Origin of the sequence: Sunxiuqinia indica (assembly GCF_009847015.1) — a bacterium.
In the GTDB taxonomy this organism is placed as follows: domain Bacteria; phylum Bacteroidota; class Bacteroidia; order Bacteroidales; family Prolixibacteraceae; genus Sunxiuqinia; species Sunxiuqinia indica.
Map to the genome: position 1 here is coordinate 57,672 of NZ_WVEM01000014.1, position 57,671 is coordinate 115,342.

Below are 57,671 nucleotides of genomic sequence, written 5' to 3' on the forward strand. Positions count from 1 at the left end.
AAACAACCCGTTTAATTTAGACCCTACCCAGCATACTTCACCATCGTCCAGAAACGAATACATATAAACTGAATTTATATTCTGAAGCAACTTGTATTTTTCCGGCCACTTTCTAAATAAGTTGATTCTTTCATTCATCTGGAACAATCCGCTAAACTTCGTTCCTACCCAAATAACACCATCACGGTCATTAAAAACATACTGAATGTGATTGCTTTGAAGAGCCCCGATTTTTCCAGGTTCTGCTTTGATAAACTTATAGCTCTCATTATTGGTGTTAATAACCAATATCCCTTTCGTATAGGTGCTAACCCATAACAAAGAATCGTTAATACATTGAATGCTGTTAATACCTTCTTCCCTGTATTTTGATGAATCAGCCGTTTTGTAATGCCAATTGTCGAACCGCTGGTTTTTTAAATCGAAGCGCTGAAGTCCACGATGCGTTCCTATCCATAATCTCCCTTTCGAATCAATTTCGAAAGCCTGTACAAGTTTGTTGATCAGATTATTATTTTCCCCCCATCTGTTCAAGATACCCTCTTCAACAGAAAACTTAAACATGCCCTGATTAGTTCCCAGATAAAAAATGCCTTCGGGATATTCAATAATCTCATATACCGAAAATTGGCCTTCGAGAGCATCGCCACCGGTAACATTCAAAAAGTTTTGAAATGTTTCTTCATCTTCATTCAAGAAAGCGAGGCCATTTCCGGTGCCAATCCAGATACGTTGTTTTGAATCAATAAAAATGGTATTGCATTTATTATGTGGCAGGCTTGCTCTGTCTCCGGGGTGAACATGAAACTGTTTAAAAGATAATGTTTCCCTGTCGAACATGCTTAAACCATTATCGGTTGCAAACCACAAATTATTTGATTTGCTTTCGACAATATAGTTCACAAAATTATTTGAAATTGAAGTTGAATCACCGGGAATATTTTTAAAAGTCGTAAATATTTGTCCGTCATAACGGCAAACACCTGAACCTTCAACTGATATCCACATGATACCTGAATGGTCTTGAATCTGGCATATCATATTATTGCCGGGCAAACCGTCTTCATAATCGATTTGCCTGAAAAAAACTGAATCATTAGCTGATTGATTAGTACCCATGCATACTTGTTGTATGAAAAGCATTAATACCACCAATAACAGTTTCTGAAAAAAATCCCCTTCCTCGATCTTTGCTAAACGCCTCATAATGTGAACTAAAAAAAACCTGCGGTAAATATAAAGAATTATAGTGATAAGTCGTCATGATACCACTCTTCAATGCACCTGTAGTATTAAAAACCAGACAAATACACTGAATGGTAGTGGATGGCAGGATAGGAATCAGAATGAGCAAAGAAAACTGTACACAAAGGTTGATCCGGCGTTTCCGCAAGCCATTTCTTTCCACCTCTGCCAACATCAGCAGCGAACCATCAGCCGTCAATTTCAACGACATTTCAAACGACATCAAAGCGCAGGTTGATTACTTTATACAATACAGCCAAAATGAATTAACGCCCCCCAAACAAACCATTGAGCATCATCAAACGAGGGCACTCAAACCTTGATTAAAAATAAACGGAAATAAAAATGGAGTCCTCACTTCTCATTAATACCACCCTGCTGATCGGGTTATGGGCTATAATTGGCAAGGTGCCGGCAGGCTTCGAAATTTCGGGACGCAATTCCTACTTTATTGACAATAGATTGATAATTTGCAACAAATGGCTAATGTGTCAAACATTGGGCGATGGCAATCCAGTCCGCCTAAGTTTTCGTATTTTTACACTTAAAATAGATAAAATGAAACCACTATTGCTCGCCTCACTGATCGTTATACTGTTTACAGGCTGTCAAACTTCAGAAAAAGAAGTCTATCTCTTTTCTTATTTTCAGGACAATGGACAAGATGGACTTCATCTGGCATACAGTTACGATGGGTACAATTACACCGCGTTGAACGATAACAAATCATTTTTAACACCGACTGTTGCTGAAGACAAACTCATGCGCGACCCGTGCATTATTCAGGGGCCTGGCGGCAAATTTCATATGGTTTGGACCGTGAGTTGGAACGACCGGGGGATTGGCTATGCCTGGTCCGAAGATTTAATTCACTGGTCGGAGCAACAATTTATTCCGGTAATGCAAGATGAGCCTGATGCGCTGAATTGCTGGGCTCCCGAACTTATTTATGATGAAAAAAGTGATCAATACATGATCTATTGGGCAACGACCATTCCCGGACGATTTGCAGAAGGCGAAGGATTGGGTGATTCGAAATACAACCACCGAATGTACTATACAACAACCAAGGATTTTGTCAACTTCAGCGACACCAAACTTCTTTATGACGAAGGATTTAATGTAATAGATGCTGTTATTAAGAATATTGATGGTGCTTATTACATGTTTCTCAAGGACGAAACAAAAAAACCGGCAAAAAAACATATCCGGATTGCAAAAAGTGACAAACTAACCGAAGGCTATCAGTTAATTAGCGACCCCATCAGCCCCGACTGGGTTGAGGGGCCTACGGTTACCAGGATCGGTGACAGCTGGGTGCTTTTCTACGATGAATATACCCGCCATTACATGGGAGCTGTGCGCAGTACCGATTTAAAAAACTGGGGAGTTATTAATGATCAGATCAGTTTCCCTGAAGGAACACGGCATGGAACTGTTTTTAAGGCTTCGGAAAGCGTTCTGAATAAACTACTTGAAGTTCATTAACCTGAATTCAAAAAAGCAGGCTTCAAAAACCTGCTTTTTCTTAAAAAAAAGCGAATTTGTTAAAATCCGCTTTCCATCCGAAAAGATTGATAATTTCGAATTGATTGATTGATTGATTGATTGATTGTTTGTTTGAACTAACTGAGTAAAGCCTTCACTTTATCAGCGATATCTTTTCCGTCGGCCTGTCCGGCCAACTGCTTTGACGCCATTCCCATTACCTTTCCCATATCTTTCATGCTGGTTGCTCCTACCGAGTCGATGATGGTTTTAATGGTCGCTTCGAGCATCTCATCGCTCATTTTCTCGGGCAAGTATGTTTCCAGCACTTCCACTTGTTTCATCTCTTGCTGATACAAGTCGTCACGACCTTGCTCTTTATAAATAGTAGCTGAATCACGACCTTGTTTGGCCAATTTCTGAATTGCCTTTACGACTTCCTGATCATCTAAATCGGCGGATGCTCCTTTTGCTGTTTTGGCTTCCAAAAGCACTTTTTTAATGGCTCGTAGTGCTTCTAGCTTTTCCTTTTCGCGTGCCTTCATGGCCGCTTTTATATCTTCATTAATCTGATCGAATAAACTCATGATATTAATTTCAAGTTTTAAATTTCAGGTTTTAAGTAGTACAAATAATTTGGTGTCATGTTTCGAGTCTTTAACAATTTGTGATAGAAGCGAAACCGAAAATATCAAATAGGTCCGTGACCTTACGTTCAACTCCCTGAGCCACTAATCTACTTTATCGTGCAGATAGGAATTGTTGTCGCGCAACTTTGTGTTGTCATCATCATCGGGTGATAACGAAAAACGCGACAATTTTTCTTCAAACTTCTTTTTCATACTCTGAATGTTAACCTTTTTGCGTCGGTAAGCCGGAATATTTTCCAGTTCATCAACTTCCTCATCACTCGAAATCGAATAATCCAGTTTTACCGAGTACTCTTTCTCCGGATCAGCCGATGAACTTGATTTTCCGTACAACTCATCAAATTCATCACCCGGCTTGTTTACCTCAAACTCAATCGATTGTTGATTTTGACTTGTAACAGAACGACTCGAATCACCAGTGAATGGAACTCGCGCCTCCGGCTTCGGTCGAGGTGGTGCGGTTGGCTGAGGATCATCAACCAGTGTATGGTAGGTTTTCTCCACTTTTCGGGCAGCCATCATTTCCGGTATGCTGCTTACGCTAAACCCTGTTGCAATTACAGTTACTGAAATTTCGTTGCCCAGCGCCTCATCAACACCATTACCCCAAATGAGATCGGCATCGTGCCCCGCCTTAGCCTGAATATAGTCCGTAATCTCACCAATCTCATCCATGGTCACTTCTTCACTTCCGGAAGTAATATTCAGCAATATATTTCGTGCACCATTAATATCGTTATTATTTAGCAAGGGAGAATTCATGGCTTCTTCAACCGCTTTGAGCGCGCGGTTTTCACCTTCAGCTTTTGCCGATCCCATAATGGCCACGCCACTGCTACGCATAACGGTTTCCACGTCGGCAAAGTCAACATTAATATACCCCGGAACCGTGATAATTTCGGCAATGCCTTTCGCTGCAGTGGTTAACACATTATCAGCCTTCGCAAATGCCTCCGAGATTTTAAAATCGCCATACATTTCGCGGATTCGTTCGTTGTTGATTACCAACAGCGAATCAACGTGAGTTTCCATCTCTGCAATACCATCAATGGCCTGTTTAATGCGTCGGCGACCTTCATTACGGAACGGAAGCGTAACAATACCGACTGTTAAAATATCAAGCTCGCGGCATGCTTCCGCAATCACGGGTGCAGCACCCGTTCCGGTTCCGCCACCCATTCCGGCAGTAATAAACACCATCTTGGTATTCGATTGCAATGTTCTTTTGACATCTTCAATATTTTCGATGGCTGCTTCACGCCCAATCTGAGGTTTATTTCCGGCTCCCCGTCCTTCAGTGAGTGAAGCTCCGAGTTGTATTTTTAGAGGCACCGGGCTGTTTTTCAAAGCCTGCTCATCAGTATTGCAGAGCATAAACCCCACATCTTTTATTCCTTGCTCATACATGTGGTTGACCGCGTTTCCTCCACCGCCTCCAACTCCAACCACTTTAATAATTGCATCGGAAGATTTATCTTGATCGAAATTCACCATATCACTTGACATACTCTTTTCTCTTTTTATTAATTATCCATTTCTTCATCCTGATCGTCGAAAAAACGATTAAACTGGCGTTGAAACCAGCTATCTGTGTTTCCATTTTCCCGAGCTTCTTCAGAGACCAACTCGCGCCTTTTTTGCTTTTTTGGATTACGCGACTGGTTTGTTTTCTTAGCCACTTGCTGTAGTTGCTTTTTCATTTCATCTTCAAAAATCCTGGAAAAATCATCTTCCTCATCTTCCAGGTTAATATCTACTGGTTGATCTTCAAGAATAACTTCCTCTTTGGGCTCTTCCTTTTGAAGCAGGCTATTGGGGTTTTTATCAAACCGGGTCGCAATCAAGGTTACGCTGACTTTCGTTCCAAGTCGCTTATCCAAACTGTTACCCCAAATAATATTGGCATCCTGACCTGCTTTCTCCTGCAAAAACTCAATGATATCCCCAATCTCGCCCATACGGATTTCCTCTTCACCCGACGTAATATTCAGCAGGATATCTTTTGTGCCTTTGATGTCGTTGCTATCCAACAAGGGCGACTCCAATGCTTTGATCACAGCATCCATTGCTCGGCCGTCACCTTCAGAAACACCAGTTCCCATGATGAATACCTCACTCTTCGCCATCACAGTTTCAACGTCTGCGTAGTCAATATTGATATTTCCGTGCAGGGTAATAATTTCAGCAACACCTTTTACCGCGGTTCCCAAAATATTGTCAGCCTTTTTGAAGGCTTGTGAAGCAGGCAGATCGCCATAAATTTTGTGCAGTTTTTCATTACTGATCACGAGTAAACTATCTACGTGCTCCTTGAGCTTATCGACACCTTCCAGCGCTTGTTGAAACCGGCGTTTCCCTTCGGCTGGCGACGGAATGGTGACAATCGCAATGGTCAAAATATCCAACTCTCGTGCTAATCCGGCAATAACCGGAGCAGCACCTGTTCCTGTTCCGCCACCCATTCCTGCTGTAATAAACAGCATCTTGGTGGTTCCATCCAGCACGGTTCGAATATCTTCGAGGTTTTCAATGGCAGCCTGCTCGCCCTGAGCTGGTAAATTACCTGCTCCGCGACCTTCGGTAAGGGTTACCCCCAATTGAATTTTTACGGGCACAGCACTACCCCTCAATGCCTGAGCATCGGTATTGCAAATCATGAAATCAACACCTGTTATACCTTCTTCGAGCATGTGGTTAACTGCATTGCAACCACCACCGCCTACTCCAATCACCTTGATGATTGATGATTTTGTTTCTTGAAAACCGAAGTTTAATATGTCCTCATTCATATTCGAGGATTAATTGTTTACTAAAACATTTCCGTATCCTGATCTTCGTCGAAGAACAGCGTAACCTGGCGAGCTACCTCATTTTTCATTTTTGATAAAAAGCCAGGTTGTGTTGAGCGCGTTTTCTTTCCCTTTTTATTTTTAAAAGAGTTCCTGGTCGTCTCCGAATCTTCTGATTCGGTCAGAGCAGTGAGCAGCAAGCCAAGAACAGTTGCATTTCGAGGATCTTCCAATTCCTTCCACTGCTCACCAGCTTTCATCCGTGGAATCCCCTTACGAACATCCAGACCTGTTTGAAACTTGATCAACTGGCTCAGGTTAGGCATCAAAGCACAACCACCAGTTAGTACAATTCCTGCTCCCACTTTATCCATATAGCCCGACTTTTCAATTTGGAAGAAAAAAGCTTCTATAATTTCCTCCATCCGGGCCTGGATGATAAAAGCCAGGTTTTTAAATGAAATTTCTTTAGGTTCCCATCCGGAAATTCCGGGTATGGTAACCACTTTATCTTCAGGAGCAAAATCCCCCATTGCCTGTCCAAACTGTACTTTAAGCGATTCGGCCTGACGGGCTAAAATGGTGCATCCCTCTTTAATATCGTGTGTAATCACATTTCCTCCAAACGGAATGAGCGATGAGTAGCACAAAACGCCATCGTGATAAATTGCCATTTTTGTAGTACCTCCGCCAATGTCGAGCATGACGACACCGGCTTCCTTCTCATCTTCAGAAAGCAGTATTTCGGATGAAGCCAAGGGATCGATCACTGTTTTTCGAACTGTGATTCCAGCTCGCTCGAAGCAAAGCTGTAGGTTATCCTCGTACAATTGGGGGGCAACCAAAAGTTTGAAATCCGCTTCCATTCTTTCACCCGTCATCCCAACCGGATTTGGGATACCTGCCTCATTATCGATTGTAAACAACTGCGGCGACGTATGATAAATTTTATACCCTTCAGGTATTTCAACATTTTTCACCTGTTGAAACATGGCATCAACGTCTTCCTCAGAAACAATCCGGCTTTCGTTAATGTATCGTTCGCCACGCTTGGTAAACGTTTTTAGTTGTTGCCCGACAATATTGACATACACCTCCTCAATGTCGCCTTCGAACATATCTTCAGCCTGACGAATAGCCTCGTGAATGGAAGAAAAAGCTTCGTCGATATTCAACACCACGCCGCGCTTCACGCCCATGGAACAAGATCTTCCGTATCCCAGGATTTCGATCGTTCCTTCTCTATTCTTGCGACCGGCTACCACAACCACTTTGGTTGTGCCGACGTCAACTGCTGCTACTATTTTTTCGCTTTTGCCCATAAGCTTCATTTTTTTGTACACACCACCTGATTCGTATATTTCAAGTTTATTTTTGAATAGTATTCCCATCCTACTTTCGAAAATGCCTGATCGTATAAAGCTCTCAGATTTCGAAATTTTATTTGAAAATCAACCGTTTTCCCCAACTCAATAATTTGATCGCCAACCAAAGGCGCCATAATCACATCTCCCTGTCTGCTGACCTGCAATTGCTCAATCTGAGCGTTCCAGAATTCGTCGCTCCGAATAAACTTTACCATGGGTAACAGCTCTTCTCTGGCATATTGCTCACTAACATCACCGTTTACCAAAAGCACCTGAGTAGCAACTCCCTGGTTGGCAGGAATCCGGACTCCCTCGTCATCCAGGTAAAAGTTTTCCGTATCATTAATCACACGCAAAATAGGCTGACGTTGCTTAACTTCAACCATTAGGCGACCTTTAAAATCCATGTCATCGCCAGTCACCCTGCGATAAATTTCAATATTTTTTATGGCTGTCACTTTTCGAAGTTCAGCCTCCAACTTCTCCGTATTAATACTATCAAAGCGGGTGTTTAGCAAATTTCCTCCTGCTTTTTTTACAAGATCTGCAATCTCCTTTTCGTCAATAAACCGAGGCGAATCTTTGTCAATGACTACCACAATCTCATCGCAATGAACTTTCGCCAACTTGCTGGTTGAAAATGCCGTGGTGACGACCACAAAGGCAACCAACAAACCCAAAAATGCTATTTTTACAATTGACTTAAACATGTTCAATTTCCATTAGCTTTTTCTTAACCGGTTCAACTAAAGTGTCAATATCACCTGCTCCCATCATCAGAATCACTCCCGGATCAAATTTCTCAGCCAATTCCGGTAACGACTGTTTCGTAGCCAGTTGTTTATTTTTATTCTGAATTTGATCAAAAATGAGGCTTGAAGTAACTCCCGGCATCGGTTTCTCTCGTGCCGGGTAAATATCCAGTAAAACGACATTATCCAAACGATCTAATTCTCTGGCAAAGCCATCAGCAAAATCATTTGTTCGACTATATAGATGGGGTTGAAAAACACCCGTCACCTTACGCCCTGCATACATATCGCGCACCGAAGTGATGGTAGCTCTCAATTCTTCGGGATGATGTGCGTAATCATCAATCAACACAAATTGCTCGCTTCGATATTGAATATCAAACCGTCGCTTCACCCCTTGATAAGCAGCCAGAGCAACCATCAATTCTTCGGAATTTGCTCCGGCGAGCAATGCCAACGACGAAGCAGCAATGGCATTCTCCACATTCATTAATCCCGGATAATTTAGGTGCATGCCTTCAATTTTACCTTTCGGATGAACCAAATCGAATTGGTAAGCTTCATCAACTAACTGTATGTTTTCAGCAAAAAAATCAGCCTGTTCATTCAACGAATAGGTGTAATATTTTATATTCTGGTTTCTTGTTTTATCTATTGGCAATCCCTTTTTAATAACAACTGCTCCTTCGCTTTTCACCTGACTTGCAAAAGCGTTAAAAGAATCAACGATAGCCTCTTCACTTCCATAGATGTCCAGGTGATCCGCATCCATCGATGTAATTACTGCCAGATTGGGGAACAACCGTAAAAAAGAACGGTCAAATTCATCGGCTTCGGCAACTACCCAGTCGCTATCCGAGCTCAGTAATAAATTGCTCCGGTAGTTTTTCGATATCCCACCCAGAAAAGCAGTACATCCTAAAGTTGAAGTATAAAGTATGTGAGCCAACATGGTTGAAACGGAAGTTTTTCCATGCGTTCCGGCAACTGCACAACAGCTCAACTCGTTGCAAATCATTCCCAATACTTCCGAACGTTTTTTCATTGGGAAGCCATTCGACTCCACAACGATTCGTTCGCCTAAATCATTGGGTACTGCCGGAGTAAAAACCACCAGACAGTTGCCCTTTTTCAAGTAAGCTGTCAACCACTCAGGCCGATCATCAAAATGAATATCAATTCCCTCTGATTGCAATTCACGCGTCAAGGCAGTTTCCGTTCGGTCGTAACCGGATACCTCGTACCCGGCATGCTTAAAGTAGCGCGCCAAAGCACTCATCCCGATTCCTCCGATTCCGAGAAAATAAACCTGCGTGATATTTGCTAATCCAATCATAAATCCTTCACTTCATTTAAAATGACATTCACAATGTCGGCTGTTGCATTTGGCCGAGCCATTTGCTTGCTGTTTTTCGATAACTCTGCTAATTTCTCTTTATCCTTAATAAGCTCAAATGCTGTTGGAAATAAATTCTTTACCGCATCTGAATCCTTCACCATCACAGCCGCGTTATTATCCACCAGTGCCATCGCATTTTTTGTTTGATGATCTTCCGCCACATTCGGAGAAGGCACCAGTATTGAAGGCTTGCCCAGTAAACATATTTCAGAAATAGTCGCTGCTCCCGCTCTTGAAATAACCAAATCAGCTACAGCAAAAGCTTTATCCATATGAGCTAAAAATTGATGCAGCTGTATATTTTCCCGAAGTTTTCCGTTTAATCGTTCCAAAATAGCATTGTGGTAAACTTTACCCGACTGCCAAATAACCTGAACACCAGAGTGATCAACAAAATCCATATTGTCAAGGATGCTTTCGTTTAATGTTTTGGCACCCAAACTACCACCCAACATTAAAACAACCGGCATATCTTCTTTCAAACCAAGCAACTTCAGAGCCTTTTTCTTATCCACTTTCTCCAACAAATTCTGCCGTATTGGATTTCCCGTTACGACCAATTTATCTTGAGGGAAATATTTGTCCATTCCCTGATAAGCCACACAAATTTTGCGAGCCGACTTTGCCAACAATTTATTGGTTACACCAGCATAGGAGTTCTGTTCCTGAATGACCGTGGGAATACCTTTCTGGTTAGCCGCTTTTAGCAACGGTCCACTTGCATATCCTCCCACTCCAATGGCAATATCGGGTTTAAAATTCCGAACGATCTTACGTGCTTCGAACATACTCTTATTCAGCAACCACAAAAACTTGAACATCTTTAGAGAAAACTTCCGGGGCATACCGATTACCGGGAGTCCGTATATTGGATAGCCAGCAATTGGGACGCGTTCCATTTCCATTCTTCCTAAAGCTCCAACAAATAAAATATCAACTTCTGGAACACGAGCTTTAATCTCGTTGGCAATGGATAGAGCCGGAAACAAATGTCCCCCGGTTCCTCCGCCGCTAATGATAACTTTTAATTTTGTCATTTTACAATTCCTCGTCTTCGTCCGGCATATCGACTACAACCGGTGGTTCAACAACTTGATTTTTACGCTGATTGTGATAACTAACAGATAAAATGGCTCCAAATGAAACTGCCGTAAAAAGCATTGAAGTACCGCCCATACTCACCCATGGCAATGGTTGCCCGGTAACAGGTGCCGCTCCAACCGAAACCGCCATATTGATGACAGCCTGAAATACGAGCAGCAAAACTAGTCCTGCGGTTAAGAATGCAGGGTAAGTCCGTTTAGATCGCCTGACAATAACAACACCTCGATACAACAGGATGAGGTAGAGTAAAGCGACAAAAAAACCTCCTACTATTCCATACTCTTCAATAATTATAGCATATATAAAATCATTATACGCAGCCTCCATATAGTTACTCACCTCACTCCTTCCGGGCCCTTTTCCGAATGTTCCTCCTTCATAGATTGCTAACTTAGCGTAATCAGCCTGAGTTGTTCCCAACTCTGCATCATCATCACCCGATACAAAATCATCAATCCGTTCTTTAAAGGTATGAACACGTCCGGCCCATTCAGGAAGATAGTCAGCCGTTGAATATACTAACAGCAATAACAGCACTCCTGTTGCGAATGTGAGGAATAAAAATTTTAGCGGAATTCGTGCAATCAACATCAGCACCATAATACTGGCAAAAATGAGAGCTGAAGTAGAAATATCGCCGTAAAAGATAATACCACAAACAACTCCACTCACACCCATCACCCACAAAAAAGCCTTTTTTAAATCCTCTTTCGTTTTTTGACGCTTGGCCAATACTTTTGCCACAAACATCACTAAAGAAATCTTCGCCAACTCAGCGGGCTGAAAACTCAAAAAGCCCAGATCAAGCGAACGTGGGGTTGGTTTAGAAGGTGTTAGTTTATACTGAACAATGGCAGCCAGCAAGGCGCCGATTGTTATCATCAAAAGTAGTGGAGCAATATAGGTGTAGAACTTAACAGGTATCACATTAACAAGGAAGGTCATTACCCCAAAACCAAGCAATAGGAAGACAAGCTGCCTGATTAGGTAATAGCCGGTATTGCCACCTGCCTCGCGGTAGGCCAAGCGCCCCGTGGCGCTGTATACAATCAACAATGAGATGAGCGATAAAAATACCAACACCACCCAAAGTATCCGGTCTCCTTTTAATATTTTACCTATTGAAAAATCCATTCTTCTTTCGTTACAAAATCATCTCAATCCAAAAAAAACTACAACTCGCGTACGGCCATTTTAAATTGGCGACCACGATCTTCATAATTATCGAACAAGTCGAAACTTGCACACGCAGGCGACAACAAAACGGTTTCTCCATCCTTGGCCAGATAATAAGCAGACCGAACGGCGTCTTTCATATCTTGCGTTTCAATAATATCCGGCACAATACCGACAAAGGCTTCCATTATCTTTCGATTGTCGGTCCCAAGACAAATGATCGCTTTCACTTTATCTTTCACCAAGTCTTTCAGGGCATCGTAATCGTTGCCTTTGTCAACTCCTCCTGCAATCCACACAATCGGCTTGCTTAAACTCTCCAGCGCATACCAGGTCGAATTCACATTGGTTGCCTTTGAATCGTTGATAAACTCGATCCCATGAACGCGCAGAAAGCGCTCCAAACGATGCTCTACCCCTTTGAAATCAGAAAGACTTTCTCTGATTTTTTCGTTCCTGATATTCAACACCATTCCGGTTAACCCCGCTGCCATGGAGTTGTAGGTGTTGTGTCTTCCCTGTAATGCGATATCAAAAATGGACATATTGAATGATTTTTGTTTCCAATTGATTAATAGTTCTTCCCCTTTTATTCCTGCTCCATTTTCCGGAGTCTCTGTCCAACCAAATGGCAAGCACATAGCTGGTATATTTCTTTTCTCTATTTCTTTTTGAATGATCGGATCATCAGCACCATAGATGAAATAATTCTCTTCAGTTTGGTTTTGCAGAATTCGAAATTTTGAATCCACATAGTTTTGCAACTGATAATCATATCGATCTAAATGATCTGGCGTAATATTGAGCAAAACTGCTACATCCGCTTTAAACTCATACATGCCATCCAACTGAAAGCTGCTTAACTCAATGACGTAATAGTCAAAATCTCTTTCAGCAACCTGCCACGCAAGGCTTTGTCCAACATTTCCAGCCAACCCAACATTAAAACCCGCTTCTTTTAGCAGATGATAAGTCATCATGGTTGTGGTTGTTTTGCCATTGCTCCCGGTAATACAAATTGTTTTAGCCTTGGTGTACCTTCCTGCAAATTCGATTTCCGAAATCACCGGAATTTCCAGTTCTCTTAATTTCAGAATCAGTGGAGCTTTGTCCGGCACTCCCGGGCTTTTTATCACCAAGTTAGCATTTACAATTTGCTCTTCTGAATGCTTGCTCTCTTCATAAAGAATATCAGACTCTGTTAGAACGTGTTTGTATTTATCTTGTACTTTTCCGGCATCGGTAACCAACACCTCAAAGCCTTGTTTTTTTGCTAAAATAGCAGCACCAACACCACTTTCTCCTGCTCCTATTACTACGACACGACTTGCCATAACTACCTCATTTTAAGCGTAACAATAGTCAGAACGGCCAATATAATTCCCACAATCCAAAAGCGCGTAACAATCTTCGCCTCCGGAATTCCCTTTTTTTGATAGTGATGGTGAATCGGACTCATCAGAAAAACCCGGTGCCCTTCACCATATTTGCGTTTTGTATATTTAAAATAGGCAACCTGAATAATCACCGATAAATTTTCAACCAAAAAGATTCCGCACAACAAGGGAATCAGAATCTCTTTACGGATAATAACTGCAAAAACTGCTAAAATACCACCCAGTGCTAAACTTCCGGTATCGCCCATAAACACCTGTGCCGGGTATGAATTGTACCATAAAAAGCCGACTGTTGCACCTATGAATGCTGCAATAAATATCGTCAGTTCTCCAATATTGGGAATGTACATGATATTCAGGTAATCAGAGTAAATGACGTTACCACTGACGTATGCTAAAATCCCCAAAGTCACCCCGCTAATTGCCGACGTTCCGGTTGCCAGTCCATCGATTCCATCAGTTAAATTGGCGGCATTTGAAACCGCCGTAATGATGAGAATAATAGCCAAAGCGTACACCAGCCAACGCCAGAATTTCCCTGTTTGATCGGCAAATGGCACCAACCAGGCATAATCGAATTCATGGTTTTTAATGAATGGGATAGTGGTGCGAGTTGATTTTACATCCTTGGTTACGAACTGCACATCCTGAAGCCCGGATTCAACATCAATTACAATTTCCTTTTTAAAATCGCCACTTTCGTTCAGCACCCTTTCCCGTACAACTACTTCTTCAGAAAAATAGAGCGTTGAAGCTACAATAACTCCTAAACTAATTTGGCCTAAAATTTTAAACTTGCCGGCCAGGCCTTCTTTATCTTTCAGAAACACTTTGATGTAATCATCAGTAAAGCCAATCAGTCCCAACCAAATTGTTGTAATCAACATCAGGAGGATGTAGATATTATCAAGCTTAGCAAATAGTAGCGTAGGAATGATAATTGAAGCCAGAATAATCAGTCCCCCCATGGTCGGCGTGCCTTTCTTTTGTATCTGACCTTCCAGCCCTAAGTCGCGGACCTCTTCTCCAATCTGCTTCTTGTGTAGAAAGTTGATCAGTTTGCGACCAAATCCCATCGTAATGAACAGCGATGTAATAATAGCCGCCGCTGAGCGAAATGAGATGTATTGTACCATCCCAATTCCGGGAATATCTAAATATTTCAACCACTCGTACAGTAAATGAATCATCTTGCTGTATTTAGTTTAAATTGAAAATTTCTTTAATAACCTCTTTATCATCGAAATGATGTTTCACCCCGTTGATTTCCTGATAATCTTCATGACCCTTGCCAGCAACAAGAACGATATCACCGGGCTGTGCCAACATGCATGCTGTGCGAATGGCTTCTTTCCGACTAACGATAGAAAGCACTTTATTCTTCTGGTGTGGCTCAATACCGGTTTCCATATCAGCAATAATTTGCTCCGGCACTTCACTCCGAGGATTGTCTGATGTGAGGATCACTTTATCGCTTTGCGATGCCGCCTCCTGTGCCATCACCGGACGCTTTGTTTTATCACGATCACCACCAGCACCAATAACCGTAATCACCTGCTCGTTGCCCGTTCGAATATCAGTAATTCCATTCAACACATTTTTCAATGCATCGGGTGTGTGAGCATAGTCTACCACAGCATATCTCCCATCAACCGAGCGAAGAATTTCAAACCGTCCGGCAACAGATCTCATCTCGCTAATCACTGGCAGTATACTTTCGACTTCTTCGCCCAATAAAATCGCCGAACCATAAACAGCCATTAAATTGTAAGCATTAAACAGACCCGCGAAATGAGTCCAGACCTCCCGGCCATCAACATCCAGCAACATGCCGTCAAAATGTTTTTCGAGCACTTTACATTTGAAATCAGCCAACGATCTTAACCCGTATGTTTTTTTAACTGCTTGTGTATTTTGAAGCATGACCATGCCATTTTTCTCATCGGCATTCGTGAGTGCAAATGCTGATTTGGGAAGCTGGTCAAAAAACTTTTTCTTGGCTTTTAAGTACTCAGCAAAAGTTTGATGATAATCCAGATGATCGTGGGTTAGATTTGTAAAGACTCCTCCATCAAACTCAACTCCTGCAACACGGTCCTGGTGAATGGCATGCGAACTCACCTCCATGAAGCAATAATCACAACCGGCATCAACCATTTTTGCCATTATTGCCTGAATTTGCAATGCATCCGGGGTTGTATGTGTTGCAGGTAATTCTTCGTCTCCCACATAATATTTTATAGTTGAAATTAAACCAACCTGATACCCCAATTTCTTAAATACACGATACAGCAAGGTTGCAATGGTTGTCTTGCCGTTTGTTCCGGTTACTCCCACAACTTTCAAGTTAGAAGAAGGATTGCGATAAAAATTAGCTGCCAAGCGCCCAAAAACAGAAGCTGTATTTTTCATTTTTACCAAAGTAGCCGACCCAGTCTGAACACCATCAAATCTCTCTGCAATAATCACCTTCGCTCTTTCATTCAACGCATTTCCTATAAATTGGTGTCCATCGACATGTGTGCCGGCTACCGCGACAAAAACATCGCCCTCACTCACTTTCCTGGAATCGAATTGCAATTCGCCTACGTCTACCGAATCGTTCCCTTCGATCACTTCGTATTCCAGTCCTTTCAATATGTCACTCAGCTTCATCATTATCCTAAATCGATATAGATTGTTTGTCCTTTTCTAATTTTATTTCCAGCTTTCAACGATTGTTTTTTGACCCTGCCAATCCCTTTCATCTTCACCTTCAGTCCCGCGTTCTCCAATAAGTAAAGTGCATCGCTGCCACCCATTCCACAAACATCAGGCACCAATCCTTCTGCAACAGCCAATGCTTCTGCACTTAGCTCTTCAGCTCCTTGATTAATCTTGATTAATTTTGAGTCCACCTTCGCCTCAATCGGCAAGTCAAGCTCATTTGCTGTTATTTCAATTTCATCTTTAAACCCAGCTTTCACGATTGGAAGAGCTGCAACCTGATTCATCTCTTTTTCGCGTGGATCCATAAAACTCGCATACACTTTACTCACAATTTCTTTGAATACCGGCCCGGCTACCGATGAACCGTAGTACGTTCCCTTAGGTCCAACAATAACTACGACACAAGTGTATTGCGGATCGTCAGCCGGGAAATAGCCGGCAAATGAGGCCTGGTAATTTTTACGGCCGCCTTTAGAGTAACCCTCATTATCGTACGCCACCTGAGCTGTACCTGTTTTTCCGGCAATTGCGAAATACGGATTATTTAGTGATTTTCCGGTACCATCAACACATACTCCTTCGAGTAAAGCCTGAGCCTTTTTCAGTGTTTGCTTCGAGCAAATGGAAGGGTTAATCACTTCGGTTTTAAACTCCTTTTCTAAAATACCATTCCGACGCACTTCCTTAACAAATTTCGGTTTCACCATTCGTCCATCATTGGCAACTGCATTGTAAAAAGTAGCTGTTTGCAGCGGTGTTAATTTAATCTCGTAACCATACGAAATCCAAGCCAGTGAGGGTCCCCACCAAACCTTGTCATCCGGATACTTAATGTAAGGAACACCTTCTCCTGCAAAACCAAGTCCAAGTGGCTTATTTAAACCGAAATTGTAAATCCGGTCAATATAATCTTCTTCGTGTCCTTCGTAATATTTCGTAATTATTTTGGCTACCCCAACGTTAGACGAAAGCTCAAAAATTTCTTTCATGGTCAGCTTGCCGTGCCCTCCATGGTGGTAGTCACTGTCATAAATTGTCTGACCACGATAATCCCATGCTCCGTTTCCAGTGTCAAACACATCAGCCGTATCAACATAACCCTGCTCCATGGCAACCATCATCGACATCAGCTTAAAAGTTGAACCCGGCTCACTGCATCCGGCATGCCCCAAAGCAAAATTGTAAGTTTCAGCATAGGCACCATCTTTACGGCGACCAAGATTGGCAATGGCTTTCACCTCACCAGTCTTAACTTCCATAACGATTGCTGTTCCCCACTCCGCCTGCGAGGTTTCCATCTGACGAAACAATGCGTCGTTGGCAAAGTCCTGCAAATTCACATTCAGCGTAGTGACCACATCACTACCATCATTAGGTTCAATAATGGGCACATTAATCCAACGTCCCGAATAGTTACGTTTAACGGCCTTTCCATTCTCACCACTGAGGTATCCTTCCATCAATCCTTCGATACCGGAATAGCCGACATTACCATGAATACCACCAAAAGCTCCTTTGTTTAATGTCCCAATGGTTCGGCTGGCCAACTCGCTGTGTGGCATCACCCTCTCATTCTCAGTCACAACAATCAACCCAGAGCCAAATATGCCCCGGTTCATTGTCGATAAGCGCTTAAATCTTTGAAGTTGATTATAGTTAACTTCTTCTGGATAAATCAAAAACCATCGATTCCCCTTCTTAAAGTCCTTATCCAGTTTTAGTTTGAATTGATATTTTGAAATTCCAAAAAACTCTGCTACCTCCAATGCAAAAGCATCGGCCTTCTCATCATAAACTCGTTTAATTCGTGGAGCTGCCAAATCCAATCGTAATTCATATTTTGGTACCGATGTGGCCAGAATACTTCCATCGTCAGCACAAATATTTCCACGCTTGGCTTCAATTTCGGTCGTGTTGTTTTTTAAATCTTTTGCGATTCCCTTCCATTTTTCGGTATCCATATTTTGAATCATGAAGATTTTAGTAACGATGACAATCCCAAAAATTGCCGCCGCAAAGTAAATAAACCCAAAACGGGCTGTTATTTCTTTTCTAATCTCCATTATTCGTTGTCTATTTTTTCAACCTCTATCCTCCGGGCCGGCTCAGCTGGCTCCAACAAGTCCAATCCACTCGACTTTACTTTCGCCACAATTTCCGAAGGCCGGTTCATTTTCATCAACTCAGTCTCATAGGTTACCGACTCTGCTCGCAATTCCTTAATCGAATCCTGCGCAGCCTCCATCTTCCGAATTGTTTTTTCGGACCAATAGCGATTTGAAATCAACAGAATACCAAGAAAAACCAAGAAAAACACAAAAGGCATTTGCTTCACCACCTTTTCGCTGGCCAGCAAGCTGCCGCCTAACAAGGACTTCAGTCCGTTTCGACGATTTTTTGCTTTTCCTGTTATGTTTTTTTCTTCGCTCATACTTTTTCCGCTATTCGCAATTTGGCACTGCGAGCCCTCGGATTGCTGTTAACCTCCTCCTCAGAGGGAACAATAACCTTTCGGTTAACCGCTTTCAACACCGAGCTTACATTTCCATAAAAGTCTTTCTCTTGATTGCCTTCAAAATTTCCGGCCTTAATAAAGTTCTTTACCAACCGATCCTCTAACGAGTGATAGGTAATTACGACAAGGCGGCCACCTGGCTTTAACAGGCTGGCGCTTTGCTCCAGAAAATCTTTAAGCACGTCCAGCTCCTTATTTGTTTCGATTCGCAAAGCCTGAAAAACCTTCGCCAAATATTTGCTCTCATTCTTTTTTGAAACACAATTGGCAATTATAGCTTTAAACTGATCAATCGTTTTGACCGGGCTATTACGCCGTGCCGCAATCAACTGCGTCACCAACCGATAGGCATTATTGATTTCGCCATACTCCCGAAATATCTTGATCAAACCAGCCTCATCGTATTCATTAACAATATCGGCTGCGGTCAATTTGGCATCGCGGTTCATGCGCATATCCAGCTCTCCGGAAAACCGGAAAGAGAACCCACGTTCAGCAACATCAAAATCATGAGAGGAAACACCAAGGTCAGCTAAAATTCCATCCACTTTTTCTACATCATGGTAACGTAAAAAATTGCGGATATATTTGAAATTGTGACGAACAAAAATGAAGCGCGGGTCGTCAAAGGCGTTTGCCGCTGCATCTTCATCCTGATCAAAGCCAAACAAGCGACCAGTTTCAATATACCTTAAGATTTCGCGAGAGTGACCACCTCCACCAAAGGTGACATCAACGTAATCGCCATCGTGTTGAATGTTTAGTCCCTCGATGCTTTCATTCAATAAAACCGGTATGTGATACGGCTGTTCCATGTAGTTCTACTCTCCTCCAAAAAATTCGGTAAACATATCCTTGTAGCTTTCCTTATCAGTATCTGAATAGTAAGCCTTGTATTCATTTTTATCCCACAATCGAATCCGATCGCCAACACCAACAAAAAAAACATCTTTCTTGATGTTCACTTTCTCCAAAAAACTGTTGGGGAAGTTCATTCGGCAACTTTCAGGTACATTCAGGATTTTAAAATTTCGGTAGATCATATCCAGCAATCGACTTTGCCGGGGGTTATTTCTATTCAACTTTGCTTTAAAAGAAGCCAATCTAGCCTCCCATGCTTCCATTGGATAAATATTTAGACACTTCTCAAACGGATCAATCTCAATCGCCAGCTGACCGCCCGGAATGCGCCCTCCCATCTCGTTTTTATAGTCGACAGGCAGCACGACACGTCCTTTTTCGTCAAATGTTGCGCTCTTTTCTGCTGAGAAATCCATGAGTTAAATGTCTATTTTTCAATTGTAAAATTAGTAAATTCTTCCTCAAAATTCCACTCTTAGTCACATTTAGTCACTCTATCCCACATTTATTTGATTTTAAGGATGTTCATTATTTGTTAATAACAACATCAGGCATGTTAACAACACCAATCAAAAGCCTCAATATCTGCTGGTTAAAAAACAAACAACACTTTTCAACATACGTTGATAAAACAAAGACACAAAGATGAAACGAGCATGTAAAAATTATTCACCCACAGAAGTATGATTACCTAAAGCGAGTTCCATGTGTTGCAAAAAAACAACCAATTATAAAAACATGAAAAATTACAAATAAACCGAAGAGATAAGTTAGCTCAGTTTTATTTCTTATTTTTCGGCATCAAAAAATCCAGACATGACTGATCAATATCCAAATGGCATTAAACCGATTGATATCAGGGAGGTTTTCAAAGCGAAGAGTCCAAAACTTGCCAAATTTATCCCGGGATTCGTTTACAATTATATTACCCGGATTATGCACATTCACGACATCAATGAAATATTGGCTAAATATGGCGACAAGACCGGAATCGAATTCGTGCACCAAATCGTAGCGCATTTCGATGTAACCGAAAAGGTTATTGGCACTGAAAATATTCCAAAGAACGGTCGTTTTATTTTTGCCTCCAACCATCCTCTTGGAGGCTTCGACGGACTACTACTCATGTCGAACGTAAATAAAATACTCGGTGATGTTCGGTTTTTGGTTAACGATGTCTTAATGAACATCCCTCAACTCGAAAGTGTATTTGTTCCTATCAACAAACACGGTGGCCATGGGCGCGATGTTGCCCGTATTGTGCATGAACAATACCAGTCCGACTCCCAAATTCTGATCTTCCCTTCAGGCTATGCTTCACGAAAAATAAAAGGCACCATTACTGACACGGATTGGAAAAAACACTTCATTCAAAAATCGATTCAATACGAACGAGACATTATCCCTGTTCATGTCTCGGGGCGAAATTCAAATTTCTTTTACAATTTTGCAAATATCCGCAAGTTTCTGAGCCTGAAGTGGAACCTTGAACAATTTTTCTTACCTGATGAGACTTTCAGACATCGCGGGCAGAGCTTCACGATAACCTTTGGAAAACCAATACCCTATGCCACATTCGACAAAAGCAAGAAACACAAAGAATGGGCTGACTTTGTAAGAGACAAAGTCTATTCAATGTCTGAAATACACAAGCACTGAATTTAAAGGTAAGCACACCCACGTTCTTAAATAAATTTTTATAGTTTTGTAGCTCAACAAATTTAGCGCGATTAAGTATGAAAGATATTGTTGCACCGATGCCTAAAGAAGCTATTATTGCCGAGTTAACCCCGGATAAGCTTTTGAGGAAGACGAACAAAGGTGCCAATGAGATCTACGTGATTACACATCACGATTCTCCCAATTTAATGCAAGAGATTGGCCGTTTACGAGAAATCACTTTTCGTGATGCCGGAGGCGGAACAGGCAAAGAGCTCGACATAGACAAATACGACACGAAGGAAAATCCCTATCATCAATTGATCGTTTGGGATCCGGATGCGCAGGAAATACTTGGTGGCTACCGCTACCTCATGTGTGCCAATCTTCCGGTTGATGAAAATGGGGAGGTCGTACTTGCCACTTCCCGCTTATTCCATTTTTCTGAAGAGTTTACGAAGAATTATCTTCCATACACATTAGAGTTGGGCCGCTCATTTGTTCAACCGGCATATCAATCAAGTAAAGCTGGAGCAAAAGCACTCTTTGCACTCGACAATCTATGGGACGGCTTGGGCGCATTGATCGTTGACCATCCGGAAATGAAATACTTTTTTGGAAAAGTTACGATGTATTCTCATTTTCACACGGATGCCCGCAACACCATCCAGTATTTTTTCCTAAAATACTTCAGGGACAGGGAAAATTTGGTTTACCCCAAAACACCCATGGAGATGAATATGGATATGGAATCATTGGAGAAAATATTTAATGGCGGTTCTTATCAGGAGGATTACAAAATATTGACCCAACGAGTAAGGGATTTTGGAGAAAATATCCCCCCTTTGATTAATGCTTATATGAATTTGAGCCCTTCAATGAAAACGTTCGGAACGGTTCTAAACGACCACTTTGGAGGTGTTGAAGAAACGGGGATTATTCTTACCATTAAGGATATTTACGAGGCAAAAAAGGATCGTCATATTGAGACGTACGTAAAAGGTAAAGAGGATAATTTCCCTAACCCAGAATAGATTTATAAAATACAGATATAAAAAAAGCAGGCTTGAAGCCTGCTTTTTTTGTTCTTATCGATTTCTTTATTAATACGCTCTTCCTGAAACCCCCTCAACAAAGTTGATAAAAGATTTATTGACCACTTTATTACCCCCCGGAGTTGGGAAATTGCCAGTGAAGTACCAGTCACCTTTGTCATTCGGACATGCCTGATGCAAGTTCTCGATGCTCTGATATACAATTTCGACTTCAGACTCACAATCCTCAGGCTTCAATAATTCAGCAATTTTAGCCGATATTTCCTCCGCTGTAGACTGGCGATAAATATCTTTCACATAATTGACGATTTCTTCTTTCGGAAGATTTTCCTGTGCCTTACATTTCTTATAAACTTCGTCAATGATATGCTCTTTCTTCTTATCTTTTAACAATTCAATGGCTGCCGTAAAAGCAATAAACCTCTCCAACACAGCCATATCAATACCATAGCAATCGGGATAGCGAATTTGAGGTGCTGACGAAACCACGATAATTTTCTTCGGATTTAGTCGTCCGAGAATACGAAGAATACTTGTTTTTAAAGTAGTGCCACGAACAATGGAATCATCAATAATCACCAACGTATCTGTCTTTTCACGAATGACGCCATAGGTAACATCGTACACATGAGCCACCAAATCATCGCGACTCGCATCGTCAGCAATAAAAGTCCTCAGTTTAACATCTTTTATTGCGATCTTCTCAACGCGGGGTTCAATAGAAATAATATCCTCTAACTCCTTCTCAGTCATCGTTCCGTTTCCTTCACGAATCAACTTCTTCTTACGTTCAAGTAGATGCTGACGCACACCGGTCATCATGCCATAAAAAGCAGTTTCCGAAGTATTCGGAATATAGGAGAACACTGCATTTTCCAGGTCATAGTTGATTGACTTCATAATCATCGGAGCCAGCAATCGACCTAATTCTTTTCGCTCTTGGTAAATATCCTTATCACTCCCGCGCGAAAAATAAATACGCTCAAAAGAGCATGACACACGATTGTGTGGAACACGAATCATTTGCCTCGAAACATCTCCGTTTCTTTTAATGATTAATGCTTCTCCCGGTTTGATTTCTTTTACCTGATCGGCCCTTACATCCATGACAGTCTGAATAACCGGACGCTCAGATGCCACAACTGCAATCTCATCATCCTCGTAGTAATGAGCAGGACGTATTCCCCAAGGATCTCGCATTACAAATGCATCACCATGTCCTATCATTCCGGCAATCGCATAACCGCCATCCCAGTCTTTGCTGGCATTCTCCAAAATACTTTGGACATCCAGGTTTTCTTCAATTAATGGCGAAATTTCTTTATTTGAATAGCCTTCGTTTTTGTATTGACGGAAACGAAATTGGTTTTCTTCATCCAGAAAATGACCAACTTTTTCGAGAACAGTTACTGTATCAGTATAATTCTTCGGATGTTGACCAAGGTCGATCAGCTTCTGAAAGAGCTCATCTGTATTTGTCAAATTAAAATTACCTGCTAAAACCAATGTGCGCGACTTCCAGTTATTTTGCCGCATCACCGGATGCACAAAGTGAATGCTGTTTCGCCCAAAAGTCCCGTAGCGCAAATGGCCTAAATAAAGCTCGCCCGAATACGGCAGGTTTTTATAAACCCAGTCTGTATCATTAATATCCTTACCATGCTTTATGGCTTTCTTAACTCCTTTGGTTACCTTATCAAATACATCTTGAATTGGATTTTGCTCAATTGAGCGATACCGGCTAATGTATTCCTGCCCTGGCTTAAGGTTCATTTTTACACTAACGACTCCTGCGCCATCTTGTCCCCTGTTATGCTGCTTTTCCATCAACAGGTAAAGCTTATTAACCCCATATTGCCAGGTGCCGTATTTTTCCTGATAATAACTTAAGGGTTTTTTCAGACGAATTAAAGCAATTCCACACTCGTGTTTTATCTGATCACTCATTTACTCTCTTTGTCGGTAATTAATTTTGGAAACTGAATTATATCTTTCACAATAAACGCATTGGGATACGTTTTTTTGATTCGATCTTTCAAGGCTAATGCTTCGTTCTTTGTCCGAAAGTCTCCAACCCTGACCTTGAAATCAGGACTTTGAAAAATCATATAAGCCTGAACATCCGGGTATTTTGTCAGAAACTCGGTCTTTACATTCATCGCCTCCTCCCTTGCCTTCAAGCCAGAGCCGAAAAAAACTTCCAGCCGATACCCATCAGTACCGTTCATCCGTTTATTCATCGCAATATGCCTCTTTAACAAGCTATCAATCCGTGCGTCTTGCGACACAGGCAGTTGCTGACTTATTGGTTGCGACATATTTTCTGTTTCAGACTGATTGGGGTTGTATGAGGACTGTTGAGCACTGACACTCAAGCAAAAAAGGATAAATGCGATCCATGGTATGATCAACTTCATAATTTATTGTCCTTTAAAAGTGCAAATATAAACTTAATTGGTAGAATACAAGAACGGATAATTTCAATCATCTGAAAAAACGAAAAAACTTTACATTAACATCAAATGACTAATATTTACTATTCGTTCACACAAACATAACGAAAGGGATTGAAGAAAATTTTCCATTTCAGTATTTCTTCAATTTTGATAAATTTGCGCGTCGATTTCTGAAATCCGGGAAGGACTGATCATGTAAGTGCTGCATCTCACTCCTATTCCAGTCGGAACTAAGAACTTTTAGTGTTTTAAACCGTTACTGAAAAGTATATTTTCAGATTAATACAGGCTGTCAACTTATAATATTTCCAGGCAATGAGCAAATTAATTGAAGATTTCCAGAGTTATCGTTCTGAAATGAACGAAAAGATCCTTGCGAATGACAATAAAGTGATGAAACGGATCTTCAGTGTTGATACCATAGCCTACCAGGAGGGAGCGCTGAGTGTAAAAACAAAAGAAATGCTGGGACTGGTTGCTTCAATGGTGCTGCGATGCGATGACTGTATAAAATACCATCTGGAAAAATGTTTTGAACAAGAAACAACGACCGACGAAATAGTTGAAGTTTTCAGTATCGCAAACCTTGTGGGAGGTACGATTGTTATTCCACATACCAGACGAGCTGTAGAGTATTGGGAGGCACTTCAAGAACAAGTAAAGAGTAAATGACAAATTTGAACAATTTAAATTAAGGTATTATGATTGCAATCAGCGCCACTGAAAAAAAATTAACTGCTCCGATGGACTTAAGATTCGGACGTGCTCCCTATTTTTATATCTCCGATGGTGAAGAATCTCGCTTTATCGTGAATCCCTACTGCCAGGAAGAGAATAACGTTGCTCCCCGGGTTGTGGAATTATTAGCAACAGAACGGGTTGATAAAATAATAACGGGGGAAATTGGACCGAAGGCACACTCCAACCTGCAGAAAAACAACATTCAGGTTATCATGCTTGAAGAAGAACGGATTAAAATAAACCAGATACTCAAAAAAATTAACTCCTGATTTCGAAAATCAATCGTATAATTCAGTGTTTAAAAATGGAATGAGGGTCAACATAATTGCGTGTTGGTACAACTGCTGACGCGTAATCAAGTCGTGAGTTAGTAAGCCAACGGCGCCATTTTGTTGTTTCGAATTACTTGCTTTGAATACCTGATCATCTGCGTCTCCAAGCTCCAGACCTTGCACTACCAGTTGCGAAATTTCAGGAGGCAACTCAAAACTTCCTGTTCGTCCAAGTGCTAGTTTATCCCCATTCGAGATCGCAATCCATGCAAAAGCCTGCATACGATCATCTACCAAATCAACACCTCCTTCAATACCAACATAAAAATCGGCTTTCAAATCAGCATGCATCAAATTATTCACCCTGTTTTTTGCCCCTGTCCTGGTTTCGCCATCACTCATCGGCTGATCCGAGACATCTGATTTCACGGACAAACCAGCAACATCAACAGGATTCGTGAAGCACATTTTGAAAGCTTCTTGAACCGCATTAACTTTGACCGGATTTTTAGATGCAACCAGAATTTTCATTCAGATAAATCTATAAAATAATCAGTCAATAAAGTTACTTTTACACGGCAAAAACCAAAAAAAATATCCAGAGAATGATTATCCGTGAAGCAAAAGTTAAAGACGCCGAACAGATTGCAGAATTCCAATTGGCTATGGCCTTGGAAACAGAAAACATACAATTAGACAAAACAACAGTTGATCTGGGTGTAAAACACGTATTCGACGATCAATCGAAAGGAACCTATTATGTGGCTGACCGGGATGGAAGAATCATTGCCTCGTTGCTAACAACCTACGAATGGAGCGACTGGAGAAATGGCACTGTTCTTTGGATTCAATCGGTCTACGTTTCACCAGAATTCAGAGAAACTGGCGTTTACAAAAAAATGTACAGCCACATCCAGGGCTTGGTGAAAAAAGAGGATCGGTTGAAAGGAATTCGTTTGTATGTTGACCAAAGCAACACCCCGGCTCAACAAGTCTATCAAAAATTAGGTATGACGGCTGAGCACTACCAGTTATTTGAATGGTTAAAAGACTGAAAGATGGAAAGAAAACCAATTTCTCCTGAAGTTCGCAAGCAACTGATCATTGCACAGCGAAATGAAATTACAGAATATAATATCTACAAACGGCTGGCAAGTCGGGTCAAAAACGACCATAATCGCAAAGTTTTAAACGACATTGCTGACGATGAACTACGGCATTACAAAATCTGGCAAAAATACACTGCCCGTGAGGTTAATCCGAGTCGATGGGATATATTCAAATTTTACTGGATTGCCCGTATTTTAGGAATTACGTTTGGTATTAAACTAATGGAAAAGGGCGAAGAAAATGCCCAAATCAATTACAACCAAATTGCCAAAGAGGTTCCCGAAGCAGCCGGCATCAGCAAAGATGAAAACGACCACGAAAAAGAACTGATCAAGCTCATTAAAGAAGACAAGCTGGAGTACATCGGATCAATCGTGCTAGGACTAAACGATGCTTTGGTTGAAATCCTGGGAACTTTAGCCGGGCTGACTTTCGCCTTGCAAAACACCAAAATAGTTGCTTTGGCCGGAATCATTGCCGGTATCGCCGGTGCACTATCCATGTCGTCGTCGGAATACCTCTCGAATAAATCAGAAGGCAACGAAGACGGAGCAATTAAGTCTGCTATTTTCACTGGTCTGGCCTATCTGGTTGCCGTTGTCTTTTTAGTCGCACCATTCCTTATTTTTGCATCTCCCTTTATGGCGCTATTAGTTGCTGTAGCCGACTCCATATTTGTTGTTTTCGTCTATAGTTACTACATCTCAATTGCCAACGACCAGCCTTTCAGAAAGCGGTTTTTTGAGATGGTGATTTTAAGTACTGTAGTTGGTTTGATTTCATTTGGGCTGGGTTACCTGGTTCGCATTGCTTTTGGTATCGAGGTTTAAAACAATCCAAGCCAGGGCTTGTTAATCTGAAAAATGGAGAATTATTGTGAGTTTTTATTTGTCAAAATTGCTCCTTGAAGGAGAACACCAACGACAGGATTTTAAATATTGCATCAGAGATTCTAAAAAGATTGCCAAATCGCTCGTTGCCTTTGCCAACACCGACGGGGGACGCCTTTTGATTGGCGTAAAAGACAATGGCAATATTGCGGGAGTGCGGTCGGAAGAAGAATACTACATGGTTGAATCGGCAGCCACAATATACAGCAAACCCGAAATCAATTTTACAACCCAACAACATTTTATTGAAGGAAAAACGGTACTTGAGGTAAAAATTGACCCCAGCACGAATAAGCCACATTATGCAAAAAACGATGATGGAAAATGGATGGCCTACTACCGGAAAGATGACGAAAACAAACTAGCCAATAGAATTATGATTGAGGTTTGGAAAAAAGAAAAACGAAAGAACGGCATATTCCTCAACTACTCAAATTCGGAACAATTTCTGCTTGATTATTTGGACAAAAACGAAACCATAAGCCATTCGGCATTTACCCGGAAAGCGCAAATTAGTTATCGCGAAGCCGAGCGAATAATTTCCGATTTTATTGTTTTGGGAATCCTTGAAATAAGAACTCCAGAGAAAAAGATCATCTATGCTATTTCTGAAAATTTCGATCGCGATGAGTGGAATATCGAAAAAATCCGGTAGCTTAAATAGTCATAAGTTCTTTTCAACGTCAACTGATTTTACAATCATTTAATCGCAAATAGCGAACCTTTCTCATAAAAAATGAGTTCTTTTAGATAGGGAATAATTCTCTACAAAATGATTCGTTTCTTAATACACTTTTCTATTTTGATTGCTATTCTAATAGCTTTTGTTCGTTGTAATAATGGCGGAACAGATCCTGTTGACCCTCCAATCCCGGAGGTTCCGGAGCAAAACATTAACGACAATGTTACTCCAAATGATTTTTTATCAGATGTTAAATACAAACAGCTTATTATTGAGGCGGTATACCTCGATGGGCAACAACCCGATAGTCTTTCAATTTATAAGTTAGTCTCTTTTCTGGATGAACGTATCCACAAACCGAAGGGAATCCAGCTTTTTTACAAGCCAATTCCCAAGACTGGGAAAACCTCTTATTCGCTTGATGATTTGAAAACGATTGAAGCGAGCTACCGGGAAAAATTGACGAATGACACCTTGTTGACCGCGTGGATTTTTATTACAAATGGGGATTATGCCGGCAACAGTGCTGACGAAAAAAAGCTTGGACTAGCCTATGGCGCAAGCTCGTTTGCCTTGTTTAAAAAAACAATTCAGGAATATAGTGGTGGTGAAAATCAGCCCACAACACACAACATGGAGACCACGGTCTTAAAACACGAATTTGGTCATCTGTTTGGACTGGTAAACAATGGTACCCCGATGATCAATAATCACCTTGATAGCACTCACGGCAGTAATCATTGCTCCAACCCAAGGTGCTTGATGTATTACGTTGCCGAAACCAACAATTTCTCTTCAACTTTTTCAACAAGCAGCACTCCTGCACTACGATCCGACTGCATAGAAGATCTGAGGAACAACGGAGGCAAATAATCTATCTATTCGATTAATCAATAATTAATCAGGTTAAACCATTCATTTCTATTTTTCTGATTATTTTTACTGTTCTAAAACAAAACAGAGAAACATGAAGAAAATAGCAACTTTTATTTTGAGTATTATCATGACCTGTTCGGTATACGCTCAGGAAAATTACAAAACCCTCACAAAAGAAGACTCAGTAAAAATCTTTAAAGGCACCTCCGATTATGAGGTAATAAAATATGAGGATTCATTCAACAATAAGAAGCCGAAAAATATCATACTAATGATTGGCGACGGAATGGGAACAGCTCAGGTTTTTGCGGGATTAACCGCCAACGGAGGTCATCTGTTTCTTGAAAATTTCAAACATGCTGGCTTTTCGAAAACACAATCGGCCAGCGACTATATTACCGACTCAGCAGCCGGAGGAACAGCTCTTTCAAGTGGTTATAAAACCTACAACGGAGCTATTGGTGTTGACTCCGATACTGTTTCACATCCCACAATTTTAGAGTTGGCCGAAAAGGATGGCTTATCAACCGGACTTGTTTCCTCTTCTGCCATTACCCATGCGACACCCGCTTCATTTATTGCACATCAGTCATCGCGTAATATGTATGAAGAAATTGCCGCCGACTTTCTGAAAACGGATATCGATGTTTTTGTTGGAGGTGGATATAAACATTTCACGGAGCGTAAAGACGGCCGAAACCTGGTTGAAGAACTGGAAGCCAAAAATTACACGGTATTGAAAGACATTGATCAGATTGAAAATTTCACCGAAGGTAAATTAGTTGGGCTAACAGCACCCGAGCACAATGGCCGAGCTCCTGAACGAAATGGATTACTGCCCAAAGCGACTAAAAAAGTGATTGACCTACTCAGCCAAAACCATAAAGGATTCTTTTTAATGGTTGAAGGTTCTCAGATTGACTGGGGGGGGCATCAAAATAATACCACATACATTACCGAAGAGATGCTTGACTTTGATCAGAGTATTGGTAAAGCCCTTGAGTTTGCCGCCAACAATAAAGAAACGCTGATCATAGTAACGGCGGATCATGAAACCGGAGGATTTGCGATAAATGGAGGCGACATAGAAAACAAAATTGTTGAAGGTGGATTTGCAACCGGACACCACACGGCAGTTATGGTTCCTGTTTTTGCTTTTGGCCCGGGAGCTGAAAATTTCACAGGAATCCTTGACAATACTGAAATTGCCAATCGGATGATGAAATTACTTGATTTAAAATAGATTCAACACTCACAGAACTAAAAAACTATTGAAGGGACATGCTTTCTTTCAATAGTTTTTTACTTTTAAAGCTTGGTTTAACTAAGCTTTTCCCGATGAATTCGTCAACAGACATAATTGACCATGTGCAACTGAACTTCTCCTCTTCAGGCTTATTGTTTCTAAACATTTCATTGGCCGTTGTTATGTTCGGGGTAGCACTAGAAATAAAACCAGCTGATTTCAACGATATTCTACGAAAACCCAAGTCAGCAATTACGGGAATTATTTCCCAATTTCTTTTATTACCCCTCCTTACATTCTTGTTAGTTATTACAATAAAACCAACTCATTCTATCGCGCTGGGCATGATACTTGTGGCGTCTTGCCCGGGAGGAAACATTTCCAACTTTATAAGTTCAATAGCAAAAGCCAATGCGGCATTATCGGTTAGTTTAACGGCATTTAGCACGCTTAGCGCCATCTTTATGACTCCGCTAAACTTCGCAATATGGGGAAATCTTTACGTTAAATTTTACAACAACCATGCTGCTGAATCGTTGATCCGTCCGTTACAGATTGATCAACTTCAAATGTTTCAAACAGTCTTTATACTTCTTGGTATTCCGGTGATTCTGGGGGTTTTATTTGCTTCAAGGTTTCCAAAAACCACCAACAAAATTATAAAACCGCTAAAAACAACCTTCTTAATTCTGTTTATTGTCATTGTTATTGCGCTGTTCTCAGCTAATTTTGAGCATTTTATACAGTTCATCCATATCGTATTCTTCATTGTCTTCCTTCATAATGCACTTGCACTATCTACCGGATTTATATTTAGCGCAGTTATGAATCGTCCGCTAATTGACCGACGAACCATCGCCATAGAAACCGGCATTCAGAACTCCGGGCTGGCGTTGACCCTGATCGTTAATCCCAAAATCTTTCCTCCGGAGCTGGAACTGGGAGGGATGGCTGTGGTTGCGGCCTGGTGGGGAATCTGGCATATTGTCAGCGGTCTGGCTATAGCTGGTGCATGGTCGCCAAAAACAAAATTAGCATGAAATGAAGAAGTGGTCGGTGGGATATGAAGTGGTGAAACAGCTTGTACGACTCGCGTTTTGGCTAAGTCACAAAAAAATAACTGTCATCGGAAAAAATCAAATCCCTGATGATAGACCAGTAATTTTTGCCCCCAATCACCAGAATGGGTTGATGGATCCACTGGCAGTAATATGCACCAGCTCTACTCAGCCCGTTTGGCTTGCGCGGGCCGATCTGTTTAAATTAAAATCAGTAAGACCAATTCTCCATTTCTTCAAAATACTACCCATATACCGCATTCGAGATGGGAAAAGTAAATTAGCTGAAAATGAAACTATTTTCAATAAAGCAATCGAAATATTAGAACACAAAAAGCAACTGGCACTATTCCCCGAGGCTACTCACTCAGGGAAAAGGCAAATGTTGCCACACAGGAAAGCTATTCCCCGGATTGCGTTTCTTGCTGAAGAAAAGAACAACTTCAAGCTCAACTTGCAAATTATTCCTGTCGGTATTTATTACTCCCATTATTGGAAGTTTAACCGTGAGGTACTCGTTAATTACGGAAAGCCGTTCACCATTGATCATTACCAAGAGCAATATCTGCAAAACCCAAATCAGAGCCTCTTGGATTTGAAAGATGAAATAGAGCAAAAAGTTGAAGAACTGACGATAAACGTCCGAAGTAAAAAATATTACGAGAACTACGAACTCATTCTGAAATTACTAGAACCGTCGTTTATTTGGAATCAACAGAGAGACTCCCTCAAAGAATATTTCTTCAAACGAAGAGAGTATCTCCTCAGAATAGAAAAACACGAGCGCACGAATCCGGGTGCTTTCAAGGTTTTTCACGAGCAACTTGACCAGATCCGAGAGGTGATTGAAAAACAAGAAATTAACATAGAGGCTATTGATCGTCGGCAATTAAAACCTGAAGTTTTGTTTATTAAAACACTGCTGGCGTTAGTATTAAGCCCACTAGTTGCTCTGGGCTTTATTTTACACGGACTACCTTTTCTACTGCCTCGCTACTTCATTCAACGCAAAGTAAAAGACCCGACATTTTACAGCACCTTTCAATTTGTTTCCGGATTAGTCATTTACACATCTCTTGCTATAGTCATTGGTGCTTTGCTTTTTATTCTGACAGGGCAATGGTTTTGGCCATTCGTTTTTCTGCCAGCCTTTCTATTTACCGGAAAGCTTAGTTTTATGGCCTTTCAGTATTGGGTAAAGCATTGGCAGCAACTAACGTTTTATCAGTTCAGCAAAAAACATCCGAAAACAGCAGAAATCCTAATTGTCGAAATTGAGTTTATAAAGTCCGAATTAGATCGAATTATCCATGCCTGAGAAATAAAGGATACTTTTTTTATTTAAACCCGCAAGGGAGAACAAGAGTCAAAATTTGTATATTCACACAGACAATATTACCGCATGCATCACGAAATTGGAACATACCTGATTACTCCCTTAACGATCATACTTCTCATGTCAGGAGTCACAGGGATAATCATCAGTGTTTACTTGTATAAATACCGAAAAACGCCGGGAATTTTGTATCTGTCGCTTTTACAAATTGCGATAGCAGCCTGGGCTTTTTTTTATGCTCTCGAATATTCTGCCACGGGACTCGAATCAAAAATATTCTGGTCAAAACTCTCGTATCTGGGTATTGTTTTTGCTCCGGTATTTTTCTATTTATTCAGCCTTCATTTTGCCTATAAGCAGCACCGAATAAATGCGACTCTATTGGCCTTGTTATTTGGATTATCTACAATTTTCTTAATTTCAGTTACCACCAATAATTACCATTTCCTACATTGGAAATCTTATCATATCGATCCGAAATTAAACACCACAATATACACGTACGGGATATCATTCTGGCTTGTTTTTGCTTTCAACTACATCTTGTTAACCTTAAGTATAGCCAACATCATTCCGTTAATCTTTAAGTACCCGGAAAACTACCAGCAGCAAATCATTTTCATCGTTATCGCCTGTGTGTTTCCGGTGGTTGGCAATGTGATGTATGTTTTCAATGTGGGACCGATACAGGGTTTCGACTGGACTCCAATTTTCTTTGCTTTTTCCGGAGTTATTCTAACATACATCAATCTGCGATTTGGCATATTCGATCTGGGTCCAATTGCCCGAAACAAACTATTAGCCATTTTACCCGATGGAGTTATTATTGTTGATAAACACCGTCGGATTGCAGATGTGAACCCAGCCTTTCTGGAGCTCACACACCGCAGCAAAAATGATACAATTGGGAAATCGCTGGCAGATGTGTTCCCTAAACAGAAATCATTGATTGACCAACTCGCCCCAAAGGAACAAATCGAATCGATGGAACTGGAAGCAGAGCTAAATGGCCAAGTTACCTACTTTGATATTCGGGTTACTTCACTGTTTGATCAAGCGAATCAGATGAATGGAAAACTGATTGTTTTGCGGAATATTACCGAAAAAACGATTTATCAGCAATCCATTCAAGAAACGAATCAGCAATTAAAAAAAGAGATTGAAGAAAAGAAAAAACTGATCGCTGACTTGGATGCTTTTGATCACACGGTGGCTCACGATTTAAAAAACGTGATTGGAGCTATTGTGACGTCCAACGATTTACTGAAACTTGAAATTGAGAACAAGAATTATCAAAATCTGGAAGAAATAATTGAACTGATCCAGCTTTCGGCGAACAAATCCTTTCATGTCATAAAAGAGCTGTTGACAATGGCCAGTGTTCGCCAGCAGGATATGAAAAGAGAGCAGGTAGACATGGCTGGTATACTAAAAGAATGTGAGATTCGCCTGGACGACATGATTAAAACGTCGAAAGTCACCATCATCAAACCCAAAGAATGGCCCACAGCTCTTGGCTATTCCCCATGGATTGAGGAGGTGTGGGTTAATTATATCAGCAATGCCATCAAGTATGGCGGAAAACCTCCGGTTCTCGAACTAGGGGCAAAACAATTCTACCGTGAGAAGAAAATTCGTTATTGGATAAAGGACAATGGCAATGGATTGCCAAAACAAGACCAGACAAAGCTGTTCAAAAAATACGAGCGATTCAACCAAACACATATCGAAGGAACCGGACTCGGTCTGTCAATTGTCAAACGAATTGTGGAGAAGCTCGGTGGAGAAGTTGGTGTAATTAGTGCCGGAATTAACGGTGAAGGCTGCATCTTTTATTTCACGTTACCTCAAGAATAAAACACGATGAAACGACCATGATCAAAATTTCGCTCACTCAGGAGGATGATTATTGGAAATTCTGTGCGTTGGTGTACTAAACTTAAGAACTACAGTGATGTACGGAAATTGTACAAACGTAAAATTAAAAAGCATATGAAACGAACTTGTAAAGGTCATTTACACACAGGAGAATCATTATAAGCGAGTTCCATCGAATACCGTTGAAAATTTTAAATTATAATGAGATGAAAATTATTGCGCTCGAAAAAGAACTTCCACACGCTAAAACGACAGACTTTACTAAATACGCTAAGGAAGAAGCCAGAAAAGCCTGGGAATTTCAGCAAGACGGGTTTATTCGCGAAATTTACTTCCGGGCAGATGAAAACAGTGCCGTTTTAATTCTTGAAGCCAACTCGGTTGATCAGGCAAATCAAAAATTACAGCAACTCCCTCTCGTTAAAAATAAGCTCATTGAGTTTGAATTAATCCCTTTAAAAGCCTATCCCGGATTTGCCAGACTGTTCCAATAGTTAACGGCGTTTGCGTTTATGCTTCTTGCGTTGTTTCGCCAGGTTTTTGCCATCTTTTCTTTCCACAGGTGGCTTTCTCTTTTTTTCGTGGAAAGCTCCTTGAAAAGTAGGATCATCCATTTTCTTTTGCCGGTCGATTTCCCGCGATTGCTCCTGCGCTTCAGCTTTCCCGGTCGGTTCGATCACCACTTCGTCAGGAATAGCCTTTTCCTCAACTTTCATTCGGATAACCTCTTCAATTTTTACTAAATGATATTCCTCTGCGGGATCAATCAGCGCAATTGCCTCACCATGATTATTGGCTCGTGCAGTTCGTCCAATTCGGTGTACGTAATCTTCGTAACGCTGTGGCAAATCAAAGTTGATAACATGTGTTATCATTGAAACATCCAGTCCCCTAGCCGAGACGTCGGTAGAAATCAGGATTCGTAATTCTCCATCTTTAAAGGCCTGAATCGCATTCATCCGGGCATTTTGCCCCTTGTTTGAATGAAGTATCCGCTTCTCCCCTTCCGTCTTTCGTTTGATGACTTTAAAGACCTTTTCAGCGTGTTCCTTGGTTCGTACAAAAATCAAAACCCGGCTAAACACCTCCTCATCTTCTAACCAGTGCCGAATCAGATTCAGCTTGGTTTTAAAATTCGGAACTTTATAATAGGATTGTTTAACCAACTGGGCAGGTGTAGCCGATGGAGAAACTTCCACGCGCTCCGGAAAATCAAGAAACTCGTGAGTCATTACTTCCACCTTCTCATTAAATGTTGCAGAGAACAGCAGGTTTTGCCGCTTGACCGGGATAATCTCCAGCAATTGACGAATCTGTGGCATAAAGCCCATATCCAACATTCGGTCGGCTTCGTCAATCACAAGTGTTTTTATTTTTTTCAGCGAAACAGCATTGGCATGATACAAATCACGGAGTCGCCCGGGTGTTGCCACCAAAATGTCAATACCCGGCTCAATCAAAGCTGCGTGTTTGGTCCAGCCTACGCCACCAAAAACGGCAGCATGCCGAATGTTACTATAGGGAGTCAACTCTTCAATATCCTCTCCAACTTGTATCGCGAGTTCCCGGGTCGGCACCAAAATGAGCACTCTTGGATCTTCGCCTTCTGCTTTCACCAGTTTGGAGAAAATTGGCAACAGGTAAGCTGCGGTTTTTCCCGTTCCGGTTTGCGCCACTCCAACGACATCCATGCCCGACTTAATGATAGGAATTGCTTTTTCCTGAATAGGGGTTGGATGTTCGAAGCCAATCTCGTCCAACACCTTCAGAATCGACTTGTTTATTTTTAATTCACTGAAACTTGTCATAGGCTGCAAAGATACACTTTTAAAGCTCCGGATTCCAATCCGGGTGTCGCGGTTTTCAACCGCGAATTAATTGTCGATTAAAAATCACTGCCCCCATCAAGCCAACTTGTACATTTTCCCGGGGAGGCTCGCCACCAAACCTTTAAATTCGAGAGCCAACAATACTGAAGAAACCTTGCCCATTGGCATTTGCACGATGGAACAGAGTTGGTCGATGTACAAAGGAGCATCGCTCAACGAATCAACAATTCGCTGCTCTTCATCATTCAATTCAACAAACAATTGCTTCTGTATTTTGGTGGGTTTGTCCACAGTTTGTTGCCACGACATGGCATACTCCAGATCATCCAACGTTTCAATCATTGCCGCTTTATTTGATTTGATCAGTTGATTGCAACCTCTCGAAAACAGATCGATATGCCGGCCAGGAAGCGCAAAAACATCGCGATTGTACGAATCGGCAATGTCAGCGGTCACCAGTGAACCTCCCTTTTCTGCGGATTCAACAATTATTGTGGCATCAGCTAAACCGGCAATTATCCGGTTGCGGCGCAAGAAATTCTGGCGATCGATTTTCGTTTCACTAATAAAGTCAGTGACCAAGCCACCCGACTCAAGCATTCGCTCTGCCACCTGAAGATGCTGCCGGGGATAAACCTGATCCAAGCCATGAGCAAAAACACCAATCGTTGGCACTCCATTTTTCAAACAAGCTTTGTGAGCCGCCACGTCTATTCCGTAGGCCAAGCCGCTAATTACCGTGTAACCGCCTCGCTGCGCCATATCCCGAACCAACCCATCACAAAAATCACGGCCATAGTTCGTGGCATTACGGGTTCCTACAATTGCCACCGTTTTTTCTGCATTAAATTGGATATTCCCTTTCCAGAAAAGCATGACCGGTGCATCCACACAACGCTTTAATCGCCGAGGATAATGGTCATCCCAGAATGAAATATAATGAATATCATTTCTCAGAATAAATTCAACTTCCTCTGCAGCACGCTCCAGCGCGTCGCTTTCAATAATGGCACGAGCTTTTATTTCACCAATGTACGGTATTCGTTTTAAGATCTTTTCGTTGGCTTCAAAAATATGCTTAATTCCGCCTAAGGCATGAACCAGTCGCCTGGCATTGCCCAGACCAATACCCGGAATTAATGATAATGCAATTTGGTATTTTAGATTTTCGGATTCAGACATTCACGAGGTTTATGATAAATTTAGTGATTCCCTCCTGAATTTGCAAGAACTATTTTTCCATTAAGTATTGAGATAAATCGGCCTTAATCGCGTTAATATCTCTCTTACTCATTGCCGCCAAACTGACAGATGGATATTCGGCAATTCCTCTTTTTGTTTTTACTTCCAGAAATAAATCGCTGAATAAAAACGCCTTCTTCACTTCAGCTTTGTGCAAAAGCACTTTCCGAAACTCGATTGAATTGTACTCCTTACCGAAAAAAGAGATGATCGGATAGTAACGCACTTTAATCATCTCATTGGTAGACTCATACTGCACGTAATCCAGTCCCACAATTTGAAAAACAATAATAAAAATGATTAACAAACCGCCATTTATCAGCGCAAACAAGTCCATCTCCTGCCACACAAAAAGCAAAATAGGCAATAACAACAGCACAACTCCGAGATTAAAACCTCTTTTTATTTTCTGTGATCGCTTTTGATTCGATATCTCCATAACCTTTTATTGAATTGTAAATAATAAGCCGTTTTTGCTATTGACTTTATAGCACTGCTAAAAATATCTTAACTTTGTGCTCCGCATTTTAAAACAGACAAATGGCGACATCAAAAATACATTCAAATATTATCTTTTCCCAAAAGGTAGCTGACGAACTCGGGAAAATCGTTCAGCAATTCCCTGCTGGCAAAGTATTTTTATTGACCGAAGAAACCCCCAAAGAGCTTTGCCTTCCTTCAATCAACAATGTTATAGAAGAGTATGGCATCAAAACAATCAGTATTCGAGGAGGAGAACCCAATAAATCAGTTCGCTCAGTAGAGCAAGTTTGGGAATTCCTATCGAAGAATGGTGCTGACCGCAAATCGCTGCTGATCAATATTGGTGGCGGAATGCTCACCGACTTGGGTGGTTTTGTAGCCTCAACCTTTAAACGCGGAATGTCATTCGTAAATATCCCAACAACCTTGTTAGCACAGGTCGATGCTTCGCTGGGAGGAAAAACCGGCATCAATTTTAATGGCTTAAAAAATGAAATCGGGGTATTTAATGAGCCGGATGCGGTAATCATCAACACCGGATTTTTAAAGACAATTGATGCGGACAATTTCCTTTCGGGTTATGCTGAAATGCTGAAACACGGCTTAATTAAAAATCCTGAGCACTGGGAAGAATTGATGCAATACGATCTTAAGAAGGTCGACTACGATTCGTTGCAGGAAATTATTGCACACTCGGTAGCTGTCAAAGAATGGCATGTGCAAAACGACCTGACCGAAAAAAACATCCGGAAGGCATTGAATTTCGGACACACGGTTGGTCATGCATTTGAAAGTTATGCACTATACGACAATCGCCCAATTCTGCATGGTTTTGCAGTGGTTTACGGAATGATTGTCGAGCTGTACCTGTCAGCTAAAGTGTGCGGTTTCGACCAGGTAAAGTTAAACGAGATCAACCAGTGGATGCTTCAAACCTACGGCAAGTTTGAAATTGAGTCATCAGCTTACGACGAGCTTTACGAGCTGATGACACACGATAAAAAGAATGAAGGCAGCCGGATTAACTTCACCTTAATTTCAACAATTGGTCAGGTTGAAATAAACAAAGACTGCTCAAAAAAATTGATTATTGAAGCACTTGACTATTATCGTCAACTCTAATTTCGGAACAACAAATCATGAAATACCGTCTTTCCAAGTCAGACAAAACCGTTAAAGGAAGTATCGACCTTCCATCGTCGAAAAGTATTGCAAACCGCGCACTCATTATTCACGCGTTAAGTTACAGTCCTTACCATTTGAAAAACTTATCGGTTAGCGACGATATTGAGGTAATGCAAAAAGTACTGACCTCCAACACCAATAAATTTGATATTGGCCATGCCGGAACGGCCATGCGCTTTCTGACAGCTTTCCTGTCGCAGATCGTTGGTGAATGGACCATTACCGGATCGGATCGGATGAAGCAACGCCCAATCCATATTTTGGTAGACGCCTTAACCGAACTGGGGGCAAAAATTGAATACGTGGAAAACGAAGGTTATCCGCCACTTCGTATTTTTGGCTCGCATCTCAAAGGAAAAGTATTGGAATTGGATGGAAGTATCAGCAGTCAATACATTTCGGCATTGCTCATGATTGCTCCTGTAATTGAAGGAGGCCTGACACTTCGGTTGAAAAACAAAATTACCTCGCGCCCCTACATTGAGTTGACCCTGAAACTAATGAAACAATTTGGCGTTCGTTCCGTTTGGAAAGGCAATGAAATCCTTGTTGCTGAACAACCGTACCAAGCCCGGGAGTTTACGGTTGAAGCAGATTGGACTGGTGCATCTTATTGGTATCAACTAGCTGCCTTGTCTGACGAAGCAGAAATTAAGTTGAAAAACCTTCGGTTGATGAGTTTGCAAGGCGATTGCCAAATTGCAGCTTGGTTTAAAGATTTTGGAGTTGACAGCCAAGCCACCGCAGATGGCGTAATAATAACAAAGTCGGCTGACATTCAACCCAAGCATTTACAACTCAGCTTTATTGAAAATCCGGATGTGGCACAAACCATGGCTGTGCTGTGCGTGCTTAAAAAAGTCCCTTTTCATTTTACAGGCCTGGAAACTTTAAAAATTAAGGAAACCGACCGTATTGCGGCTCTGCAAAATGAGCTGGCTAAATTTGGAGCCGAAATTACCGAACCCAAACATGGTGAGCTAAAATGGGATGGCAGTTTTTCGTTACCCAAAGACGAAGTTCCTTGCATTGCGACTTACCACGACCACCGCATGGCACTGGCCTTTGCCCCAATTGCTATGTTTCAATCAATTGATATTGACGACCCGATGGTTATCTCCAAATCGTACCCGGAATACTATGAGCACCTGAAGCAAGTGGGATTTGAAGTAACCGATAGCGAATAGCAAATACTTGTACAATGAGTTCGATGGTTATCAACGACCTCAAGGAAAGTCATCCTGAACCTGTTTCAGGATCCGTCTGAAATCAACATAGATTCCGAAACAAGTTCGGAATGACCTTAATCTTGCAAAAGGAAGCTCGCGACTACAAAAAAAAAGCCACCACCTTCCGGCAGCAGCTTTTCAACGTATAAAGTATCTTATTCAGGCAATATTGGTAAACACCTGTTGAACGTCGTCGTCTTCCTCAAGTTTATCAATCAACTTTTCAATTTCTTCCAGCTGTTCTTCGGTAAACTCAACAGCCGAAGTCGGAATCCGTTCCAGGTTTGATTTTTTCACATCAATTTTTTTCTCTTCTAAAGCCGATGAAAGCGTTCCAAAAGCTGTGTAGTCACCATAGGCATAAACAGTTTCTTCATTTTGCTCAATGTCATCCAGCCCCGCATCAATCAACTCCAGCTCCAGCTCTTCCAAATCCATACCTTCGTAGGCCTCGAACTGAAAAACCGCCTTACGGTCAAACATAAATTCCAACGATCCGGTTGGCACTAAACTACCGCCAGCCTTATTGAAATAGGATTTTACATTGGCTACCGTACGGGTTGAATTGTCCGTAGCACATTCGACAAAAATAAGCACCCCATGTGGACCTTTTCCTTCGTAGTTTACTTCGGTGTATTCGCTGGCATCTTTTCCTGCTGCACGTTTAATGGCCGAATCAATATTGTCTTTGGGCATGTTTTGCGCTTTGGCATTCTGAATCGCTGTACGCAACTTAGCATTCATGTCCGGATCAGGGCCTCCTTCTTTGGCTGCCATTGTTATTGAACGCGATAACTTCGGAAAAATTCGAGACATATGTCCCCAGCGTTTTTCCTTTGCTGCTCTCCGGTATTCAAATGCTCTTCCCACAGTACAATTATTATTAGTGTGAATGAATTATTTTAAACGACTGCAAAAATAAAAATAATCATTCACAATTGATTTCTGAAAGGCTAAAAATTCAATTTTCGTATATTATTCATCGATTGTAAAATAAAAAGTAGCTCCTTCACCATAAACTGATTCTACCCAAATACGGCCATTTAGTTTCTGAATAATTTTTTGACACAGAAAAAGTCCAATTCTTGTTCCTCGGAAGTATTGTTTTTGCTCATCTTCCACCTTAACGAAGCGATCAAAAATATTATGCTGATTTTCAGCAACCATCCCGACTACGAATCTCATCACTCATAATTCATTCTAATATAACCGAATCAACTATCTTTACGCCCTTAAATGAATAAACTTGCAAAAAACGTACATAATCTGCAATGGTAAAAAACTCGCAATCAACATGAAAAACACATCCTGGATATTCCTGATAATTGTAATGCTTGCTGCTTGCTCAAGCAATAGTCAATACATTTCTAACGAAGGATTTATTTTTGGCACCATCTATCATGTCACTTATGAAAGTCCTGAAGGCAAAGATTTACAACGTGAGATAGAAGCCGTGATGAATGAAGTGAATCATTCCATGTCGACCTATGATTCAACATCAACTATTTCGAAAGTGAACAGGAATATTGAAACTGAATTGGACGAGCAATTTACAACGATCTTTAAGAGAGCTGAAGAAATCTCGGAGATTACCAATGGAGCTTTCGACATGACGGTTGCGCCCATGGTAAATATTTGGGGATTTGGATTTAAAAACAAAGAACAGGTCACTTCGGAACTAATCGATTCGCTGAGAGCAATTGTAGGCTATAAAAAAGTTCGAATAGAAAACGGACAGCTTATAAAAAACCATCCCAGCACAATGCTCGACGCCAGTGCTATTGCCAAAGGTTTTGCCAGCGATATGGTCGCCAACTACCTGCACGAACAGGGTTGTAAAAACTACATGGTTGAAATTGGTGGTGAGGTGGTTGCCAGCGGCAAAAACGCCAAAGGTAATTACTGGTCAATTGGGATCAGCAATCCGGATGACAATGAGTTGTTCACGGAGCAAAAACTGAAAGCCATTGTAGAACTGAAAGATATGGCCCTGGCCACTTCGGGTAATTACCGCAATTTTTATATTGAAGACGGGGTGAAATACGCCCACACCATTGACCCAAAAACAGGATATCCGGTTCAACACAGCCTTTTGAGTACAACCGTATTAGCCGACAACTGCATGACTGCCGATGCCTTCGCAACTGCGTTTATGGTTAGCGGATTGGAAAAGTCCATTGAAATTGCGGAAGCTGATCCGGAAATTGAAGTGTACTTTATTTATTCGGATGAGGAAGGCAACTACAAAACCTACATCAGTCCCGGCTTTAAAAGCATGCTTAAAAAGGAGTTTTAAGAAGTTGAGAGCTTGAAGGCAGCGGCCGCCTGTCGCCCTGAATATATTTCAGGATTTATTGAAACATGTGGCGGTTACGAAAAACTGAGTATGAATAAATTCAGACTGACTTTATCCCTGCAAAAAAAAGGAAGCTTAGCAGCCTCCTTTTACATCATTCAATATCGATAGTTCTTTAAATGAAAGTTGCCGTTTCGCTTTGGCTTGCTCCATTTTATCGAAAGTTTGAGCACAGGTAATTCCACGTGCCTTCATATGTTTGTTACTTCCAATATGCAGGTTTGGAAATTTCCCTTTCTTTTGAATCAACATCCGAACAGCCAACCCCACAAAAGCAATCGCAACCAATGCCACTGCCAATCCAAATACGATTAAAAATTCCATTGTTTTCTCCTTTCTTTAACGCAACAAAAATACTTAAAATCAGGCGAACCGAAAAATTTAAGCTTCTTTACATGATAAACACGCTCACCAAACAAATGGTTGAGTTTTTAGCCTCGGATTTTAACAGAACGAGAACAAGTCCGTGTAAGGCATTCCCATAAAACTTATTGGTTAAAATCACATCATAAAATCGACTCCTTCGCTATATTATTTCCTCATGAATGCGAACTGGGAAAATAGTTCGCCAGTTCACGATCATCACGTTCGAAACAGATTAGGTGTTTGAGCATCAGCACCCCATGAGAACACACAATATGGAATCGTTTTAAATAAACGAATGCCCGTTTTATTTTCAAACCTTTTAAGCTTCCTTCCTGTTAAGAAAGACAAAAACAAACATAAAATCGTCTAACTTTTAAATTACAAAATTATGTCATTTGAATTACCTGCATTACCCTATGCAAAAAGCGCTCTTGAGCCATACATTAGTGAAAAAACATTGGATTTTCACTATGGAAAACATCACCAGACCTATGTGAATAAGCTGAACGACCTTGTTCCTGGAACCAAATTTGAAAATGCTGATTTGGAAACGATCGTTAAAGAAGCTGAAGGCGGTATTTTTAACAATGGCGCTCAGGTTTGGAACCACACCTTTTATTTTATGCAGTTTTCTCCTGATGGTTGCAAGGAACCAAAGGATAAGCTGAAAACTGCGATTGAAGCGGAGTGGAAAACCGTTGAAGATTTTAAAGAGGCATTCTCGCAGGCAGCTGCTACATTGTTTGGTTCTGGTTGGGCTTGGCTGGTTAAAGATGATGCCGGCAAATTAAGCATCGTTCAAACCAGCAATGCAGCCAACCCAATGCGCGATGGACTAACTCCAATACTGACTTGCGATGTGTGGGAGCACGCTTATTATTTGGATAAGCAAAACGCCCGTCCTAAGTACGTGGAAGACTTCTGGAAAGTACTGGACTGGAAAGTTGTTTCAGAGCGGTTTTAAGAGATCGCATTAACACATTTTGGGAAAGTCACTCTAAACCTGCTGCAGAGTATCCTTTTGCTACTGATACTAAAACAAGTTCAGCATGGCTGACCCAGACTTAAAAAAATAAAAAGAGGGAATCGTGGTGATTCCCTCTTTTATGCTTATTTATTATTTCAGAAACCGAATTGTCCAGGGATAGCGATAAAACTCGCCTTCGTTTGCTTTTATGGCCGCAATAATGGTTAGCACCAAAGCGCCAATGCCAATAACTGCCAGCAACAGAAATCCAATGCCTACAATAATTAACATGCCCGATACAAACATCAAGATGGTTACTGTAATTTGAAAATTCAAGGATTCCTTTCCCTGATCTTCCACAAAGCTGAATTCTTCCTTTTTCAGTAAATACACAACCAAAGGGCCTATAATATTTCCGGCAACCGGAATCACCAAACCCGCGAATGCAGCAATATGGCAGAGCATGCCCCACATGCGCTCGTCCCGATTATCAATGATTCTTTCCATATTTTAATTTTTTCTTTGCAAGATAGAGAAGTATGAATTGAAATCAAAACCCAAAATACTTGTTTTCAGCTATTAATCCCGGTTTACGTCAACACCCTGCTGCTCCGCATTTACAGCCCCCCAATGCAAAGTAGCTGGCGATATTTTATTGTGCATTCCCATCAAAGTACACTGATACCGATCCAGCAAGGGTTATGTTGTTTTATTGTCATTGCTTTTAAGAAGTGGAAGACTTGTGCCACTTGGCAGTTCTTCCGCATTCGCCTGAGTTCTCCAGATAATTTGTGCTATTTCGCTAATCCTGTCAACAAAAGGCTTTGCATCTTGTCCAAATTTACCTAGCACAATTCCTGCATCACCTACCAATCCCCAAAATTTGTCTATAGAAGACATTTTTTTGTGAAGTTCTTTTTGAAGTCTCTCAAGTTTATTTAAAAGTCTTTCTTTGTGATTTGCGTCGAATAATTGACTTGATGAAATTGAATCTCTCAATTCACTTATTAATTCTTGAACCCGATTTAAATCTCCGTCTGTAAATTTATAAATGAATCCATTCTCGAAGATTCCATTATATTTATTCTTTGCATTTTCATATTCATTAGTCGATATTTTTTTATCAAAATCAACGTCTATTTCTTGACAGAATCTATGCAAAGATTCAATAGTTTTATGTCTATCACTCTCAATATTAGGCATAACATAACCAAGGCCATGGTGTTGAATAAAGGCATCTAGCGCAGCATAGGCGTCAATATAAGAGCTATAGCCATTATATCTATCGGCGGGCTGTTCTTGATCATAATAGTATTCGATTATTTTCTTGCAAATCATCTGTCCAGCTTCGTATTTATTTACTGGCAGATTATTAAAAAATTCTTCGTTAAAAATCATATCTATCTGGATTTTATTTACAAAAAGCTCAACGTCTGTATATTATACACCAGCACATTTACACTACAATTCGTTTATATTATTAGTTTTCTGTTTATTAAAGCTTCACAAAGTACAAAAAATAGTCTGTCTGATTATCATATGTTGAAAAGTTTGCACAACTGTAAACCAAACACTGGTGCGTTTGAAGGCAGGCTGCGGGGTAAAAAAAACAGCAAGGAGCGGCCTGTCTGGCCGAGCTGGCGGTTGTTTCGGAGCCCTGAGGATTTTGTCACCGGTTGTGGAGCAAATTCTGGAAAATCCGGGAGCTTCTCCACACAGAAAAACGCAAAAAAATATTTTCTTTTTGTTGAAACGCGCGGCAAACAAGGAAATTAATTTTCTTTTTTGTTGTTTTCTCCCTGCGAGAGCAAAAAATATTTTCCGGTTTCTTCTCCACACAGAAAACAACGTTCTGGAAAATTTTTTTCCTTCTCCACACAGAAAACAAGAAAAATAAAAGCCGGAACCACTGTTTTCGGCAAAAAAAAAGAATGCAAGAAAGAGGAATTCAATGTCGTTGTATTGAATATCGATAAGCTATGATTAAATAGATGGGAGGGGGTGTATTATGTTTCGAGATCACTGTTGCCCGGGGAAAATAAATGGGCTAGCTTACTTTTCAATCCGAATACGCGCATCAACAGCCCGAATTTGATCGCCTCCGGCTAATAGCGGATTAATATCCAGTTCTTTGATTTCAACAGCAAACCGCAGCATGCCTGACAGGCGAACAATAATTTCGGCAAACCGATTTTCGCTGATTCCTTCCTGCCCGCGATAGCCTTTGATCATTTGATACGACTTCAGGTTTTGAATCATGGAAGTAGCTTCGGAAAAACCAAGAGGCGCCAGGCCATAAGTAAGGTCTTTGAGCAATTCAACCATAATGCCACCCATTCCGCAAAGGATAACATGCCCAAACCGATCTTCGTATTTTGCTCCCAGAAACAACTCGATCCCCGATGCCATTTCGGCTACCAGCACGGCTTCGGTTCCGGGAATATGAATGAGTCGGTCAAACTCGTGGATCACTGTTTCCTTGTCGTGCACGTTGAGCACCACCCCACGCACATCGCTTTTATGAACGGGCCCGACAACTTTCATCGCCAATGGCCAGCCGAGTTTTTTGGCGGCTTTCAATGCTTCCTTTTCCGTTGTTACGACCTGCTCCTTCACGCGGGGAATTCCGGCAGCATCAAACAGCTGGTGAATAATTTCCGGCGGCTGATAGCCGTTTTCAGCATGATCAACAATTTGTCTGATTTCAGAAATATCGATTCCTTCGAGAAAAATATCGTCAGCATGAGGCTTGGCAGTATTTGTAATTTTAGTTAAGGCACGTCCAAGCAAAACTTCATCCTGAAAATTCACATTCCCTTTTGCAATGAAATGAGTTACTTCATCTTTCACATTAATAATTGAAGGCAGAATGGGGAAAATGGGCTTTTTGCAGGTGCGCATTTTTTGATTGAGCACATCGTAAACATCGCCAACCGGAAACAAACCGGGACTTCCATAAATTACCGCCATGCCATCGACCTCCTCAAAATCATTATCGCAAGCATCAATAATGGCTCCGAGCTGTTCGGCATTACCGGTTGCTAAAAAGTCGATCGGATTTTCGACCGACGAACCGGGAAAAAGCTTTTCTGCCAGGGCTTTTTTTTGCGGCGAATCCTGAATTTGAGGAATCTTCAACCCTCCGGCTTCCAGGGCATCGGTTAGCATCACGGCCGGGCCTCCGGCATGGGTAATGATCGCCATACGCTTGCCCTTCATTTCCTTGCACATAAAAACACACGCAATGGTTGTGAGTTCCTCCCTGCCATAACAGCGCACAATTCCGGCCTTCCGAAAAAGTGCTTCCACCGCCGAATCGGAACTAGTCATGGCCCCGGTGTGCGACGACGCTGCCCGACTTCCGGCATCGCTGCTTCCGGCTTTGATGGCCGCAATTTTGCAGCCTTTCCGGATTAGCGACGATGCATGTTTCAGCAATTTATCGGGATTCTGAATGCTTTCAATATACAGCAGTTTGACCCGGGTGCTGGTTTTAGGATCGAATACCTCATCCATAAACTCGAGCACCTCTTCGACTCCCACCTGAGCGGAGTTGCCCACTGAAAAAACACTGGCAAAGTGAAGCCCTTTGGAAATCCCCGATTCCATAATAAAGACCGCTGTTGCTCCTGAGCTGGAAATAAAATCGCAGCCCATTTGATCGAGCCGGGGCACAGGAGTGGTAAACACGCTGGCATGTGCCGGGGTAATTATTCCGATGCAGTTGGGCCCGATCAGCGAAGCCTGATAGCAGTTTACAACATCAACGATTTGCTTTTCCAGTTTCCGCCCCTCGTCGCTTTCCTCACTAAATCCGGCCGAAATAATAATGATGCCACGCGTATTTTTATCGCGGCACAACTGCAACACAACATCCGGGCAAAGCGCGGCCGGAATAGCCAACACCGCAGTTTCGACCTGGGGCAGTTGTTCAACACCGGGGTAAGCGTTGATTCCCTGAACTTCCTCTGAGCGGGGATTTACGACATACAAATCGCCGCGATAGTTATTCTCAATCAGGTTTTTGAGCAGTTTTCCTCCAGGCTTTCTGATATCGTTCGATGCACCAATTACAACAATACTTTTGGGCCAGATGAGTTCTCGTGTCAGCATAACAGCAGGTTATTTTTGATCTAAATTACGAATTACACAGAGATAGCTGCTGACATAACTCAGGAAGTCGATGAATTTGTGCGAAGTTGGGGCTTGAAAGATATTGAACACGCATCAAACCACTTCCTGCTCTTAATTTTCAGGCTCCTTTGCCTTTCCGACTCCGGGGAGATTCCGACCTACGTGGGAATGACGAGCCTTCGGGAGAGGAATGCGATTAACAACTGAAACTGCCCACTGATCAGGTTCCCGGCTACCCGTCCTTTTTTCAGTTCAATTTTTTTAAATAGCTTTGGCGTTGTTATGGCAAACCTCTCGGAACAACGAATTATGGTGCTTTGCGACTTTTCGGAGTCGATGAACGATGCCATTGTGCATGGTGCACGAATGTCTGGTATCTTTCAGAAAGAGCTGTGCCTGTTTCACCCGCTTCAGCAAAAAGGGAAGAGTGATAAATTAGCGGTACAGAAGGCGTTGGGGAAAATCATTCATAAGCTGAAAAACGATCTGCCCAATATCCCGATTTCCAGCCTCACGCTAAAAGGAGATCTTACTCAATGTATTGACCGGATTGCGAATAAGTACGATGGGATTATGTTGGTGCTCACGTCTGAAAAAGTAAAAAAGAAATTACCGGCCCTGCAAATCAGTCAAATTCCGTTCCTGTTTGTCAACGGCAGTAGTGAGCATTCTTTAAACTACAAAAATCCAATACTGCCTGTTGATTTCCGAAAGGTTATGAAAGACACCTCATTGTGGGCCAGTTATTTTGGTCGTTTTAATCAGGCAAACACAACCGTATTCGCTGCCACCGAAAAGAATAAAGACGATGCTAAAATGATCAGTAAAAATTTGAAGTTTATCGAGAAGCTCCTGATGAAATTCAAGCTCGATTTTCAGATACAGAAAACTCCAAAAGGTAGTTTTAAATTACCTTTCGAAGCATTGAGTCAGTGCCTTCAAAACCAACATGATTTACTGATTATTCCGTCCAGTAAAAACATCAGTCTAATCGATCTGATTATTGGCTTGCCGGAAGCGAAACTTATCAAAAAGGCACAGCACGTTCCCGTGCTTTGCATCAATCCAAAACGCGACATGTACATTCTTTGCGATTGATTGAACACCGTCTTACTACAATTCGAAATTTTATTATTCCTTTGTAATCGATTACAAATTTCAATTTATCCGATCATGCGTGCTTGTTTATTATTTCTTTGCCTTCTCGTTGCCAATGGCGTTTTTGCTCAAAAATTTGAATACGATGTTACGTTTCACGGCCTTGGAGATAATCGTGAATTCCAAAGCCAGGTCGCTAATTCGCAAACGATTTTAGGAGAACGAACCAGTTTTGCTGTTGGAACAACGTTAGACGAAAACCACCAAATCAGGGTTGGACTAAGTCATTTGTTTGAATTTGGAAGTAATATGGAAGAGCAAAAGCCCATTTTAACGGCTTACTACCATTACGCCAATGATGAGCAGAAAGAGTTTTACTTCGGATCGTTTCCGCGCATGGATTTGATTGATTTTCCGCTGGCGCTGATTACTGATACGCTTTTGTATTACCGCCCCAACATCCAGGGCTTTTTTGGTCAGTACAATTGGGACTGGGGTCATCAGAATGGCTTTGTTGACTGGACAAGCCGACAAACAGACACCCGGCGGGAAACTTTTATGGCTGGTTTTTCAGGCGAAATAAGGCACAACCACTTGTTTTTTCAAAACTACATTACCTTGTTTCATTTCGCAGGTACGGCTGTTCATGGAGCCGAAAGCCGTGTGAGTGATGATTTGGGCATGATCTTTTTTGTTGGATCCGACTTGCATCAATTGCTACCGTTGCAAAAATCGTACATCAGAGCCGGTGTTTTTAGTTCGAAATACCGGGAGCGAGGATTGACCGATGGCTATATCGATTCCAACAGCTTTATGGCTCAACTGTACGGCGAAAGCAAGTATTTTGCACTTCGATCGACCCTAAACATAGGCGATGGACATCACATTAAGAATGGCGATCGTTTTTACGATGTTGACAGTTACTGGCGAACCGATGTAATCTGGAAATTCATCAACAGCAAATACGTCGAAGGCCGATTCAATCTTTCTTTCCATCTGGTTGAAGGTGGAACATTGGATCAGTCGCAACAGCTGGCCATTATTTATAAGTTTGGCAACTAATCGGTGTTGCCTGTGATTTCCATCTCATCCAGCAAATAACCGGCTCCTGCATATTTGTCGATAATGAGTAGCATGTAACGAACGTCGAGCATGATGTTTCGGCACTGGTCCGGATCGAACATGATGTCGCTCATGGTTCCCTCCCAGCAGCGGTCAAAATTCAGTCCGACCAGCTCGCCATTTGCATTGATGGCCGGGCTACCGGAATTTCCTCCGGTAGAATGAATGGAAGCAATATAAGCAACCGGCATTTCGCCATTTTCTGAAAAGCCATTAAAATCCTTGCTGCTGTAAATTGTCTTTAATTTCCCGGGAATCTGATAATCCGGATGATCGGTGGCAACCTTCTCCATAATTCCTGTTAAGGTCGTGTAATAATCGTATTCCACGCCATCGCGAGGTTCATAACCTTGTACTTTTCCGTAGGCAATCCGCATTGTAAAATTGGCATCGGGGTACAATCGTTCATCTTTTTGCATCGCCAGAATACCCTGCATATATGTTTTCTGAACGTCATCAATTTTTTCGTTCACTTCCCGATAAACCAGTTCAATGTTTCGCACGTAATGAAACCGCAATGAATGATAAAGCTCAACTAAAGGATCTTTTTGAAGTTTGGCAATCCACTTTTCATTAAAATTCAAACTGATTTCCTTCATTTTTTCCGGATCAGCCAAAACCGATTTGTCGTATATTTTCCGAATAATTTTTTCATCATCGTATCGATCAAACATTTCCTTAAAGTCAGCCGGCAGGAAACTAGGATCCAGATCCTGGCGCAACATTCGAAGAAGTTTAAGAAAAACTTCCTGATCCGTTTCTTTGTCGTAATTCCGATAGAATTCGTCAATTTTCGTCGCTATTGCTTGCCGATAAAGATCTCTTCTTGACTCTGACATGCGTTTCCATCCGCTGTCATTTTTGGGGAAATAGCCTGGCAGACCGAAAACGTCAATTCCTTTAAAGACAACTTCCTGATAATAATTATAAGCTCTGTCGAACGGCAGCAAATCCATATATAGTTTATCAAACTGAGGCAGTACAGAACGATACTGTTCTTCCAACCGATCATTTTGTTGATACCAGGCTTCAAATTCAGCCTCAAACTCACGCTTTTTTTCAACCGCATTTAATCGGTTCAATCCTCTGATTTCGCCCTTCCATCGCTTCCAGGAATTACTCGATTTGGCAAATTTAGAGGCATATTGAATTCTGGTTTTAGGATCAGCTTTCATATGTTTCGAAAAAATATTCAATCTGGCTGTGCGGATTTTTATCCGATCAGGATTACTTTGCTCAATAAGCATTTCAACTGCCTGAGAGGGTAAATATTCCTGGGTTGTTCCCGGATACCCCATCAGCATCATAAAATCGTTTGGTTTTACACCATCGAGGGAAATTGGGAACCACTTTCGGGGCTGGTATGGAACATTACTTTCTGAATATGCTGCCGGTTCATTATTTTCATCGGCATATACCCTGAAAATCGCAAAATCAGCGTTATGACGTGGCCACATCCAATTATCGGTATCGCCACCAAACTTCCCGATTGACTCGGGCGGCGCCCCCACCAAGCGAACATCAGGAAATACTTTGTAGACATACAAAAAGTATTGGTTTCCAAAAAATAAGGGTTTAATCACCGCTTCGTATTTTCCGTCTTCGGATGCATTTTTCTGAAGTCGGTTGATATTTTCGTTCAGTTTCAGTTGAAGGTCTCCAGCTTGCAAACTATCACAATTTGCGTACACCGAGTCAGTGACATCGACCATTTGCTCCAAAAACCGGGCAGTCAATCCGGGATTCGACAATTCCTCCTCTTTTGACATCGCCCAAAACCCATCCGACAAGTAATCTTGTTCGACCGAACTATGCGACTGGATAGACGAAAAGCCACAATGGTGATTGGTCAGCAATAACCCCTGATCGGAAATCATTGCACCCGTGCAACCTTTGCCAAATATGACGACTGCATCCTTTAGGCTATTTTGATTGATACTGTATATGTCGTCTGCTGTCAGTTTAAAACCCATTTCCTGCATTTCATCAATGGTATACTTCTCGAGCAAGGTGGGAATCCACATCCCCTCTTTTCCAAATGCAGAAAGGGAACATCCAATTATAAGTAGTGCGAACAAAAGATTCTTCATTATTCTAAAACAAGTTTTATCAGCAACAAACAGGAAACACCTGAAAATAGTTTGAGGTTGAGTACACAATCAAAAAATAACAAGAAAATAAGAGTTAATAGATTTCTTCAGTTTGGTGATAACCATCTGCAACGACTGTGGAAGAGATATTGTCTTTATTCACCAGAATTGGCTCAAGCAGATAAGAAGGAACAAGTCGCTTACCGTTACTTACGGTGGTGTAGTCTTTTTCAATCGTCTTGTCTTTCGCCAACTTTACAGCTACCTCAGCCGCTTTCTTCGACATTTCGCCCAAGGTTTTATAGATCGTGGCTGTATGATTTCCTTTGACAATTTCTTTGATTATCTCCAAATCGGCATCCTGGCTTACAATTTTAACTTTCCCCAATAATCCAGCTTCGTTTAATGCCCGATGAACACCATACGCAATTTCATCTGAGCCTGCAATTATCACATCGATCGAACTATCGCTTTGGGCTAAGATCTCATTGGTACAGCGATAACCTTCTTCAGGAGTCCAGCTGGAAGTATATTCACTATAAACGATTTGAATATCTCCTGATTCAACCTTCTCATGAAGCTTGTTCATTTGCCCGATAAACAACAATAATGCATTGTTGTCATTCTCGTTACCAATAATTAAAGCATATTTACCAGTTGGAACAATTGAGGTCATGTACTCGGCCTGTAGCTCGCCCACCCGAACACTGTTTGTCGTGATGTAAAAATCCAGGTCACAATTTCGAATTAACCGGTCGTAAGCAATTACCTTCACCTCTTCACGATGGGCAGCTTCGATAATTTCCGCGGCTTCATTTTGATTAGAAGAAACAACAATCAACACATCTACTCCCTGCTCGATCAGATCTTTTGCCTGTCTGTTTTGTTTCGCTTGATCATTGTCCGCCTTTCTAAAAATAACCTCGCCACCTAATTTTTCAATATTTTCGGTAATCAAAGATTTCTCTCGCTCCCATCGTTCGTGATCCAATGAGTGCATCAACAAGCCCACTTTTACGGTTGACTTTTGACAACTTTGAAAAGCTACAAAAGCCAATAACAAACACACTACAAATACATTATGATTCTTCATTTCTTAAGTTTCAAGTAAAGAGGGTGCAAAAGTAGTCAATTCACATTAGTATGTGAGCGTTTCAATTCTGCTTCATAACAGGATTAAACACAATAAATTAGAAGCGCTTTAAGAATTGATAAACCTTATGAACAGGAAGTCCCATGACATTGTAGAAAGAGCCTTCGATTTTTTGGATGCCGACAAACCCAATCCACTCCTGAATACCATATCCGCCAGCTTTATCGTAGGGCTTAAACCGATCAACATAGTACCCTATTTCTTCTTCTGTCAAATCATCAAACCACACTTCTGTTACGGCGTGAAACGAATATTTTTTGGTGGATGATTGAATATTTACACCCGTAATAACCTGATGTTGTGACCCCGAAAGGAGCTTCAACAACGCTACTGCTTCTTTTTTATCTTTTGGCTTTCCAATTACTTCTTCATCTTTCCATACAATCGTATCTGCAGCTATTACCAAGCTATTTTCAGGCGATTCTTCACGTACCTTAGTCGCCTTTAAATCAGCCAAATATTCTGGAATTGCCGTCATTCCTAATTCCGGTGGATAATATTCTTCGACATTTGAAACCTGTATCTTGAAATCCAATCCAAGCTCTTTTAGCAGATGCTGACGTCTGGGTGATTTTGACGCCAATATGAGTTGATATTTATCTAGATTATTTATTACCATTAAGTTGACCTCCAATAATATGAGTGATCGTTAATCCACGTATCCTGTGCTTTCATGACCTGTTCAATGACATCCCGGGCACAGCCTTCTCCCCCCTTCTTGTCCGAAATATAAGAAGAAATTTCCTTAATTTCATTGACCGCATCAATCGGGCAAACCGCTATTCCAACTGTTTTCATTACCTGATAATCCACGATATCGTCGCCCACAAAAAGGATTTCATCATCTCGCACTCCCGTTTTCAACTTAAAATCCACCAGGCTTTTCATCTTATCACGCACTCCCATATAGATATATTTTACGCCCAGTTTCTCGTAACGAAAGCGTACCCGCTCTAAGTTTCCACCGGTAATAATTCCCACTTCATATCCCATATTAAGGGCATTTCGTAAGGCATAGCCGTCTTTTACGTTAGCCGTTCGAATCGGAACTCCCTCTTCGTCGAGAGCCATCGTATCCGCAGATAAAACTCCATCGACATCAAAAACCAGGGCCTTTATATTTTTTAATCTTTCTTTGAAAAACGCCATCTTCAACTTTTACTTTTTTGAATTATAAATACTTCTCGAGACAAAATTATATATTTTCCGAAGTTCCGGTTTATATGACAACAATTCCAGATGTTTATCGATGATTGTTTCATCGTAGCGAACAGCCGGCCCTGTTTGCGCATCAATTGGTTTTAACGACATCACTTTCTGTGCTGTTTCCTGAATTAATGGTTTTAACAAACTAAACTCGAGTCCTTTTTCTCCAAGCAAACCATCGCCAATATGGTAAAAGTGGTTGACAAAGTTGCACGTAAAAACTGCCGCCAAATGCAATGATTCCCGTTCTTCAGAATTAACCAGCGATACATTTTGCGATAACCCATTGGCCAACTGTCTCAATTCCTGTAAGAATTCGACAGAGCTTGCTTCCAGGCAAATTGGGATGTTTGAAAAGTCGACCTCTCGCTGTTTGGAAAAAGTTTGCAGAGGATAAAACACACCGTGATTCTTGAAATAGCCGGCAAGTATTTCCATCGGTACACTTCCCGCCGTGTGGACAACTCGTGAGCTTTTATCAATTTGCTTGAAAACACGTTCAAGTGCATCATCTTTTACCGATACAATAACTAAATCAGCCTGTTTCAATTCCTTTAAGTCAATAGTAAAAGGACAGCCTAACTGCTCAGCCAATGCTTTAGCCGAAGTTTCGGTTCTGCTAAATACCTGAACTATTTCAATTTCATTTTTCTTTAAAGATTTACCCAGCTGTGTCGCCAGATTTCCAGCTCCCACCAATGTAACAGTCTTTATCATTTTTGAGAATTTTTGCAGTTTCAAAATAACTAAAAACGAAACGATTTCCGGGTTTTATATCCACCTATTTTTTTCACCCCGAACCCCTAACGAGGTCTATTCAATAGTTTTTTTCAATTAATATGGCTGTAATTGGTACTGATCTACTATTTTTAAACATTGTTGTCCGGTAAAAAGTTATGGGCTAAAGCCCGGACGCTCTAGTGCGATGACTAACCCCGGGATTAGTGAATGCCGGATATGACGCGGGCTTTAGCCCATCATTTGAAATTTTAACCGGACACTAATGATTTTTAAACTCAAATGATTTCAAAAGAGACGAGCATTTTAAAGTTCTTGCATCAAGGAGTGATTATAAGCGAGTTCCATATGATGCTTTTAAAACTAACAATTATAATCATTTGAAACGAGCATGTAAAAATATTCACACACAGAAGCACGATTATTTAAAGCGAGTTCTATGTGTTGCAAAAAATAAACAATTATGAACAGATGAAAAATATTTGCTTTTTTAACTCCACCTTATTCTGGGGCGGTGGCGAAAAGTCGCATCTGGAGTACGCTATAAATTTTCATCGACACAACTACCAGGTGTGCATTGTTGCTTCTTCCGGTTCGGTTTTGGAGTCTAAAGCAAGAGCATCCGGAATTCGGGTTTACACCTACAAAATTTCGAATCTGTCATTTTTAAATCCTTTCAAAATAAATGCGCTAGCAAAATTCTTTCGATCAAAGAACATTGACACCCTGTTTTTAAATTCTTCTCCCGATTTGAAACTTGGAGGACTCGCGGCCCAAAAAGCTGGTGTAAAAAATATTGTTTACATGCGGGGATTGGCTGTTCCGGTAAAAAGCAATGCGTTAAATCGTTACCTGTTAACAAAAGTCATCACGCATCCTGTGCCCAACTCGCTCGATACCCGAAAAGCGTTTCTTACCCATTTGAAACCCCATTTAAATGAATCGAATGTGCCGGTTATTTATCGCGGAATTAATTTTGAAGAATGGGATTCACGTCCGGTGAGCACAAGCGATTTTAGCGAAAGCGGTAAAATTATTCTAGGAAATGTTGGACGGCTGGTGGAACAGAAAGGACAAAAGCATTTGGTTGAGCTTGCAAATATTTTAAGGGAAAGAAAACTCAATTTCAAACTCTATATTGTTGGTAGCGGCCCGCTGGAAAACAACTTACAAAAACTAATTCAGGAAAATGGGCTGGAAAACCTGATAGAATTAATAGGATTTCAATCGGATGTAAAAAGCTTTTTAAACAGCATTGACCTGTTTGTTTTTCCATCGCTTTGGGAGGGTTTTGGGAATGCTATGGTAGAGGCTATGGCAGAGAAAAAAGTACCTGTTGCTTTTAAACTGACCAGCAATCCGGAAATTATTGAAAACGGGGAAAACGGCTTCTTAATTGATTATGCAGATATGAATGCATTTGCTGATAAAGTTGAATTTCTGGCAACGCAACCGGAAAAACGAAAAGAAATGGGCAAAAAGGCCAGAGAATCAGTCATTCAAAAATTCTCCTTCGAAAAAATCATGGATGAGTGGAAGAAACTATTGGGTTAACTTTTCAGAACTTCTATCCATCCAGGGGAATAGGAAAAAGCAATAAAAGAAGATAAAGAAATTGGAGCCAACATGGGTTTCAAAATTTGAATCGCCAAAGTTTGCGATAAACATACTAATCAGAAAAAGCAGAACGATCGGACTCCGATATGCCTTTGACTTCACAACCGGGTAAACGATAAAAAAAGCAATCAATAGTAAACCTATA

The 57,671-nt window shown here is 41.2% G+C and carries 57 protein-coding genes (2 of these 57 cut by a window edge); 23 read left to right on the forward strand and 34 right to left on the reverse strand.

Annotated features, from left to right (window positions below; genetic code table 11):
• Positions 1-1,119, reverse strand: partial view of a hybrid sensor histidine kinase/response regulator gene (locus tag GR929_RS17775; RefSeq protein ID WP_159522329.1) — the beginning only. 2,166 nt of this gene lie to the left of the window's left edge; only the first 1,119 of its 3,285 coding nucleotides appear in the window; it begins with the start codon at positions 1,117-1,119; the stop codon falls past the left edge of the window.
• Between the two features lie 197 nt (positions 1,120-1,316).
• Here GR929_RS17775 and GR929_RS17780 point away from each other — a divergent pair, with 197 nt between their 5' ends.
• Both GR929_RS17780 and GR929_RS17785 read left to right on the forward strand, forming a co-directional pair.
• Positions 1,317-1,568 (forward strand): L-threonylcarbamoyladenylate synthase, encoded by a 252-nt coding sequence (locus GR929_RS17780; protein ID WP_262886058.1) that lies wholly within the window; start codon positions 1,317-1,319, stop codon positions 1,566-1,568.
• Positions 1,569-1,590: 22 nt separating this feature from the next.
• Positions 1,591-2,733 (forward strand): glycoside hydrolase family 43 protein, encoded by a 1,143-nt coding sequence (locus GR929_RS17785; RefSeq protein ID WP_235934457.1) that lies wholly within the window; start codon positions 1,591-1,593, stop codon positions 2,731-2,733.
• A 137-nt stretch (positions 2,734-2,870) separates the two neighbouring features.
• Here GR929_RS17785 and GR929_RS17790 read toward each other — a convergent pair whose 3' ends face one another.
• The 15 genes from GR929_RS17790 to GR929_RS17860 all read right to left on the reverse strand — a co-directional run bounded on the left by GR929_RS17790 (position 2,871) and on the right by GR929_RS17860 (position 19,868).
• Positions 2,871-3,320: a GatB/YqeY domain-containing protein gene (locus GR929_RS17790; RefSeq protein WP_159522333.1), complete on the reverse strand. Its 450-nt coding sequence runs from the start codon at positions 3,318-3,320 to the stop codon at positions 2,871-2,873.
• A 144-nt stretch (positions 3,321-3,464) separates the two neighbouring features.
• Positions 3,465-4,889: a cell division protein FtsZ gene (ftsZ, locus tag GR929_RS17795; protein ID WP_159522335.1), complete on the reverse strand. Its 1,425-nt coding sequence runs from the start codon at positions 4,887-4,889 to the stop codon at positions 3,465-3,467.
• Positions 4,890-4,906: 17 nt separating this feature from the next.
• Positions 4,907-6,172, reverse strand: a complete 1,266-nt coding sequence (gene ftsZ, locus GR929_RS17800) for a cell division protein FtsZ (RefSeq protein WP_159522337.1) — start codon at positions 6,170-6,172, stop codon at positions 4,907-4,909.
• 20 nt (positions 6,173-6,192) lie between these two features.
• Complete coding sequence (gene ftsA / locus GR929_RS17805; protein WP_159522339.1) at positions 6,193-7,494, reverse strand: cell division protein FtsA; 1,302 nt, start codon at positions 7,492-7,494, stop codon at positions 6,193-6,195.
• Between the two features lie 5 nt (positions 7,495-7,499).
• Positions 7,500-8,249, reverse strand: coding sequence for a cell division protein FtsQ/DivIB (locus GR929_RS17810; RefSeq protein WP_159522341.1), 750 nt, complete (start codon positions 8,247-8,249; stop codon positions 7,500-7,502).
• Positions 8,242-9,627, reverse strand: coding sequence for a UDP-N-acetylmuramate--L-alanine ligase (gene murC / locus GR929_RS17815; protein WP_159522343.1), 1,386 nt, complete (start codon positions 9,625-9,627; stop codon positions 8,242-8,244). The genes GR929_RS17810 and murC overlap by 8 nt, the downstream gene beginning before the upstream one ends.
• A complete protein-coding gene (gene murG / locus GR929_RS17820; protein WP_159522345.1) occupies positions 9,624-10,727 on the reverse strand; it encodes an undecaprenyldiphospho-muramoylpentapeptide beta-N-acetylglucosaminyltransferase in 1,104 nt (367 codons plus the stop codon). Before murG ends, murC begins: the two co-directional genes overlap by 4 nt.
• A gap of 1 nt (position 10,728) precedes the next feature.
• Positions 10,729-11,928: an FtsW/RodA/SpoVE family cell cycle protein gene (locus GR929_RS17825; protein WP_159522347.1), complete on the reverse strand. Its 1,200-nt coding sequence runs from the start codon at positions 11,926-11,928 to the stop codon at positions 10,729-10,731.
• Positions 11,929-11,966: 38 nt separating this feature from the next.
• On the reverse strand, positions 11,967-13,304 hold the full coding sequence (gene murD / locus GR929_RS17830; RefSeq protein WP_159522349.1) for a UDP-N-acetylmuramoyl-L-alanine--D-glutamate ligase: 1,338 nt from the start codon (positions 13,302-13,304) through the stop codon (positions 11,967-11,969).
• A gap of 2 nt (positions 13,305-13,306) precedes the next feature.
• On the reverse strand, positions 13,307-14,557 hold the full coding sequence (gene mraY, locus GR929_RS17835; protein ID WP_159522351.1) for a phospho-N-acetylmuramoyl-pentapeptide-transferase: 1,251 nt from the start codon (positions 14,555-14,557) through the stop codon (positions 13,307-13,309).
• A 10-nt stretch (positions 14,558-14,567) separates the two neighbouring features.
• The gene (locus GR929_RS17840; protein ID WP_235934464.1) at positions 14,568-16,025 is read right to left on the reverse strand and encodes a UDP-N-acetylmuramoyl-L-alanyl-D-glutamate--2,6-diaminopimelate ligase; all 1,458 of its coding nucleotides are present in this window, start codon (positions 16,023-16,025) and stop codon (positions 14,568-14,570) included.
• On the reverse strand, positions 16,025-18,139 hold the full coding sequence (locus GR929_RS17845) for a penicillin-binding protein (protein WP_159522353.1): 2,115 nt from the start codon (positions 18,137-18,139) through the stop codon (positions 16,025-16,027). The genes GR929_RS17840 and GR929_RS17845 overlap by 1 nt, the downstream gene beginning before the upstream one ends.
• Positions 18,139-18,507, reverse strand: coding sequence for an FtsL-like putative cell division protein (locus GR929_RS17850; protein ID WP_159522355.1), 369 nt, complete (start codon positions 18,505-18,507; stop codon positions 18,139-18,141). The genes GR929_RS17845 and GR929_RS17850 overlap by 1 nt, the downstream gene beginning before the upstream one ends.
• Positions 18,504-19,406 (reverse strand): 16S rRNA (cytosine(1402)-N(4))-methyltransferase RsmH, encoded by a 903-nt coding sequence (rsmH, locus tag GR929_RS17855; RefSeq protein ID WP_159522357.1) that lies wholly within the window; start codon positions 19,404-19,406, stop codon positions 18,504-18,506. The genes GR929_RS17850 and rsmH overlap by 4 nt, the downstream gene beginning before the upstream one ends.
• 6 nt (positions 19,407-19,412) lie before the next feature.
• Positions 19,413-19,868, reverse strand: coding sequence for a division/cell wall cluster transcriptional repressor MraZ (locus GR929_RS17860; protein ID WP_159522359.1), 456 nt, complete (start codon positions 19,866-19,868; stop codon positions 19,413-19,415).
• 400 nt (positions 19,869-20,268) lie between these two features.
• Here GR929_RS17860 and GR929_RS17865 point away from each other — a divergent pair, with 400 nt between their 5' ends.
• Together GR929_RS17865 and GR929_RS17870 are read left to right on the forward strand one after the other, a co-directional pair.
• On the forward strand, positions 20,269-21,111 hold the full coding sequence (locus GR929_RS17865) for a 1-acyl-sn-glycerol-3-phosphate acyltransferase (RefSeq protein WP_159522361.1): 843 nt from the start codon (positions 20,269-20,271) through the stop codon (positions 21,109-21,111).
• A gap of 77 nt (positions 21,112-21,188) precedes the next feature.
• Positions 21,189-22,145: a GNAT family N-acetyltransferase gene (locus GR929_RS17870; protein WP_159522363.1), complete on the forward strand. Its 957-nt coding sequence runs from the start codon at positions 21,189-21,191 to the stop codon at positions 22,143-22,145.
• A 69-nt stretch (positions 22,146-22,214) separates the two neighbouring features.
• Here the strand turns inward: GR929_RS17870 and GR929_RS17875 are convergent, their stop codons facing one another.
• Positions 22,215-24,113 carry an amidophosphoribosyltransferase gene (locus tag GR929_RS17875; RefSeq protein WP_159522365.1) on the reverse strand — a complete coding sequence of 633 codons (1,899 nt, stop codon included), beginning with the start codon at positions 24,111-24,113 and terminating at the stop codon, positions 22,215-22,217.
• On the reverse strand, positions 24,110-24,583 hold the full coding sequence (locus GR929_RS17880) for an SPOR domain-containing protein (RefSeq protein ID WP_159522367.1): 474 nt from the start codon (positions 24,581-24,583) through the stop codon (positions 24,110-24,112). Before GR929_RS17880 ends, GR929_RS17875 begins: the two co-directional genes overlap by 4 nt.
• 354 nt (positions 24,584-24,937) lie before the next feature.
• On the opposite strand from GR929_RS17880, the gene GR929_RS17885 reads away from it, so the two are divergent.
• Entirely contained in the window at positions 24,938-25,294 is a 357-nt protein-coding gene (locus GR929_RS17885) for a carboxymuconolactone decarboxylase family protein (protein WP_159522369.1), read from the forward strand.
• 29 nt (positions 25,295-25,323) lie between these two features.
• Positions 25,324-25,632 (forward strand): NifB/NifX family molybdenum-iron cluster-binding protein, encoded by a 309-nt coding sequence (locus GR929_RS17890; RefSeq protein WP_159522371.1) that lies wholly within the window; start codon positions 25,324-25,326, stop codon positions 25,630-25,632.
• A gap of 9 nt (positions 25,633-25,641) precedes the next feature.
• Here the strand turns inward: GR929_RS17890 and yjjX are convergent, their stop codons facing one another.
• Entirely contained in the window at positions 25,642-26,166 is a 525-nt protein-coding gene (gene yjjX, locus GR929_RS17895) for an inosine/xanthosine triphosphatase (RefSeq protein ID WP_159522373.1), read from the reverse strand.
• A 74-nt stretch (positions 26,167-26,240) separates the two neighbouring features.
• Here yjjX and GR929_RS17900 point away from each other — a divergent pair, with 74 nt between their 5' ends.
• The 9 genes from GR929_RS17900 to GR929_RS17940 all read left to right on the forward strand — a co-directional run bounded on the left by GR929_RS17900 (position 26,241) and on the right by GR929_RS17940 (position 35,205).
• The gene (locus GR929_RS17900) at positions 26,241-26,690 is read left to right on the forward strand and encodes a GNAT family N-acetyltransferase (RefSeq protein ID WP_159522375.1); all 450 of its coding nucleotides are present in this window, start codon (positions 26,241-26,243) and stop codon (positions 26,688-26,690) included.
• Positions 26,691-26,693: 3 nt separating this feature from the next.
• Positions 26,694-27,575, forward strand: coding sequence for a VIT1/CCC1 transporter family protein (locus GR929_RS17905; protein WP_159522377.1), 882 nt, complete (start codon positions 26,694-26,696; stop codon positions 27,573-27,575).
• A gap of 46 nt (positions 27,576-27,621) precedes the next feature.
• Positions 27,622-28,290, forward strand: a complete 669-nt coding sequence (locus GR929_RS17910) for an AlbA family DNA-binding domain-containing protein (RefSeq protein WP_235934467.1) — start codon at positions 27,622-27,624, stop codon at positions 28,288-28,290.
• 117 nt (positions 28,291-28,407) lie between these two features.
• Entirely contained in the window at positions 28,408-29,190 is a 783-nt protein-coding gene (locus tag GR929_RS17915) for a zinc metalloprotease (protein ID WP_159522379.1), read from the forward strand.
• Between the two features lie 94 nt (positions 29,191-29,284).
• Positions 29,285-30,436, forward strand: coding sequence for an alkaline phosphatase (locus tag GR929_RS17920; protein WP_159522381.1), 1,152 nt, complete (start codon positions 29,285-29,287; stop codon positions 30,434-30,436).
• 95 nt (positions 30,437-30,531) lie between these two features.
• Positions 30,532-31,479, forward strand: coding sequence for a bile acid:sodium symporter family protein (locus tag GR929_RS17925; RefSeq protein WP_159522383.1), 948 nt, complete (start codon positions 30,532-30,534; stop codon positions 31,477-31,479).
• A 1-nt stretch (position 31,480) separates the two neighbouring features.
• A complete protein-coding gene (locus GR929_RS17930; protein WP_159522385.1) occupies positions 31,481-32,815 on the forward strand; it encodes a 1-acyl-sn-glycerol-3-phosphate acyltransferase in 1,335 nt (444 codons plus the stop codon).
• 84 nt (positions 32,816-32,899) lie between these two features.
• Positions 32,900-34,690, forward strand: a complete 1,791-nt coding sequence (locus GR929_RS17935; RefSeq protein WP_159522387.1) for a histidine kinase N-terminal 7TM domain-containing protein — start codon at positions 32,900-32,902, stop codon at positions 34,688-34,690.
• 227 nt (positions 34,691-34,917) lie between these two features.
• Complete coding sequence (locus GR929_RS17940; RefSeq protein WP_159522389.1) at positions 34,918-35,205, forward strand: muconolactone Delta-isomerase family protein; 288 nt, start codon at positions 34,918-34,920, stop codon at positions 35,203-35,205.
• Here the strand turns inward: GR929_RS17940 and GR929_RS17945 are convergent, their stop codons facing one another.
• The 3 genes from GR929_RS17945 to GR929_RS17955 all read right to left on the reverse strand — a co-directional run bounded on the left by GR929_RS17945 (position 35,206) and on the right by GR929_RS17955 (position 38,221).
• Entirely contained in the window at positions 35,206-36,519 is a 1,314-nt protein-coding gene (locus GR929_RS17945) for a DEAD/DEAH box helicase (RefSeq protein WP_159522391.1), read from the reverse strand.
• A 96-nt stretch (positions 36,520-36,615) separates the two neighbouring features.
• Positions 36,616-37,722 (reverse strand): DNA-processing protein DprA, encoded by a 1,107-nt coding sequence (gene dprA / locus GR929_RS17950; protein WP_159522393.1) that lies wholly within the window; start codon positions 37,720-37,722, stop codon positions 36,616-36,618.
• A gap of 49 nt (positions 37,723-37,771) precedes the next feature.
• Complete coding sequence (locus GR929_RS17955) at positions 37,772-38,221, reverse strand: hypothetical protein (RefSeq protein ID WP_159522395.1); 450 nt, start codon at positions 38,219-38,221, stop codon at positions 37,772-37,774.
• 101 nt (positions 38,222-38,322) lie between these two features.
• Here GR929_RS17955 and aroB point away from each other — a divergent pair, with 101 nt between their 5' ends.
• Both aroB and GR929_RS17965 read left to right on the forward strand, forming a co-directional pair.
• Positions 38,323-39,387, forward strand: coding sequence for a 3-dehydroquinate synthase (gene aroB / locus GR929_RS17960; protein WP_159522397.1), 1,065 nt, complete (start codon positions 38,323-38,325; stop codon positions 39,385-39,387).
• A 17-nt stretch (positions 39,388-39,404) separates the two neighbouring features.
• A complete protein-coding gene (locus GR929_RS17965; RefSeq protein ID WP_159522399.1) occupies positions 39,405-40,637 on the forward strand; it encodes a 3-phosphoshikimate 1-carboxyvinyltransferase in 1,233 nt (410 codons plus the stop codon).
• A gap of 201 nt (positions 40,638-40,838) precedes the next feature.
• On the opposite strand, the gene GR929_RS17970 is transcribed toward GR929_RS17965, so the two are convergent.
• The gene (locus tag GR929_RS17970; protein WP_159522401.1) at positions 40,839-41,549 is read right to left on the reverse strand and encodes a YebC/PmpR family DNA-binding transcriptional regulator; all 711 of its coding nucleotides are present in this window, start codon (positions 41,547-41,549) and stop codon (positions 40,839-40,841) included.
• A gap of 105 nt (positions 41,550-41,654) precedes the next feature.
• Entirely contained in the window at positions 41,655-41,864 is a 210-nt protein-coding gene (locus tag GR929_RS17975; RefSeq protein WP_159522403.1) for a sensor histidine kinase, read from the reverse strand.
• A 109-nt stretch (positions 41,865-41,973) separates the two neighbouring features.
• Between GR929_RS17975 and GR929_RS17980 the strand changes: the two genes are divergently transcribed.
• A complete protein-coding gene (locus GR929_RS17980; RefSeq protein ID WP_159522405.1) occupies positions 41,974-42,975 on the forward strand; it encodes an FAD:protein FMN transferase in 1,002 nt (333 codons plus the stop codon).
• A gap of 135 nt (positions 42,976-43,110) precedes the next feature.
• Here the strand turns inward: GR929_RS17980 and GR929_RS17985 are convergent, their stop codons facing one another.
• Positions 43,111-43,359: a hypothetical protein gene (locus GR929_RS17985; RefSeq protein WP_159522407.1), complete on the reverse strand. Its 249-nt coding sequence runs from the start codon at positions 43,357-43,359 to the stop codon at positions 43,111-43,113.
• Between the two features lie 430 nt (positions 43,360-43,789).
• Here GR929_RS17985 and GR929_RS17990 point away from each other — a divergent pair, with 430 nt between their 5' ends.
• Positions 43,790-44,365 carry a superoxide dismutase gene (locus GR929_RS17990; RefSeq protein ID WP_159522409.1) on the forward strand — a complete coding sequence of 192 codons (576 nt, stop codon included), beginning with the start codon at positions 43,790-43,792 and terminating at the stop codon, positions 44,363-44,365.
• Between the two features lie 153 nt (positions 44,366-44,518).
• On the opposite strand, the gene GR929_RS17995 is transcribed toward GR929_RS17990, so the two are convergent.
• Both GR929_RS17995 and GR929_RS18000 read right to left on the reverse strand, forming a co-directional pair.
• Positions 44,519-44,875 carry a DUF4870 domain-containing protein gene (locus GR929_RS17995; RefSeq protein WP_159522411.1) on the reverse strand — a complete coding sequence of 119 codons (357 nt, stop codon included), beginning with the start codon at positions 44,873-44,875 and terminating at the stop codon, positions 44,519-44,521.
• A gap of 192 nt (positions 44,876-45,067) precedes the next feature.
• Positions 45,068-45,766, reverse strand: a complete 699-nt coding sequence (locus GR929_RS18000) for a hypothetical protein (RefSeq protein ID WP_159522413.1) — start codon at positions 45,764-45,766, stop codon at positions 45,068-45,070.
• Between the two features lie 178 nt (positions 45,767-45,944).
• Here GR929_RS18000 and GR929_RS18005 point away from each other — a divergent pair, with 178 nt between their 5' ends.
• The gene (locus GR929_RS18005; protein ID WP_159522415.1) at positions 45,945-46,265 is read left to right on the forward strand and encodes a hypothetical protein; all 321 of its coding nucleotides are present in this window, start codon (positions 45,945-45,947) and stop codon (positions 46,263-46,265) included.
• Positions 46,266-46,420: 155 nt separating this feature from the next.
• On the opposite strand, the gene GR929_RS18010 is transcribed toward GR929_RS18005, so the two are convergent.
• Positions 46,421-48,481, reverse strand: a complete 2,061-nt coding sequence (locus GR929_RS18010; protein ID WP_159522417.1) for an acetate--CoA ligase family protein — start codon at positions 48,479-48,481, stop codon at positions 46,421-46,423.
• Between the two features lie 303 nt (positions 48,482-48,784).
• Between GR929_RS18010 and GR929_RS18015 the strand changes: the two genes are divergently transcribed.
• Together GR929_RS18015 and GR929_RS18020 are read left to right on the forward strand one after the other, a co-directional pair.
• Positions 48,785-49,600 carry a hypothetical protein gene (locus tag GR929_RS18015; protein WP_159522419.1) on the forward strand — a complete coding sequence of 272 codons (816 nt, stop codon included), beginning with the start codon at positions 48,785-48,787 and terminating at the stop codon, positions 49,598-49,600.
• A 75-nt stretch (positions 49,601-49,675) separates the two neighbouring features.
• On the forward strand, positions 49,676-50,662 hold the full coding sequence (locus GR929_RS18020; protein WP_159522421.1) for a hypothetical protein: 987 nt from the start codon (positions 49,676-49,678) through the stop codon (positions 50,660-50,662).
• Here GR929_RS18020 and GR929_RS18025 read toward each other — a convergent pair.
• The 5 genes from GR929_RS18025 to GR929_RS18045 all read right to left on the reverse strand — a co-directional run bounded on the left by GR929_RS18025 (position 50,659) and on the right by GR929_RS18045 (position 55,888).
• The gene (locus GR929_RS18025; RefSeq protein WP_159522423.1) at positions 50,659-52,812 is read right to left on the reverse strand and encodes a S46 family peptidase; all 2,154 of its coding nucleotides are present in this window, start codon (positions 52,810-52,812) and stop codon (positions 50,659-50,661) included. The two genes, GR929_RS18020 and GR929_RS18025, sit on opposite strands and share 4 nt — an antisense overlap.
• A 94-nt stretch (positions 52,813-52,906) precedes the next feature.
• Complete coding sequence (locus GR929_RS18030) at positions 52,907-53,905, reverse strand: sugar ABC transporter substrate-binding protein (RefSeq protein WP_159522425.1); 999 nt, start codon at positions 53,903-53,905, stop codon at positions 52,907-52,909.
• Between the two features lie 97 nt (positions 53,906-54,002).
• Positions 54,003-54,584: a Maf family nucleotide pyrophosphatase gene (locus GR929_RS18035; protein ID WP_159522427.1), complete on the reverse strand. Its 582-nt coding sequence runs from the start codon at positions 54,582-54,584 to the stop codon at positions 54,003-54,005.
• Positions 54,584-55,114: a KdsC family phosphatase gene (locus GR929_RS18040; protein WP_159522429.1), complete on the reverse strand. Its 531-nt coding sequence runs from the start codon at positions 55,112-55,114 to the stop codon at positions 54,584-54,586. Before GR929_RS18040 ends, GR929_RS18035 begins: the two co-directional genes overlap by 1 nt.
• 9 nt (positions 55,115-55,123) lie before the next feature.
• Positions 55,124-55,888, reverse strand: a complete 765-nt coding sequence (locus tag GR929_RS18045) for a Rossmann-like and DUF2520 domain-containing protein (protein WP_159522431.1) — start codon at positions 55,886-55,888, stop codon at positions 55,124-55,126.
• Between the two features lie 492 nt (positions 55,889-56,380).
• Here GR929_RS18045 and GR929_RS18050 point away from each other — a divergent pair, with 492 nt between their 5' ends.
• Entirely contained in the window at positions 56,381-57,463 is a 1,083-nt protein-coding gene (locus tag GR929_RS18050; protein ID WP_159522433.1) for a glycosyltransferase, read from the forward strand.
• On the opposite strand, the gene GR929_RS18055 is transcribed toward GR929_RS18050, so the two are convergent.
• A protein-coding gene (locus tag GR929_RS18055) for an O-antigen ligase family protein (RefSeq protein ID WP_159522435.1) crosses the window boundary here: on the reverse strand, positions 57,452-57,671 show its end. It continues 1,361 nt past the right edge of the window; only the last 220 of its 1,581 coding nucleotides appear in the window; its start codon lies beyond the right edge, outside the window; the stop codon is at positions 57,452-57,454. The two genes, GR929_RS18050 and GR929_RS18055, sit on opposite strands and share 12 nt — an antisense overlap.

What these genes read in the sequence shown, in the direction of transcription:
- GR929_RS17935 (WP_159522387.1), top strand. Translation starts at nt 32,900, where the DNA reads ATGCATCACGAAATTGGAACATACCTGATTACTCCCTTAACGATCATA.
- GR929_RS18045 (WP_159522431.1), bottom strand. Translation starts at nt 55,888, where the DNA reads ATGATAAAGACTGTTACATTGGTGGGAGCTGGAAATCTGGCGACACAG.
- rsmH (WP_159522357.1), bottom strand. Translation starts at nt 19,406, where the DNA reads ATGGAACAGCCGTATCACATACCGGTTTTATTGAATGAAAGCATCGAG.
- murG (WP_159522345.1), bottom strand. Translation starts at nt 10,727, where the DNA reads ATGACAAAATTAAAAGTTATCATTAGCGGCGGAGGAACCGGGGGACAT.
- GR929_RS17945 (WP_159522391.1), bottom strand. Translation starts at nt 36,519, where the DNA reads ATGACAAGTTTCAGTGAATTAAAAATAAACAAGTCGATTCTGAAGGTG.
- murC (WP_159522343.1), bottom strand. Translation starts at nt 9,627, where the DNA reads ATGATTGGATTAGCAAATATCACGCAGGTTTATTTTCTCGGAATCGGA.
- ftsZ (WP_159522335.1), bottom strand. Translation starts at nt 4,889, where the DNA reads ATGTCAAGTGATATGGTGAATTTCGATCAAGATAAATCTTCCGATGCA.
- GR929_RS18020 (WP_159522421.1), top strand. Translation starts at nt 49,676, where the DNA reads ATGCGTGCTTGTTTATTATTTCTTTGCCTTCTCGTTGCCAATGGCGTT.
- GR929_RS18030 (WP_159522425.1), bottom strand. Translation starts at nt 53,905, where the DNA reads ATGAAGAATCATAATGTATTTGTAGTGTGTTTGTTATTGGCTTTTGTA.
- GR929_RS17780 (WP_262886058.1), top strand. Translation starts at nt 1,317, where the DNA reads ATGGTAGTGGATGGCAGGATAGGAATCAGAATGAGCAAAGAAAACTGT.
- GR929_RS18040 (WP_159522429.1), bottom strand. Translation starts at nt 55,114, where the DNA reads ATGGCGTTTTTCAAAGAAAGATTAAAAAATATAAAGGCCCTGGTTTTT.
- GR929_RS17985 (WP_159522407.1), bottom strand. Translation starts at nt 43,359, where the DNA reads ATGGAATTTTTAATCGTATTTGGATTGGCAGTGGCATTGGTTGCGATT.
- GR929_RS17785 (WP_235934457.1), top strand. Translation starts at nt 1,591, where the DNA reads ATGGAGTCCTCACTTCTCATTAATACCACCCTGCTGATCGGGTTATGG.
- GR929_RS17865 (WP_159522361.1), top strand. Translation starts at nt 20,269, where the DNA reads ATGACTGATCAATATCCAAATGGCATTAAACCGATTGATATCAGGGAG.
- GR929_RS17850 (WP_159522355.1), bottom strand. Translation starts at nt 18,507, where the DNA reads ATGAGCGAAGAAAAAAACATAACAGGAAAAGCAAAAAATCGTCGAAAC.
- GR929_RS17940 (WP_159522389.1), top strand. Translation starts at nt 34,918, where the DNA reads ATGAAAATTATTGCGCTCGAAAAAGAACTTCCACACGCTAAAACGACA.
- GR929_RS18025 (WP_159522423.1), bottom strand. Translation starts at nt 52,812, where the DNA reads ATGAAGAATCTTTTGTTCGCACTACTTATAATTGGATGTTCCCTTTCT.
- GR929_RS17790 (WP_159522333.1), bottom strand. Translation starts at nt 3,320, where the DNA reads ATGAGTTTATTCGATCAGATTAATGAAGATATAAAAGCGGCCATGAAG.
- GR929_RS17890 (WP_159522371.1), top strand. Translation starts at nt 25,324, where the DNA reads ATGATTGCAATCAGCGCCACTGAAAAAAAATTAACTGCTCCGATGGAC.
- GR929_RS18000 (WP_159522413.1), bottom strand. Translation starts at nt 45,766, where the DNA reads ATGATTTTTAACGAAGAATTTTTTAATAATCTGCCAGTAAATAAATAC.
- GR929_RS18050 (WP_159522433.1), top strand. Translation starts at nt 56,381, where the DNA reads ATGAAAAATATTTGCTTTTTTAACTCCACCTTATTCTGGGGCGGTGGC.
- GR929_RS18015 (WP_159522419.1), top strand. Translation starts at nt 48,785, where the DNA reads ATGGCAAACCTCTCGGAACAACGAATTATGGTGCTTTGCGACTTTTCG.
- GR929_RS17810 (WP_159522341.1), bottom strand. Translation starts at nt 8,249, where the DNA reads ATGTTTAAGTCAATTGTAAAAATAGCATTTTTGGGTTTGTTGGTTGCC.
- GR929_RS17870 (WP_159522363.1), top strand. Translation starts at nt 21,189, where the DNA reads ATGAAAGATATTGTTGCACCGATGCCTAAAGAAGCTATTATTGCCGAG.
- GR929_RS17905 (WP_159522377.1), top strand. Translation starts at nt 26,694, where the DNA reads ATGGAAAGAAAACCAATTTCTCCTGAAGTTCGCAAGCAACTGATCATT.
- ftsZ (WP_159522337.1), bottom strand. Translation starts at nt 6,172, where the DNA reads ATGAATGAGGACATATTAAACTTCGGTTTTCAAGAAACAAAATCATCA.
- ftsA (WP_159522339.1), bottom strand. Translation starts at nt 7,494, where the DNA reads ATGGGCAAAAGCGAAAAAATAGTAGCAGCAGTTGACGTCGGCACAACC.
- GR929_RS17920 (WP_159522381.1), top strand. Translation starts at nt 29,285, where the DNA reads ATGAAGAAAATAGCAACTTTTATTTTGAGTATTATCATGACCTGTTCG.
- GR929_RS17980 (WP_159522405.1), top strand. Translation starts at nt 41,974, where the DNA reads ATGAAAAACACATCCTGGATATTCCTGATAATTGTAATGCTTGCTGCT.
- GR929_RS17995 (WP_159522411.1), bottom strand. Translation starts at nt 44,875, where the DNA reads ATGGAAAGAATCATTGATAATCGGGACGAGCGCATGTGGGGCATGCTC.
- GR929_RS17930 (WP_159522385.1), top strand. Translation starts at nt 31,481, where the DNA reads ATGAAGAAGTGGTCGGTGGGATATGAAGTGGTGAAACAGCTTGTACGA.
- GR929_RS17880 (WP_159522367.1), bottom strand. Translation starts at nt 24,583, where the DNA reads ATGAAGTTGATCATACCATGGATCGCATTTATCCTTTTTTGCTTGAGT.
- mraY (WP_159522351.1), bottom strand. Translation starts at nt 14,557, where the DNA reads ATGATTCATTTACTGTACGAGTGGTTGAAATATTTAGATATTCCCGGA.
- GR929_RS17965 (WP_159522399.1), top strand. Translation starts at nt 39,405, where the DNA reads ATGAAATACCGTCTTTCCAAGTCAGACAAAACCGTTAAAGGAAGTATC.
- GR929_RS17900 (WP_159522375.1), top strand. Translation starts at nt 26,241, where the DNA reads ATGATTATCCGTGAAGCAAAAGTTAAAGACGCCGAACAGATTGCAGAA.
- GR929_RS17860 (WP_159522359.1), bottom strand. Translation starts at nt 19,868, where the DNA reads ATGGATTTCTCAGCAGAAAAGAGCGCAACATTTGACGAAAAAGGACGT.
- GR929_RS17840 (WP_235934464.1), bottom strand. Translation starts at nt 16,025, where the DNA reads ATGATGAAGCTGAGTGACATATTGAAAGGACTGGAATACGAAGTGATC.
- GR929_RS17915 (WP_159522379.1), top strand. Translation starts at nt 28,408, where the DNA reads ATGATTCGTTTCTTAATACACTTTTCTATTTTGATTGCTATTCTAATA.
- aroB (WP_159522397.1), top strand. Translation starts at nt 38,323, where the DNA reads ATGGCGACATCAAAAATACATTCAAATATTATCTTTTCCCAAAAGGTA.
- murD (WP_159522349.1), bottom strand. Translation starts at nt 13,304, where the DNA reads ATGGCAAGTCGTGTCGTAGTAATAGGAGCAGGAGAAAGTGGTGTTGGT.
- yjjX (WP_159522373.1), bottom strand. Translation starts at nt 26,166, where the DNA reads ATGAAAATTCTGGTTGCATCTAAAAATCCGGTCAAAGTTAATGCGGTT.
- GR929_RS17925 (WP_159522383.1), top strand. Translation starts at nt 30,532, where the DNA reads ATGAATTCGTCAACAGACATAATTGACCATGTGCAACTGAACTTCTCC.
- GR929_RS17875 (WP_159522365.1), bottom strand. Translation starts at nt 24,113, where the DNA reads ATGAGTGATCAGATAAAACACGAGTGTGGAATTGCTTTAATTCGTCTG.
- GR929_RS17975 (WP_159522403.1), bottom strand. Translation starts at nt 41,864, where the DNA reads ATGAGATTCGTAGTCGGGATGGTTGCTGAAAATCAGCATAATATTTTT.
- GR929_RS17955 (WP_159522395.1), bottom strand. Translation starts at nt 38,221, where the DNA reads ATGGAGATATCGAATCAAAAGCGATCACAGAAAATAAAAAGAGGTTTT.
- GR929_RS18035 (WP_159522427.1), bottom strand. Translation starts at nt 54,584, where the DNA reads ATGGTAATAAATAATCTAGATAAATATCAACTCATATTGGCGTCAAAA.
- GR929_RS18010 (WP_159522417.1), bottom strand. Translation starts at nt 48,481, where the DNA reads ATGCTGACACGAGAACTCATCTGGCCCAAAAGTATTGTTGTAATTGGT.
- dprA (WP_159522393.1), bottom strand. Translation starts at nt 37,722, where the DNA reads ATGTCTGAATCCGAAAATCTAAAATACCAAATTGCATTATCATTAATT.
- GR929_RS17990 (WP_159522409.1), top strand. Translation starts at nt 43,790, where the DNA reads ATGTCATTTGAATTACCTGCATTACCCTATGCAAAAAGCGCTCTTGAG.
- GR929_RS17845 (WP_159522353.1), bottom strand. Translation starts at nt 18,139, where the DNA reads ATGGAGATTAGAAAAGAAATAACAGCCCGTTTTGGGTTTATTTACTTT.
- GR929_RS17825 (WP_159522347.1), bottom strand. Translation starts at nt 11,928, where the DNA reads ATGGATTTTTCAATAGGTAAAATATTAAAAGGAGACCGGATACTTTGG.
- GR929_RS17885 (WP_159522369.1), top strand. Translation starts at nt 24,938, where the DNA reads ATGAGCAAATTAATTGAAGATTTCCAGAGTTATCGTTCTGAAATGAAC.